At 71.8% G+C, this 43,363-nt stretch carries 42 protein-coding genes and 1 tRNA gene (1 of these 43 only partly in view); 26 read left to right on the top strand and 17 right to left on the bottom strand.

Annotation, left to right across the window (positions count from 1 at the left end):
- Positions 1 to 146: 146 nt before the first annotated feature.
- On the bottom strand, positions 147 to 2,687 hold the full coding sequence (locus tag ACZ45E_RS18965; RefSeq protein WP_468222062.1) for an ABC transporter permease: 2,541 nt from the start codon (positions 2,685 to 2,687) through the stop codon (positions 147 to 149).
- 66 nt (positions 2,688 to 2,753) lie between these two features.
- A complete protein-coding gene (locus ACZ45E_RS18960; protein WP_468222061.1) occupies positions 2,754 to 3,524 on the bottom strand; it encodes an ABC transporter ATP-binding protein in 771 nt (256 codons plus the stop codon).
- A 388-nt stretch (positions 3,525 to 3,912) separates the two neighbouring features.
- On the opposite strand from ACZ45E_RS18960, the gene ACZ45E_RS18955 reads away from it, so the two are divergent.
- The 3 genes from ACZ45E_RS18955 to ACZ45E_RS18945 all read left to right on the top strand — a co-directional run bounded on the left by ACZ45E_RS18955 (position 3,913) and on the right by ACZ45E_RS18945 (position 6,412).
- Positions 3,913 to 3,995 (top strand) — tRNA-Leu (locus ACZ45E_RS18955).
- 199 nt (positions 3,996 to 4,194) lie between these two features.
- Positions 4,195 to 5,370 (top strand): 4-hydroxybenzoate 3-monooxygenase, encoded by a 1,176-nt coding sequence (locus ACZ45E_RS18950; RefSeq protein ID WP_468222060.1) that lies wholly within the window; start codon positions 4,195 to 4,197, stop codon positions 5,368 to 5,370.
- Positions 5,371 to 5,515: 145 nt separating this feature from the next.
- Positions 5,516 to 6,412 carry a Bax inhibitor-1/YccA family protein gene (locus ACZ45E_RS18945; RefSeq protein WP_468222059.1) on the top strand — a complete coding sequence of 299 codons (897 nt, stop codon included), beginning with the start codon at positions 5,516 to 5,518 and terminating at the stop codon, positions 6,410 to 6,412.
- 111 nt (positions 6,413 to 6,523) lie between these two features.
- Here ACZ45E_RS18945 and ACZ45E_RS18940 read toward each other — a convergent pair whose 3' ends face one another.
- The gene (locus ACZ45E_RS18940; RefSeq protein WP_394431452.1) at positions 6,524 to 6,754 is read right to left on the bottom strand and encodes a DUF4287 domain-containing protein; all 231 of its coding nucleotides are present in this window, start codon (positions 6,752 to 6,754) and stop codon (positions 6,524 to 6,526) included.
- A gap of 87 nt (positions 6,755 to 6,841) precedes the next feature.
- Here ACZ45E_RS18940 and ACZ45E_RS18935 point away from each other — a divergent pair, with 87 nt between their 5' ends.
- Complete coding sequence (locus ACZ45E_RS18935) at positions 6,842 to 7,153, top strand: hypothetical protein (RefSeq protein ID WP_468222058.1); 312 nt, start codon at positions 6,842 to 6,844, stop codon at positions 7,151 to 7,153.
- Between the two features lie 34 nt (positions 7,154 to 7,187).
- Here ACZ45E_RS18935 and ACZ45E_RS18930 read toward each other — a convergent pair whose 3' ends face one another.
- The 3 genes from ACZ45E_RS18930 to ACZ45E_RS18920 all read right to left on the bottom strand — a co-directional run bounded on the left by ACZ45E_RS18930 (position 7,188) and on the right by ACZ45E_RS18920 (position 10,651).
- The gene (locus ACZ45E_RS18930) at positions 7,188 to 8,006 is read right to left on the bottom strand and encodes a hypothetical protein (protein ID WP_468222327.1); all 819 of its coding nucleotides are present in this window, start codon (positions 8,004 to 8,006) and stop codon (positions 7,188 to 7,190) included.
- Between the two features lie 244 nt (positions 8,007 to 8,250).
- Complete coding sequence (locus tag ACZ45E_RS18925) at positions 8,251 to 9,471, bottom strand: acetyl-CoA C-acetyltransferase (RefSeq protein WP_468222057.1); 1,221 nt, start codon at positions 9,469 to 9,471, stop codon at positions 8,251 to 8,253.
- A gap of 148 nt (positions 9,472 to 9,619) precedes the next feature.
- A complete protein-coding gene (locus ACZ45E_RS18920) occupies positions 9,620 to 10,651 on the bottom strand; it encodes an SGNH/GDSL hydrolase family protein (RefSeq protein WP_468222056.1) in 1,032 nt (343 codons plus the stop codon).
- Positions 10,652 to 10,790: 139 nt separating this feature from the next.
- On the opposite strand from ACZ45E_RS18920, the gene ACZ45E_RS18915 reads away from it, so the two are divergent.
- Positions 10,791 to 12,176, top strand: a complete 1,386-nt coding sequence (locus ACZ45E_RS18915; RefSeq protein ID WP_468222055.1) for a cystathionine beta-synthase — start codon at positions 10,791 to 10,793, stop codon at positions 12,174 to 12,176.
- A 77-nt stretch (positions 12,177 to 12,253) separates the two neighbouring features.
- On the opposite strand, the gene ACZ45E_RS18910 is transcribed toward ACZ45E_RS18915, so the two are convergent.
- Positions 12,254 to 13,828 (bottom strand): recombinase family protein, encoded by a 1,575-nt coding sequence (locus tag ACZ45E_RS18910; RefSeq protein ID WP_468222054.1) that lies wholly within the window; start codon positions 13,826 to 13,828, stop codon positions 12,254 to 12,256.
- A 406-nt stretch (positions 13,829 to 14,234) separates the two neighbouring features.
- Entirely contained in the window at positions 14,235 to 15,098 is an 864-nt protein-coding gene (locus ACZ45E_RS18905) for a MurR/RpiR family transcriptional regulator (RefSeq protein WP_468222053.1), read from the bottom strand.
- Positions 15,099 to 15,251: 153 nt separating this feature from the next.
- Here ACZ45E_RS18905 and ACZ45E_RS18900 point away from each other — a divergent pair, with 153 nt between their 5' ends.
- The 4 genes from ACZ45E_RS18900 to ACZ45E_RS18885 are packed head-to-tail and all read left to right on the top strand — an operon-like array spanning position 15,252 to position 18,094.
- The gene (locus tag ACZ45E_RS18900) at positions 15,252 to 15,662 is read left to right on the top strand and encodes a hypothetical protein (protein WP_468222051.1); all 411 of its coding nucleotides are present in this window, start codon (positions 15,252 to 15,254) and stop codon (positions 15,660 to 15,662) included.
- Positions 15,663 to 15,675: 13 nt separating this feature from the next.
- Positions 15,676 to 17,007: a hypothetical protein gene (locus ACZ45E_RS18895; RefSeq protein ID WP_468222050.1), complete on the top strand. Its 1,332-nt coding sequence runs from the start codon at positions 15,676 to 15,678 to the stop codon at positions 17,005 to 17,007.
- A 24-nt stretch (positions 17,008 to 17,031) separates the two neighbouring features.
- The gene (locus ACZ45E_RS18890; protein WP_468222049.1) at positions 17,032 to 17,529 is read left to right on the top strand and encodes a hypothetical protein; all 498 of its coding nucleotides are present in this window, start codon (positions 17,032 to 17,034) and stop codon (positions 17,527 to 17,529) included.
- A gap of 52 nt (positions 17,530 to 17,581) precedes the next feature.
- Positions 17,582 to 18,094, top strand: coding sequence for a hypothetical protein (locus ACZ45E_RS18885; RefSeq protein WP_468222048.1), 513 nt, complete (start codon positions 17,582 to 17,584; stop codon positions 18,092 to 18,094).
- 91 nt (positions 18,095 to 18,185) lie between these two features.
- On the opposite strand, the gene ACZ45E_RS18880 is transcribed toward ACZ45E_RS18885, so the two are convergent.
- Positions 18,186 to 19,673 (bottom strand): aromatic amino acid ammonia-lyase, encoded by a 1,488-nt coding sequence (locus ACZ45E_RS18880; RefSeq protein WP_468222046.1) that lies wholly within the window; start codon positions 19,671 to 19,673, stop codon positions 18,186 to 18,188.
- 181 nt (positions 19,674 to 19,854) lie between these two features.
- On the opposite strand from ACZ45E_RS18880, the gene ACZ45E_RS18875 reads away from it, so the two are divergent.
- Genes ACZ45E_RS18875 through ACZ45E_RS18850 form a run of 6 tightly spaced genes read left to right on the top strand, consistent with a single transcriptional unit; the run spans position 19,855 to position 25,159 of the window.
- Positions 19,855 to 20,988 carry an ABC transporter ATP-binding protein gene (locus ACZ45E_RS18875; protein ID WP_468222045.1) on the top strand — a complete coding sequence of 378 codons (1,134 nt, stop codon included), beginning with the start codon at positions 19,855 to 19,857 and terminating at the stop codon, positions 20,986 to 20,988.
- The gene (locus ACZ45E_RS18870; protein ID WP_468222044.1) at positions 20,985 to 21,629 is read left to right on the top strand and encodes an ABC transporter permease; all 645 of its coding nucleotides are present in this window, start codon (positions 20,985 to 20,987) and stop codon (positions 21,627 to 21,629) included. The genes ACZ45E_RS18875 and ACZ45E_RS18870 overlap by 4 nt, the downstream gene beginning before the upstream one ends.
- A gap of 6 nt (positions 21,630 to 21,635) precedes the next feature.
- The gene (locus tag ACZ45E_RS18865) at positions 21,636 to 22,313 is read left to right on the top strand and encodes an ABC transporter permease (protein WP_468222043.1); all 678 of its coding nucleotides are present in this window, start codon (positions 21,636 to 21,638) and stop codon (positions 22,311 to 22,313) included.
- Positions 22,314 to 22,324: 11 nt separating this feature from the next.
- Positions 22,325 to 23,263, top strand: coding sequence for an ABC transporter substrate-binding protein (locus tag ACZ45E_RS18860; RefSeq protein WP_468222042.1), 939 nt, complete (start codon positions 22,325 to 22,327; stop codon positions 23,261 to 23,263).
- Between the two features lie 10 nt (positions 23,264 to 23,273).
- Entirely contained in the window at positions 23,274 to 24,710 is a 1,437-nt protein-coding gene (locus ACZ45E_RS18855; protein WP_468222041.1) for a purine-cytosine permease family protein, read from the top strand.
- A gap of 11 nt (positions 24,711 to 24,721) precedes the next feature.
- A complete protein-coding gene (locus tag ACZ45E_RS18850; protein WP_468222039.1) occupies positions 24,722 to 25,159 on the top strand; it encodes a hypothetical protein in 438 nt (145 codons plus the stop codon).
- A gap of 18 nt (positions 25,160 to 25,177) precedes the next feature.
- On the opposite strand, the gene ACZ45E_RS18845 is transcribed toward ACZ45E_RS18850, so the two are convergent.
- Positions 25,178 to 25,948, bottom strand: coding sequence for an SDR family oxidoreductase (locus tag ACZ45E_RS18845; RefSeq protein ID WP_468222038.1), 771 nt, complete (start codon positions 25,946 to 25,948; stop codon positions 25,178 to 25,180).
- Positions 25,949 to 26,051: 103 nt separating this feature from the next.
- Here ACZ45E_RS18845 and ACZ45E_RS18840 point away from each other — a divergent pair, with 103 nt between their 5' ends.
- Positions 26,052 to 26,894: a helix-turn-helix transcriptional regulator gene (locus tag ACZ45E_RS18840; RefSeq protein ID WP_468222037.1), complete on the top strand. Its 843-nt coding sequence runs from the start codon at positions 26,052 to 26,054 to the stop codon at positions 26,892 to 26,894.
- A 162-nt stretch (positions 26,895 to 27,056) separates the two neighbouring features.
- Here the strand turns inward: ACZ45E_RS18840 and ACZ45E_RS18835 are convergent, their stop codons facing one another.
- The 5 genes from ACZ45E_RS18835 to ACZ45E_RS18815 form a co-directional block, all read right to left on the bottom strand.
- Positions 27,057 to 27,431 carry a roadblock/LC7 domain-containing protein gene (locus ACZ45E_RS18835; RefSeq protein WP_468222035.1) on the bottom strand — a complete coding sequence of 125 codons (375 nt, stop codon included), beginning with the start codon at positions 27,429 to 27,431 and terminating at the stop codon, positions 27,057 to 27,059.
- Between the two features lie 35 nt (positions 27,432 to 27,466).
- Entirely contained in the window at positions 27,467 to 28,000 is a 534-nt protein-coding gene (locus tag ACZ45E_RS18830; RefSeq protein WP_468222034.1) for a roadblock/LC7 domain-containing protein, read from the bottom strand.
- Between the two features lie 65 nt (positions 28,001 to 28,065).
- Positions 28,066 to 28,830 carry a DUF4388 domain-containing protein gene (locus ACZ45E_RS18825; RefSeq protein ID WP_468222033.1) on the bottom strand — a complete coding sequence of 255 codons (765 nt, stop codon included), beginning with the start codon at positions 28,828 to 28,830 and terminating at the stop codon, positions 28,066 to 28,068.
- Entirely contained in the window at positions 28,827 to 29,240 is a 414-nt protein-coding gene (locus ACZ45E_RS18820; protein ID WP_468222031.1) for a hypothetical protein, read from the bottom strand. The genes ACZ45E_RS18825 and ACZ45E_RS18820 overlap by 4 nt, the downstream gene beginning before the upstream one ends.
- Positions 29,241 to 29,411: 171 nt before the next feature.
- Positions 29,412 to 30,758: a type III PLP-dependent enzyme domain-containing protein gene (locus ACZ45E_RS18815; RefSeq protein WP_468222030.1), complete on the bottom strand. Its 1,347-nt coding sequence runs from the start codon at positions 30,756 to 30,758 to the stop codon at positions 29,412 to 29,414.
- Positions 30,759 to 30,876: 118 nt separating this feature from the next.
- Between ACZ45E_RS18815 and hutU the strand changes: the two genes are divergently transcribed.
- From hutU to hutI, 4 genes are all read left to right on the top strand, one after another.
- Positions 30,877 to 32,535, top strand: coding sequence for a urocanate hydratase (gene hutU / locus ACZ45E_RS18810; protein ID WP_468222029.1), 1,659 nt, complete (start codon positions 30,877 to 30,879; stop codon positions 32,533 to 32,535).
- Between the two features lie 68 nt (positions 32,536 to 32,603).
- Positions 32,604 to 33,806: an allantoate amidohydrolase gene (locus ACZ45E_RS18805; RefSeq protein WP_468222326.1), complete on the top strand. Its 1,203-nt coding sequence runs from the start codon at positions 32,604 to 32,606 to the stop codon at positions 33,804 to 33,806.
- On the top strand, positions 33,803 to 35,164 hold the full coding sequence (locus tag ACZ45E_RS18800) for a formimidoylglutamate deiminase (RefSeq protein ID WP_468222028.1): 1,362 nt from the start codon (positions 33,803 to 33,805) through the stop codon (positions 35,162 to 35,164). The genes ACZ45E_RS18805 and ACZ45E_RS18800 overlap by 4 nt, the downstream gene beginning before the upstream one ends.
- Before the next feature lie 16 nt (positions 35,165 to 35,180).
- Positions 35,181 to 36,353: an imidazolonepropionase gene (gene hutI / locus ACZ45E_RS18795; RefSeq protein ID WP_468222027.1), complete on the top strand. Its 1,173-nt coding sequence runs from the start codon at positions 35,181 to 35,183 to the stop codon at positions 36,351 to 36,353.
- Between the two features lie 45 nt (positions 36,354 to 36,398).
- Here the strand turns inward: hutI and ACZ45E_RS18790 are convergent, their stop codons facing one another.
- Positions 36,399 to 37,196 carry an SDR family NAD(P)-dependent oxidoreductase gene (locus tag ACZ45E_RS18790; RefSeq protein ID WP_468222025.1) on the bottom strand — a complete coding sequence of 266 codons (798 nt, stop codon included), beginning with the start codon at positions 37,194 to 37,196 and terminating at the stop codon, positions 36,399 to 36,401.
- 87 nt (positions 37,197 to 37,283) lie between these two features.
- On the opposite strand from ACZ45E_RS18790, the gene ACZ45E_RS18785 reads away from it, so the two are divergent.
- On the top strand, positions 37,284 to 38,135 hold the full coding sequence (locus ACZ45E_RS18785; RefSeq protein ID WP_468222024.1) for a helix-turn-helix transcriptional regulator: 852 nt from the start codon (positions 37,284 to 37,286) through the stop codon (positions 38,133 to 38,135).
- 107 nt (positions 38,136 to 38,242) lie between these two features.
- Here ACZ45E_RS18785 and ACZ45E_RS18780 read toward each other — a convergent pair whose 3' ends face one another.
- Positions 38,243 to 39,142: an RNA polymerase sigma factor SigF gene (locus tag ACZ45E_RS18780; protein WP_468222325.1), complete on the bottom strand. Its 900-nt coding sequence runs from the start codon at positions 39,140 to 39,142 to the stop codon at positions 38,243 to 38,245.
- A gap of 251 nt (positions 39,143 to 39,393) precedes the next feature.
- Here ACZ45E_RS18780 and ACZ45E_RS18775 point away from each other — a divergent pair, with 251 nt between their 5' ends.
- The 5 genes from ACZ45E_RS18775 to ACZ45E_RS18755 all read left to right on the top strand — a co-directional run.
- Positions 39,394 to 39,765 (top strand): STAS domain-containing protein, encoded by a 372-nt coding sequence (locus ACZ45E_RS18775; protein WP_468222022.1) that lies wholly within the window; start codon positions 39,394 to 39,396, stop codon positions 39,763 to 39,765.
- A 201-nt stretch (positions 39,766 to 39,966) separates the two neighbouring features.
- Entirely contained in the window at positions 39,967 to 40,446 is a 480-nt protein-coding gene (locus tag ACZ45E_RS18770) for an ATP-binding protein (protein WP_468222021.1), read from the top strand.
- Between the two features lie 142 nt (positions 40,447 to 40,588).
- Positions 40,589 to 41,311 (top strand): LPXTG cell wall anchor domain-containing protein, encoded by a 723-nt coding sequence (locus tag ACZ45E_RS18765; RefSeq protein ID WP_468222020.1) that lies wholly within the window; start codon positions 40,589 to 40,591, stop codon positions 41,309 to 41,311.
- 30 nt (positions 41,312 to 41,341) lie between these two features.
- Positions 41,342 to 42,280, top strand: coding sequence for a COG1470 family protein (locus ACZ45E_RS18760; RefSeq protein ID WP_468222018.1), 939 nt, complete (start codon positions 41,342 to 41,344; stop codon positions 42,278 to 42,280).
- On the top strand, positions 42,277 to 43,363 hold the 5' portion of the coding sequence (locus ACZ45E_RS18755; protein ID WP_468222017.1) for a hypothetical protein. Its footprint extends 62 nt past the window's final position; 1,087 of the gene's 1,149 nt are visible here — the first part of the coding sequence; it begins with the start codon at positions 42,277 to 42,279; the stop codon falls past the right edge of the window. The genes ACZ45E_RS18760 and ACZ45E_RS18755 overlap by 4 nt, the downstream gene beginning before the upstream one ends.

Here is a 43,363-nt window from a genome sequence, read left to right as displayed (position 1 = left end):
TTGTGGGTACCTACCCACGGGGTGGGCTGGGGGGGGTTTCTGTGGTGGTTGCTTCATCAAAACCCCCCCCCCCTCCTGGGGGGGGGGGGGGGGGGGTTGGTTCCTCTCCCCCCCCCCCCCCCCCCGGCCCCGTAACTCCCGGACCTCTACTCGGCCTTGATCGCGGCGAGCATGTTCAGGCGGGCGGCGCGGCGGGCCGGCCACAGGGCCGCCAGGATGCCGACGACCGCGGCGAGCGCGAGGAAGACGCCCATCCGGGTCCAGGGCATCACCAGTTCGTACGTCGACATGGCGTTGCCGATGAGCTGACCCGCGGCCCAGCCGAAGAAGACGCCGAGGCCGATGCCGAGCACGCCGCCGAAGAGCGAGATCACCAGGGACTCCAGGCGGACCATCCGCTTGACGGCCTTGCGGTCGAGGCCGATCGCGCGGAGCATCCCGATCTCCTGCTGGCGCTCGAAGACCGACATCGCCAGGGTGTTGACGACGCCGAGCACGGCCACGATGACCGCCATGGCGAGCAGCCCGTAGAGCATGTTCAGCATCAGCGTGAACGTCTGGGCGACCTCGTTGGAGATGTCCTGGCGGTCCTGGATCTTGATGGCCGGGTTCTCGCCGAGGGCCTTGGTGAGCTTCTCCTTGGTGGCGTCGGATGCGCCGCCGGACGTCTTCAGCAACACCTGCATGTCCGAGGCGGCCTCGGTCAGGTGCGGGGCGAGGGTGGTCGAGTCGACCATGATGCCGCTGAGCATCTCGTTGGCCGTGTAGACGCCCGCGACGCTCAGCTCCTGCTTCCTGCCGTCCTCATAGGTGACGGTGAAGTGCGAGCCGGTCGTCCAGTGGTGGTCCTCCGCGGTCGAGTCGTCGATGACGACCTTCGTGCCGCCGATCGTGAACGCGCCGTTCTCCATGGGGAGTTCGGCGAGCCGCCCGATCGTCGCGCCGTTGACGCCGGTCAGGTACTCGGACTCGTCGTCGATCCGCGACTCGGAGTTGGTCATGCCGCTGACGGCGGTGGTCCCCGGGGTCTTTTCGAGGGTCTTCAGGACGTCGGGGGAGAGCGCGTTCCCGTTCGCCATGGAGACGACGTAGTCGGCCTTGAGGGAGTCGGCGGCCATCTTGTTGATGCCGCTCTGGACGCTGCCCGCGATGACCGTGAGGCCGGTGATGAGGGTCAGGCCGATCATCAGCGCCGAGGCGGTGGCGGCGGTGCGGCGCGGGTTGCGCACGGAGTTCAGGCGGGCCAGCTTGCCGGAGATGCCGAAGGCGCGCAGCAGCGGGGCCGCGGCGGCGATCAGCGGGCGGGAGAGCAGCGGCGTGAGGATGAAGACGCCGATGACGAGCAGCGCGGCGCCGAGCGCCATCGGGGCCTGTCCCGAGTCGCCGCTCATGGTCGTCGCGGCGAGCACGGCGACGGTGCCGACGGCCGAGACGAGCGAGCCGAGGGTGTTGCGCAGGATCAGCGACTTGGTGGTCGGGGCGGCGTGCACCGCGTTCATCGCGGCGACCGGCGGGATCTTCGCGGCGCGGCGGCCCGGCAGCCAGGCGGCCAGCATCGTGATGAGGACGCCGACGACCAGCGCGGACAGGACCGTGCCGGGGGAGACGACCAGCGGCCCGGCCGGGATGATCGCGTCCGTCGAGTTCATCAGGGCCCGCATGCCCGCGCCGATCCCGATGCCGACGGCGAGGCCGGTGACGGCGGCGGCGGCGCCGACGACGAACGCCTCGAGGAGCACGGAGCGGGTGATCTGGCGGCGGGAGGCGCCGACGGCGCGCATCAGGGCCAGTTCCTTGGTGCGCTGGGCGACGAGCATCGTGAAGGTGTTGGCGATGATGAAGATGCCGACGAAGAGCGCGACACCGGCGAAGCCCAGCAGGAGCTGCTTCATCGAGCTCATGGACCGGGAGATGATCGCGGCCTGGTCGTCGGCGAGCTGCTGACCGGTCTGCGTCTCGACCGTGTCCTTGCCGAGCGCCTTGTCGAGTTCGGCCCGCAGCTCGTCCTGGCTGGTGCCGGCCGCGGCCCGTACGTCGATCTCGTCGTAGGCGCCCGGCTTGTGGAAGAGCCGCTGCGCGGTCGCCGTGTCGAAGAGGGCGAGGGAGCCGCCCGCCGCGACGTTCCCGTCGTCGGTGGTGAAGATGCCGGTGACGGTCGGGGTCAGGACCGGCCCGTCGATCGACATGCGTACCTGGTCACCGACCTTGTACCCGGCGCGCTTGGCGGTCTCGGAGTCCAGCGCGACCTGGTTCTCGCCGTGCGGGGCGGTGCCCGCTTCGAGGGGGTAGCGCGCGTCGGGGTTCTTCTCGGTGCCCCAGTAGTTGGCGCCCTTGGTGGAGAAGCCGCTGCCGACGAGCTTGCCGTCCTGGTCGGCGACGCCGGCGTACCCGCTCACCACGCCGTACGCGGAGGCGGCGCCCGGCACGCCGCTCGCCTTCTTCAGGGTGGCGTCGGTCAGCTCGACCTCCTTGCCGACCTTGTCGCCCTTCGCCTCCGTGTAGCCGGGGCTGAGGGCGACGTCGACCTGGTCGAACCCCTTGGACGAGGATTTCTCCAGGGCGGAGGAGATGGTGTTGGTGAAGACGAGGGTGCCGGAGACGAAGGCGACGCCGAGCATGACGGCGAGCACCGTCATCAGGAGGCGGGCCTTGTGCGCGAAGACGTTGCGCAGGGCTGTTCGGAACATGGGTCTACTCAGTCCAGGTGTGGTTCGGCGGGGCTGCGAAGGAGCGGGGTCCGGCGGGGCACCGGGTCAGCTGGTGCGGCCCTTCGCGTCGAAGCGCTTCATGCGGTCGAGGACGGTGTCGGCCGTCGGCTCGTACATCTCGTCCACGATGCGTCCGTCGGCCAGGAACACGACCCGGTCCGCGTAGGCCGCCGCCACCGGGTCGTGGGTGACCATGACGACGGTCTGGCCCAGTTCCCGTACGGAGTTGCGCAGGAAGCCGAGGACCTCCGCGCCGGAGCGGGAGTCCAGGTTCCCGGTGGGCTCGTCGCCGAAGATGATGTCGGGCCGTGAGGCCAGGGCGCGGGCCACCGCCACGCGCTGCTGCTGGCCGCCGGAGAGCTGCGAGGGCCGGTGGCGGAGGCGGTCCGAGAGGCCCACCATCTGGATCACGTTCTCCAGCCACTGCTTGTCGGCCTTGCGGCCCGCGATGTCCATGGGGAGCGTGATGTTCTCCAGGGCGGTCAGCGTCGGCAGCAGGTTGAACGCCTGGAAGATGAAACCGATCTTGTCCCGGCGCAACTTGGTGAGCTGCTTGTCCTTGAGGGAGCCCAGCTCGGTCTCGCCGATGCGGACCGAGCCGGAGGAGAAGGAGTCGAGCCCGGCCACGCAGTGCATCAGCGTCGACTTGCCGGAGCCGGACGGGCCCATGATCGCGGTGAACTCGGCCTGCCGGAACTCGATGGAGACCCGGTCCAGCGCGACCACCTGGGTCTCGCCCTGCCCGTAGACCTTGGAGAGCTCCGTGGCGCGGGCCGCCGCTGTGGTGGTCCGGCCGGCGAGGGGGGTGGTGGTCACGGGTGGGGCTCCTGTCGGGACGACTGCTGGGGACCGTTCCATCGTCTCCGCCGCCGCGGCCCGTGAAGTCAGCCGCAGTTCCCGTTCCTGGGGGCGACTCCGGTCGGACGGGGGCGGCTTGCGTCATACCTGGGGATGACAAGGGACCCTGACGGGTGGCTCTGGCACGCAAGCGCTCGGTCCGGCCCGTGACGGCAGGTGAAATCCCGTCAATCCGTAGAAACCGGAGGCCTGACCTGTAAAGGCCTCCGGCAAGTGCGTATGGCTACTGCCGTGTGCTGATGCACCCTCAGACGTCAATAAAATAAGACAACATCGGGCTGATGTTCCGCTGACCGGGGGATGCCGCCGGATAGGCTCGGAAGGTCGACGCGGAGCCGCACAGCCTGCCCGGATGGTGGAATGCAGACACGGCGAGCTTAAACCTCGCTGCCCTTCGCGGGCGTACCGGTTCAAGTCCGGTTCCGGGCACCTCCGATTCACTTCTTCGCTCCCTCGTACCCACTTTTCCCTCGTTTCCCTTCACTTCCTCGCGCCTGCTCGCGCGCGCGGGGCGCATCGTCATGCCCGCGGAACCATTGACACCCGCGCGACGGGGGCGGAGGATCCGCACGAGCCTTGAATGAACGAAAGTTCACCAGGCGAACGCACGGGAGCGAGAGGGATCCGTATGCGCACCACCGTCGGGATCATCGGAGCGGGCCCGGCCGGACTGCTGCTGGCCAGACTGCTGCACAACGCCGGGATCGGATCGGTCGTCCTGGAGAGCCGCGACCGGGAGTACGTCGAGCGGCGCCAGCGCGCCGGAATCCTGGAGCAGGGCACGGTCGACGTACTGCGCGCCGCGGGCGTCGGCGCACGCATGGACCGCGAGGGCCTGCCGCACGACGGCATCGAGCTCCGCTTCGACCGGCGCCGCCACCGCGTCGACTTCCCGGCCCTGACCGGCGGCCGGTCGGTGATGGTCTACGCGCAGACCGAGGTCTGCAAGGACCTCATCGCCGCCCAGCTCGCCGACGGGGGACCGCTGCTGTTCGAGGCGGAGGCCCTCGCCGTCGAGGACGCGGAGAGCGGCAGCCCCCGCGTCCGCTACCGCCACGAGGGCCGCGAGTCCGTCCTGGAGTGCGAGTACGTCGTGGGCTGCGACGGGTTCTGGGGCGTGGCCCGCACCGCGATACCCCAGGCGCTCTCCCGGACGTACGAGCGCACGTACCCCTTCGGCTGGCTCGGCATCCTCGCCGACGTCGCCCCCTCCCACGACGAGCTGGTCTACGCCCGCAGCGACCGCGGTTTCGCCCTGCTCTCCATGCGCTCGCCCTCGGTCACGCGCGCGTACCTGCAGGTCCCCGAGGGCACGAACGCCGAGGACTGGGCCGACGAGGAGATCTGGGACGAGCTCGACCGCCGCCTGGAGGTCGACGACCCGGGCTGGCGGCTCGCGCGCGGCCCGATCACGGCCAAATCGGTCACGCCCATGCGCAGCCACGTCCACGAGCCGATGCGGCACGGCCGGCTCTTCCTCGCGGGCGACGCGGCGCACATCGTCCCGCCGACCGGCGCCAAGGGCCTCAACCTGGCCGTCGGCGACGTCGTCACCTTCGCCCGCGCCCTCACCGCGCACCAGGAGAAGGGCGACACCGCACTCCTCGACGCCTACTCCGAGACCTGCCTGCGGCGCGTCTGGCAGGCCGAGAGCTTCTCGTACGCGATGACGGCCATGCTGCACAGCGCGCCCGGCGCGAGCGCCTTCGACGACCGGATCCAGCGGGCCCGGCTCGACCGCCTGACCACGTCGAGGGCCGCGGAGGCCGATCTCGCGGAGGCGTACACCGGATTTCCCCTCTGAGCGGCCCCTCGGGCGGAACACAGGGAGTACTCCGCACGTTGCCGGTAACAGGACGGGAAAGATCCTCCCTGAGCACTAGGGCCGGATCTTTGCCAGACCATTACTCTTGTGGCAAGGCCATACACGGTGGCCATGGAGGAGTGAAATGAGGAGCAGCAACCCGGTCTTCTCGCGACGGGGGTTCAGCCGCGACAACGGCTACGCGCAGTTCGACGCGCGGCAGCCGCAGGCCGGGGGCCCCGCGGTCGGGACGCAGGCCAACCCGTACGGCCAGGCGCCCGCCGGCAACCCGTACGCGCAGAACCCCTACGCCCAGCAGGACCTGCAGTACGGCGCTCCGCAGGCGCCCGCCACCACCGGCCGCATGACGATGGACGACGTCATCATGCGCACGGCCACCACCCTCGGTCTGCTGATCGTCACCGCCGCGCTCGCCTGGGCGCTGCTGCCGGTCGACGACGCCCACATCACGACGTCGTACGGCATCGCGATCGGCTCCGGCCTCGTCGCGATGGTGCTCGGCTTCGTCCAGGCGTTCAAGCGCAAGGCGTCCCCGCCGCTGATCCTGGCGTACGCGGCGCTGGAGGGCGTCTTCCTCGGCGTGCTGTCGAGCGTCGTCGACAACCGCATCGCGGAGGGCGCGGCCATGCAGGCCGTGCTCGGCACGATGGCGGTCTTCGCGGCCGTCCTCATCGCCTACAAGGCGGGCTGGATCCGCGTCAACCGTCGCTTCTACGGCTTCGTCATGGCCGCCGCGATGGGCTTCATCCTGCTGATGGCCGTGAACCTGCTGTTCTCGGTCTTCGGCGGCGGTGACGGCCTGGGCTTCCGCAGCGGTGGCCTCGGCATCCTCTTCGGTGTCATCGGCATCCTGCTCGGTGCCTGCTTCCTCGCCCTGGACTTCAAGCAGGTCGAGGACGGCATCGCGTACGGCGCCCCGAAGGAAGAGGCGTGGCTCGCCGCCTTCGGTCTGACCATGACGCTGGTCTGGATCTACATGGAGTTCCTGCGCCTCATCGCGATCCTCCAGGGCAACGACTAGCGGGCGACCGTCCCCGCACGTCAGGGGCCCGCGCACCTTCGGGTGCGCGGGCCCCTTGCCGTTCGTGTGCGGGGGATGTCGGATCGTGGGGATCGGGAGAGTCGTGGGCAGCTAGCCGAACCGTCGTGCGGCGCGCCTCAGGTCGTACTCGTGGATGATCGCCTTGGCATGGCCGTACGCGAGGTCGTGCTCCCCGCGGAGCCAGCTGACCTTCTCTTCGAAGCGAAGGAAGCAAGGGCCTTCTTCGACGGTGCGCAACCAGTCGGATACCTCACGACCGGTGCAGTGGGGGATGCGAGCCAGCAGATTGCGGTGGGTCTCCGCGTAGAACACTTGGGACATCGGCGCCTCCGGAACGCTTCGATGTGGCCTGTCCTTCACGCCACCGTGCCTGAGCGCCGCCCCCTTGTAAACAGCTACAGTCGCGGAGTGCTTGATACGACGCCATTGACCGCCGCGGTGGACCGGTTCGCGGACCGGCTGCGGGCCGCTCCGCAGAGCCGGCTGCAGCGGGGAGCCGCCGCGGAGGCCCTGACGCTGGCCAGGGAACTGTCCGCGCGCGCCCAGCGGTTGGAGGATCCGGGGGCGGCGGTGCGGGAGATGCCGGATGCCGGGATGTTCGCCGCCGCGGACCAGGTGACCGTCGCCGCGCGGGACCTGGCGGTCGCGCTGCGGGAGGCGGACGAACTGGCGGCGGCCGTCGACCTCGTCGAGACGGCCACGAAGCGGGCCGGGGTCTGAACCGGCCGGGCCCGCACGTCGGCGTCGGGCCGGATCAGGCCGAGGCTATGACCCGGTCCGCCAGGATGTAGACGTTGGCACCAGCGCACTCGAAGGTCAGGGCGTACGCGCCGGAGACGCCGGAGCCGCCGAGCAGGACCGGGGTCTCACCGTCGCGCAGCGCCGCCGCGAGCTGTTCCGCGGTCTCGCGGTGGCCCGGGGTCATGCAGAGCGTCGTACCGTCGGCGAAGACGTAGACGTCGAGCGTGCCGAGCGGGCCAGGACGCACGTCGGAGAGTGCCGTACGGGTGTGCGCCAGCTCCTCCAGACAGGCCACCGTGCGCTCGTGGTCGCTGCTGACCGGCGACTGGACCGGGACGAAATCCGGGTGCGAGGGGTGCCGGCGCCGGGCCGCCGCCAGCTCGGGCGACTCGCTGGGGGTGCCTCCCTGGACGGAGTCCTTGGGGGAGAACTCGTCCTCCGGCTCCAGGGCCGACTCGACCAGCGGTTCGAGGCCCGCGAAATCGGCCTGCCGCGGCAGGAAGAACTCCTCGCTCAGCGCGCTGCCGCCGGTCAGGAAGGGCGGCAGGTCCGAGGAGTCGCGCGCCTCCTGCGCCGCCCAGAACGCCCGCGCCTCCGCCAGCTCGCGCTCCCGCTCCTCGGCGAGGGCGTCGGCGACGGCGACCCGTATGGCGTCGGTGTCGGCGGAGGCGGTGCGCGCGGCGGGCACGCCGGGGTGCGCGCCGGTGGCGCGGCCGCGTGCCACCTCCTCGCGCAGCTCCGCGATCTGCCGTCGCAGACCCCGGACGTTGTGCAGGGTGGTGGCGCCGACGGCTGTGGCAGCGGCCGTGGCGAGCAGCAATGCAAGAGGGATGGCGCTCACTGACGTACTCCCGGTTTCAAGTCGACCCCCGACTTCCTACATCAGCTTGAAGCCTGGACGAACCAGCTGTCAGTGCATTACGTCACGAATTGGACAGGTCTTTTGGTCCGGCGTTTAGGCCCCATATAGGCCGGGTACGGGCCTGACCTGCGAAAATGCTTCTCCCCCGAGATGCACGTCACATCCTGGGGGAGATTGGATCACGATTGCATAGCCGGTTTCCGGTCAGCCGGGCTCAGCTGAGGCGCTCGATCACCATCGCCATGCCCTGACCACCGCCGACACACATGGTCTCCAGGCCGAACTGCTTGTCGTGGAACTGGAGGCTGTTGATCAGCGTGCCGGTGATGCGGGCGCCGGTCATGCCGAAGGGGTGGCCCACGGCGATGGCACCACCGTTGACGTTCAGCTTGTCCTCGTCGATGCCGAGCTCCCGGGCGGACGGGATGACCTGCGCCGCGAACGCCTCGTTGATCTCGAACAGGTCGATGTCGCCGACACCGAGCCCGGCCCGCTGCAGCGCCTGCTTGCTGGCCTCCACCGGGCCCAGGCCCATGATCTCGGGGGAGAGGCCGGAGACGCCGGTCGAGACGACGCGGGCGAGCGGGGTCAGGCCCAGCTCACGCGCCTTGGTGTCGGACATGATCACGAGCGCGGCGGCGCCGTCGTTCAGCGGGCAGCAGTTGCCCGCCGTGACCAGGCCGTCGGGGCGGAAGACGGGCTTGAGGCCCGCGACACCCTCCAGGGTCACGCCGGCGCGGGGGCCGTCGTCCTTGCTCACGACGGTCCCGTCGGGGGTCGTGACCGGGGTGATCTCCCGCTCCCAGAAGCCGTTCTTGATGGCTTCCTCGGCGCGGTTCTGCGAGCGCACACCGAAGGCGTCCATGTCCTCGCGGGTGATGCCCTTCAGGCGCGCCAGGTTCTCGGCGGTCTGACCCATCGCGATGTACGCGTCCGGCACCAGGCCGTCCTCGCGCGGGTCGTGCCAGGAGGTGCCCTCCTGCTGCGCGACGGCCGCGGTGCGGGCCTCGGCCTCGGCGAAGAACGGGTTGCGGGTGTCCGGCAGAGAGTCGGAGTTCCCCTTGGCGAAACGCGACACCATCTCGACGCCCGCCGAGACGAAGACGTCGCCCTCGCCCGCCTTGATGGCGTGCAGGGCCATGCGCGTCGTCTGGAGCGACGACGAGCAGTAGCGGGTGACGGTGCAGCCGGGGAGATGGTCCATGCCCATCTGCACGGCCACGATGCGGCCCAGGTTGTTGCCCTGCTCGCCGCCGGGCAGACCACAGCCGAGCATCAGGTCGTCGATGTCGCGCGGGTCCAGCTCGGGGACCTTCGCGAGGGCGGTCTGGATGATCGTCGCGGTCAGGTCGTCGGCGCGCAGATCCTTCAGAGAGCCCTTGAACGCGCGGCCGATGGGGGAGCGGGCGGCTGAGACGATTACGGCTTCGGGCATGACGGCTCCAGGGGTGGCTGGCGAAAGCAGGACCGCTTGGGAAGTTACCCGTACGTATCCCGTTGGTCACCGGTGTGGCCGTGTGACCCCTGACGCATTTTTCTAAGCGCTTGCTCAGGGGTCTGGGCGACACCGGGATCCGGGCGTCTCAGACCTCCGAGGAGCTGAACTTCGCGGGGCTCGGATCCTGCGTCGGCGTGCGCCGCCGCCGACGCCGCTTCAGCAGCGCCCAGGGACCCCGCGGCCCGGTCGGCATCGCCGCCGTCACCTCCGTACCGCCCTCCGCCGCCGCCTGCGCCGCCGCACGGGCCACCGGCAGGAAGCCCTCGGCACGGGAGACGTCCGGACGCTCCTCGTCCGGCCACAGACCCAGCGCCGCGCACAACGTCGGCAGCACGGCCATCGCCGCCGTCTGGTACCCCTCCGCCGACGGGTGGTAGTTGTCCGGGCCGAACAGCTCGCGCGGGTTCGCCGAGAACTCGGGCCCCAGCAGATCGCCCAGCGACACCGTCCGCCCGCCCTGCTCCACCGTGCCGATGGTCTGCGCCGCCGCCAGCTGCCGCGAGGCCCGCCGGGCCAGCCAGCGCAACGGCTGCTGCACCGGCTCGACCGAACCCAGGTCCGGACACGTGCCGACCACCACCTCGGCGCCCGCCGTGCGCAGCCTGCGCACCGCCGCCGACAGATGGCGTACGGAGTTCGTGGCGGGAATGCGGTGCGTGACGTCGTTCGCGCCGATCATGATGACGCAGACGTCCGGCTGCCAGTCCGGATCCGCGAGGATCAGCGCCACCTGACGGTCCAGATCGTCCGACATCGCCCCCGGCAGCGCCACATTGCGCAGCTGCACCGCGCGCTCCGCCACGGCCGAGAGCCCCGACGCCAGCAGCGCGCCCGGCGTCTGCCGCGCCCGGTGCACGCCCTGCCCGGCCGCCGTGGAATCACCCAGCACCGCGAACCGCACCGGCTCCACGCCCGACTCCCCGTACGAGCTGCCGTACAGCCCGTCGGCCGAGGGGAGATGGACCGGCGCGGCCCCGTGATTGCCCACCTGGCGCCGCGCGAACTGCACCTCGGCCAGCACCACTCCCACCGCGGCCGCGCCGAGCAGCCCGATCCCGCCGCCGCCGTATGCCGCTCCCGCGGCGATCCGCCGTGCCACCCTTGCCCTGCTCGACATGTTCCGCGGCCACCTCTTCTCTTTTACGGCTCATGAAGTGCTTGCCCCGTAATCACCGTCGGCCAATCGCAACGGCAGATGAAGAGCCGATGTGCGGCATACCCTGACCGCAACCCTCTGTAGGAGACCCGGAGACAACGTGCAGATCCACGACTCGATGATCAGCCTCGTCGGCAACACCCCGCTGCTGAGGCTCAACAAGGTGACCGAAGGGCTACGGGCGACCGTCCTGGCCAAGGTCGAGTACTTCAACCCCGGCGGTTCCGTGAAGGACCGCATCGCGCTGCGCATGATCGAGGCGGCGGAGCAGAGCGGGGAGCTCCGGCCCGGCGGCACGATCGTGGAGCCCACCAGCGGCAACACGGGTGTCGGGCTCGCGATCGTCGCGCAGCAGAAGGGGTACAAGTGCATCTTCGTGTGCCCCGACAAGGTCTCGACCGACAAGATCAATGTGCTGCGCGCGTACGGCGCCGAGGTCGTGGTCTGCCCGACCGCCGTCGACCCCGAGCACCCGGACTCGTACTACAACGTGTCCGACCGGCTGGTCCGGGAGGTGCCGGGCGCCTGGAAGCCGGACCAGTACAGCAACCCGAACAACCCGCTCTCCCACTACCACTCGACCGGCCCCGAGCTGTGGGAGCAGACGGAGGGGCGGATCACGCACTTCGTGACGGGCGTGGGGACCGGCGGCACCATCTCCGGGACGGGCCGCTACCTCAAGGACGTCAGCGAAGGCCGCGTCCAGGTCGTCGGCGCCGACCCGGAGGGCTCGGTCTACTCGGGCGGCTCCGGGCGCCCCTACCTCGTCGAGGGCGTCGGTGAGGACTTCTGGCCGTCCGCCTACGACCGTGACGTCGCCGACGAGATCGTCGCCGTGTCCGACAAGGACTCGTTCCAGATGACGCGCCGGCTCGCCAAGGAGGAGGGCCTCCTGGTCGGCGGCTCCTGCGGCATGGCGGTCGTCGCGGCCCTGCGGGTCGCGGAGCGGCTCGGCCCGGACGACATCGTGGTGGTGCTGCTGCCGGACAGCGGGCGCGGGTACCTCAGCAAGATCTTCAACGATGAGTGGCTGTCCTCGTACGGCTTCCTGGAGGATCCCGCCGAGGCCGGCCGGGTGCTCGACGTACTGAGCCACAAAGAGGAGACCATCCCCGGTCTCATCCACATGCACCCGGAGGAGACGGTCGGCGAGGCCATCGAGGTGCTGCGCGAGTACGGGGTCAGCCAGATGCCGGTGGTGAAGCGTGGCGCGGGACATCCTGACGTGATGGCCGCCGAGGTCGTCGGCTCCGTCGTCGAGCGGGAACTGCTGGACGCGCTGTTCACGAAGCGGGCCGCGCTGCTCGACCCGCTGGAGAAGCACATGTCCGCACCGCTGCCGCAGGTCGGCTCCGGCGAGCCGGTCGCCGGCCTGATGGCCGTGCTCGGCACGGCGGACGCCGCGATCGTGCTGGTCGAGGGCAAGCCGACCGGTGTGGTCAGCCGTCAGGACCTGCTGGCCTACATGGCGGGCGACGGCAAGTGATCCTCGGTGCGGCCCCGCAGCCGGTGACGGCGCCGGGGCCGCACGCCTGACCTAGCTCCCCGAGGGCTGTTTCGGGATCACTCGCAACAGCCCCGGGTCGAACGGCGCGCGCCGTGAAGTACCGGCCGCAGCGGCATGACGATCACCGAGTCGATCACGTCGGCGATGGCCGCGCGTCGCTCGAGAAGGCTCATGGCGGGCCACTGAACGGGATCCCTGCCGGGTCGGCGTGCCCTCTCGTCCGCCAGCCGTTCGGCGCGGGCCGCTTCGAGGCCGGAGATCCGGCGGGAGAGATCGGTGACCACGGCCGAACCGCCCTCGTCCGCGCAGGCCCGGCCGAGCAGATGGCGCTCCCGTACCAGGTGTTCAAGCAGCGCCTGCCCCTCCCAGTCGGTGCGAGGTGCGGGCGGGACGGCGGTGCGCTCGGCGAGGAGCTCCAGCACGACGTCCGAGAGGTAGGCGTCCACGGCCCGTGCGCTGCGCGCGCTGCCGCCGCAGTCCATCGCGGCGCAGGTGTACACCGCGTTGTCCGGGTCCTGCGCCGTCGGTCTGGCGCAACCGCCCATGCGGGAGCGACAGGGATGCCCGTTCTTGGCGGCGCCACACCGGAGATAGCCGCTGAACAGGTACTTGCGCAGGGGTTCGGGCGGCGCCCCGGGCGACTTGCTGCCGTTGGACAGCCGGGTTCCCCGCTGCGCGCCGTTGCGCTGTGAGATGTCCACGAGGGCACGCCATTCGTCCGCGGTGGCGACGGTGTCCCACGTACCCATGACAGGACGGCCGGTGGCCGGGTCGGTGACCAATTCGCCGTGCAGAAAGCGGTACCCGCACAGCACGGGGTTGGTCAGTGCCTGCCGGACAGTGGCACCACTCCAGGTGTTTCCGGCCGCCGTACGGACACCGCGGCTGTTCAGATCACGAGCGATCGCGTTCCACCCTTGTCCTCGCAGCGCGCTCTCGACCATCTCGCGCAGGAGCGGCCACTCATCGGGGTCCCGGCGCATGTTCATCTTGCGACCGGAGCGGGGATCGGGCGGGAGCCAGCCGAAGCGCCTGCGGCCACCGGGCGTGCCGCCGTCCAGTGCGCGGCGATGGACGTGCCGTCCGATGCGCTCGCTGGTGCGGCGGACCTCGTCGCAGTTCGCGTCGCTCGATGACGGGCGGCCGGTCGGGCGGAGGTCGTGGACGGCCTGGCGGGCGATGAAGAGGCCGTCGTCGGTCACGGTCAGGGCGCGGTGCAGCCGGTCGAAGTCCTCGGGGAGACGCCAGACCCGCTCCTGCTCTGTCGCGACAAGTGCGCGCACCGGAAAGCCTTCGGGGGTGCTGCGGCAGTGCAGTGCGTGGATGGCCTGGCCGAAGGACGGGCGTGGGACGTCGGGGTGGGTCGCTCCGACCCCGTTGTCCTCGTGGAACTTGACGATGGCCACGCCGAACTCGTCGGCCGTCTCGCTGTTCTCCTCGTGCTGGTGCCGTACTCCCGTGCCCGGTGCACGTCCTTTGGCGAGGACGGCCGACCGGGTGCTCTGGTCGGCTGTGATCCGTGCGTAGTCGATGCCCGGAACTCTGCCGTCGAGCCACTGATCGAAAGTGTGGCCTTCGTCGAGTGCCGTGACGAGTGAGGGATTGAGGTAGCTGCGAGACCATCCGGGCACGGTGGGTTCCTTGCATGCGACGACGTAGGGGCGTGGCCGACTGTGGTCTTCGACGTCTACGCGCGTATGTGGATGGCCGATCGATTCATGCGAACGAGGGACCGTGTGCTGGGGGAAGCAGGAGAGGGACGTCGCCGAACTGGTACGAGCGCGTCACGTGCACGCAGCACCCGCTTAACACGGGTCCGGCACATTGGTGGGTGTCGGAGGGGGCGGGAGCGGCTCCCCGCCTCGGACGACGACAAGCGGCGTCGAGGAATCTCCGGAGCGGCTCCCGGATCTCCATGGACGCCCTGGGCGTGGCACCTGGTCCTGACTCGGTGCCGCGTCCCTCGCGGGGACCGCCGTCGTCCCGCCCCCCGTAACAGGGGGTGCGGCGGTCCCCGCGCCCTTCTCGTTGCGTCGTCTACTCCACGAAGAGGCCGCGTTCTGCCGCCCGTACGTCGAACTCTTCGAGGCGGGCCTGGGCCTCCGGCAGGCCGTCGCACATCGCTTCCAGGAGTACGCGGCCCAGCAGCATCGGCGCGCAGGCCGTGTCGAAGGCGAGGCCCGTGCCGACGGCGGCGGGCAGGAGCAGGTCGGAGTGGGCGGCGACGGGGGCGAACGCCGAGTCGGCCACGGTGACCACCGTCAGGCCCGCCGACTTGGCGTAGGCGAGGGTGTCGACGACCTCGCGCGGGTGGCGGGGCAGGGCGAAGCAGAGCAGGGTCGTGGCGCCGGCGCGGACGGCCGCGTCGATGCGGTCCGCGAGCATGGTGCCGCCCTCGTCGAGGAGGCGGACGTCGGGGTGGACCTTGGCCGCGAAGTACGAGAACCCGTAGGCCTGGGAGGCCGCCGCGCGCAGTCCGAGGACCAGGAGGGGCTGGGACGCGGCGAGGAGCCGGCCCGCGCGTTCGACGGGTTCCGGGTCGGCGAGGAGGTCGGCCAGGTGGCGGAGGTTGGCGATCTCGGCCTCGACGGCCTGCTGGTACTCGTTGGCCTCGGTGACGGCGCTCGGTTCGGCGGGGGCCACTTCGCGCAGGTGCTTGCGCAGCGCCGGGTAGCCGTCGAAGCCGAGGGCGACGGCGAAGCGGGTCACGGAGGGCTGGCTGACCCCGGCGAGTTCGGCCAGCTCCACGGAGGAGAGGAACGGCACGTCGGCGGCCCTGCGCACCATGCAGTGGGCGATGCGGCGTTGGGTGGGGGTGAGGCGGTGGCCCTCGAAGAGGTGCTGGAGGCGGGCGGCGGGGCCCCGACCATGCGCACCGCTGCTGTCCGTGCGGTCGTTCATGTCTCCCCGTTCTCCCCGATGGCCCATTCAGAGGGGCATTATTGTGCATGAGTCTATTCAGCCGAGCGGAGGGCGCCAAGGGCTCCTAGGTGATCGCGCCACCGGTAGGGTCCTCTTTCGCGTCGTGTGACGGCTGGGCAAGGGGGAGTGCGCGTGGGTTCCGGCATTACGGGAGGCGATGGCCAGACGCTGGCCAGTTCGCCCGCCGACAAGAAGAAGGCGGCGAAGTACCTGGAGGAGGTACTCCTTCCGCACACGAAGTCGGCCGGGGACATGGCCGCGGGCGGTGGCCAGGTGCGCCCGCCCTTGCTCGCCCCGGCGCCGCCGATGAGTCCGCTGATCAAGCAGGACAGTGGCCTCGAGGCTCTGTCCGGCTGGGCTTCCAGCGACGGGTTGTCGAGCGCGCTCGACGCCTGGCAGAGCTCGTCGAACCGGCTGCTCGACCGGCTGCGGACGGAGCTGAACGCGCTGCACGGGACGAAGAACGTGTACCAGAGTACGGACTTCGGTGTCGGCGGTCAGGCGAACGCGGTGCGTCCGCCCAGCAGCTTCGACGGAATGTGACGGCGGCCGGGCGATGACGTTGACGTACCAGGACGTGGTGACCGCCGATCTCTCCTCGTTCGTGGACGTGTCCACGGTGTGGAAGAAGATGGGCGACCGCTTCGGGGAGTTGCAGACGGACTACGAGAAGCACGTCCAAGGCGTGCTCGGCAACGGCAACTGGCAGGGGCTCGCCTACGGCGCCCAGCAGCAGAACGCCGAGGCCACTTCCTTCGAGTACGGCGCCGCGAAGTCGGAGGCGCATGCGGTAGCGAGCCTTCTCAACGACGCGCACACCGAGTTGACCAGGCTGCAAAAAGCGGTCAAGGACATCGTCGACGATGCGGAGAAGAAGGACTACAAGGTCGACTCCGCCGGCAAGGTCACCTACGTCGGCTTCGAGAAGATGACCGAGCAGGAGAGGTACGCGCTCCACCACGACCCGGACTATCCCTCGCTCGTGGCCGACGCCACCAAGATGGCGCAGGGCTTCACCGACGCCGTCGCCAAGGCAGTCAACGCCGTTGACGACTGCGACCAGAGTGTGAAGCGGGCGCTGGCGCGGGCCACCTCCGACGCGCAGACGGACGGATCCGGCTTCGGCGGGTTCAACGCGCACGCGAATGGTGACCTCGCGAAGGCCGGCAAGCCCGACCCCAAAACGAAGAAGGACGGCGGCTGGGTCGCCGACGGCGATGCGGATGCCACGGGCCCGGACGCCGACCACTCGGCCACCGGTCCTGACGTCGGCGGCGGCAAGCTGGGCGAGGCCGAGGCGCACGCCGAACTCGGCAAGGCTGCGGCCGAGGGGACGCTCACGAACGACCCGATGCAGCTGTCCGGTGAGGCCGAGGCGTACGCGGGTGTCAAGGGCTCGATCGGCGGTGGCATCACCAACGAGGGCCTCAACGGTGAGGCCAGTGCTTTCCTGGGCGGCGAGGCCTCGGCCAAGGGCAGCGCCTACGCCGGACCCGTCGGCGTCTACAGCCGCGCCGAGGCGAAGGCGGGAGCCGAGGCGACCGCCGGTATCGACGTGGGCAAGGATGGCTTCCACGTCGGCGGCGAGGCGTTCGCCGGCGCGAAGGGCGGCATCACCGGGGGCGCCGACCTGGGCGGCATCGGCGCGGGTGTGACCGCCGAGGGCTACGCGGGCCCGGGCATCGAGGCCAATCTTGACGTCGGCAAGAACGAGCAGGGCGTGTGGAAGGTCAAGGCCAAGGCCGGTGTCTCCCCCGTACTCGGCGGAGGTCTGGGCGTGGAGTTCACCGTCGATCCGGGGAAGGTCACCGATACCGCCGGCGATCTCGTGGGCGCTATCGGGCATGGCGCTAGCTCATTCGGGCACGCTGTCGGCGGCATGTTCTGATGCATGCAGTAAGGAGCACCTGAGATGCGCACGTCCCTTCCCGTGCCGATCACGTTCAAGTTGCCGGAGGGCTGGCAGGCCGCGGCGCCGGACGCGGTCGGCGCCCCGGGGACGGCCTTCGTCGCGCTGCACCCGTATCCGGACTCGGGGTTCACGGCGAACATCACCCTTGACGGCGAGTACCGGCCGGACGAGGCGACGCTCGCTCAGATCGCCGACGAGTCCGTCCGGAACCTGCGGCAGGCCGTGACGGCGGTGGAGGTCGTCGACCGACAGCAGGTCGGCTCGGCCGAGGCCCCCGGTCTGTCGCAGACCCTGGAGATCTCCGCCGTGGCCGGGGGCGTGCCCCGCGAGCTGGTGCAGTCGCAGGTGTACCTGGCCATGCTGGACGTCGCTGACCCGAGCAAGCGGGCGGTGACCCGATTCATCCTGACGTCCACCGCGGCGCAATTCCCCACGGTGGTGGGCGATTTTCAGGAGTTCGTGGCCACGGTCCAGGCGGACACGGATGCCGCGACCTAGCTGGAGCGGAGGCGCCTTGCTCCCAGCAACCGCATCCCCATAGGCTGACGTCATGGGACTCTTCGACAAGGTGACCGGGAGCAGGCGCCCCGACAGTGGAGTCGCCCCGGGGTCGGCCGACGAGGTGCGCGCGGCTCTGCTCGCCCTCAACACGGACGACGTCCCGTACGTCATCCAGAACGGCGACGGCGACGGCGCCGACCTGGTGGCTCAGTGGCGGATCGCGGAGCCGGCCTGGCAGACCTTCTTCTCCCGGACCCAGGTGACGCACGCGGTGCGGATCCGGATGCGCCTGGACCAGGAGAACCATGAGGTGCGCGCCCTGGAGGAGCAGTGGGAGCTCGAGTGGGTGGGGAATCCTCCGCGGTTGCAGATGTCGACCGAGTACTCCCGTGGTCCGGACCGCACCGTGACCCGGCAGTGGAGCATCGAGCGCGATAAGGGCGGGCGCCTGCAGGCCACCGAGGACTTCCACTTCGATGCGTCGGACCTGCGCCGTCCCCTGCGCGAAGCCGCGCTCCAGACGGGCTGGGGCTGGCGCGGCCTCCTCTTCGGCAAGCTCTGAACCGGTCTGGTGCTACCGCCGGGAGGCCCAGGCCCCAGGACGGAACTACAAGGGGCCGTTGCTCAATTGCCGGGCAGGCAGGGGTAGTTGGCTACTCCGTGAAACGGTCAAGCAGCGCTGCGGCTCGTTCCACGTCCCCCGTGAGTGGGCGGTCCTTCAGGTCCGGTTCCAGGGTCGCGTCGGCCAGTTCGAAGGCGCGGCCCACTGGCAGGTCCGGGTCGGGGCGGTGGTCGCGCAGGCGCAGGGCCCGGACCGCCGCGACCAGTTCGCACCCCACGACCTGGCGGTAGGCCGCGCACAGGCGCAGGGTCTGGCGGGCGGCAAGGGACGCGAAGCTGGCCTGTTCCTCGACGCCGCGGGAGAGGACCGCGTGGCCGAGCGAGGCGGGGGCGGCGAAGGCGCGGAGGTCGCCGAGCGCGGCTCCGGCGGCGTACTCCAGGATCATCACGCCGGACGCGCCGGGTTCGCCGTCGGCGAGGAACGGGCGCAGGCGGGTGTAGGAGGGCTCGTTGAGGGTGGAGAGGCGGGAGGTCGAGAGCCGGGCGACCTGGGTGACAGAGAGTCTGAAGTGGTCGAGGGCCAGGGCGAGTTGCGCCATGTAGAAACCGCCGTGGTGGTACGCCGTCATGTCCTCCGGGCAGATCAGCGGGTTCTCCGCGGCCGCGTTGATCTCGACGGTGAGGACGGCTTCGAGGGCGTCCGCCGCGTCCTGCGCCGGGCCGTGGATCTGCGGTACGCAGCGGAAGCCGTACGGGTCCTGGATGCGGCCGAGCGGCGGGGTGGGTCGGTCGGGGGCGCCGAGGATCTCGCGCATCCGGGCCGCGACCTCGTAGGAGCCGTGGTGGCGGCGGGCCTCGTGGACCGGGAGCGCGTAGGCCTCGTAGCTGCCGTCGACCGCCAGCAGGCTGAGGGCCGCGACGAGCTGGGTCGCCGTGAGCAGGCCGCGCAGTTCGTGCAGGGCGAGCGCCGACTGGCCGAGGGTGAGGGCGTTGCTGGAGATCAGGGCCAGGGCGTCGTTGTTGTCGAGGGGCTGCGCGGCCGGCGCCGTGCCCTTGCCGCGCCACGGGTGTTCGCCCGCCAGGGCCAGGCCCATCTGGGCGAGCGCGGCGATGTCGCCGGTGCCGACCGAGCCGTGTTCGTTGACCGCCGGGTGCGCGCCGTTCTCCAGCGCCTCGCACAGGGCCGTCACGACGGTGGGGCGCAGGCCCGCACCGCCCGCGAGCAGCTGGTTGGCCCGGACCGCGAGCATCGCGCGGACCTCACGCTCGGGGAGTTCGGCGCCGATCGCGCCCGCGTGGCTGCGCAGCAGGCGCAGTCCGTGGTCGGCGGCGGCCTCGGTGGGCACGTCCTCGCTGCGGTTGGCGCCGACGCCGGTGGAGCGGCCGTAGACGCGGCCCCACGCGGCGATCTCGCGGGCCGCGTTCCAGGACTCCTCGACGCGTTTCATGGCTTCGGTGCCGGGGACGGGGCGGGCGCTCGCGCCGGCGAGGCGGACCACGTCGCCGACCGGGAGGCCGTGGCCGTCGAGCACGACGACCGGGGGCGGTGCCGTCTCCGTCGGGCGCACCATAGGGGGCATCACGCGCTGTTCCTCCTCGAACCGTTACCCGCCGCCCTGGGGAGGGCGGTCGCGTCTCACATTTCGGGCAGCCCGGGGGGATTCACCGGTGATTCACGCGCGGGCATTGACAAGTTATTCACGCACCAAGAACTCTGCATGACGATATGCAGACCAGGCAAGAGGACTCCAGAGGCGCTCCATGATCCAGTTCGAAGCGGTCCACAAGCGGTTCCCGAACGGCACGACGGCGGTCCATGACCTCTCGCTCTCCATGCCCGAAGGGGGCGTGACCGTCTTCGTCGGCTCCTCCGGCTGCGGCAAGACCACCAGCCTCCGGATGATCAACCGGATGGTCGACCCGACCTCCGGGACCATCCGGGTCGGCGGGCGCGACGTCCTCGACCAGGACGCCGCCGAACTGCGGCGCTCCATCGGCTACGTCATCCAGCAGGCCGGCCTCTTCCCGCACCGCACCGTCCTCGACAACGTCGCGACCGTACCGCTGCTGCTCGGCTGGGGCCGCAAGAAGGCCCGCGCCGCCGCCGGTGAACTCCTCGAACGGGTCGGACTCGCCGCCGAGATGGGCAAGCGCTACCCGCACCAGCTCTCCGGCGGGCAGCAGCAGCGCGTCGGCGTCGCCCGGGCGCTCGCCGCGGATCCGCCGGTGCTGCTCATGGACGAACCGTTCGGGGCCGTCGACCCGGTCGTGCGCAGCCAGCTCCAGGACGAACTGCTGCGGCTCCAGAAGGAGCTGAACAAGACCATCGTCTTCGTCACGCACGACATCGACGAGGCGGTGCGGCTCGGCGACCGGATAGCCGTGTTCCGCGAGGGCGGGCATCTGGTGCAGTGCGCGGCTCCCGCGGAGCTTCTGGCCCGGCCCGCCGACGCGTTCGTGGCGGACTTCCTCGGGGCCGAGCGGGGTCTCAAGCTGCTGTCGCTGAGCGTGCTGGGGGGTGTGGCGCGGGCGCCGTTGCCGGACGGGGGGGCGTGGGAACTGGTGCTGGATGCCGCCCGTAAGCCTCTGTGCTGGCGGGTGCGGGACACCGGGGACGAGCTTCCCGTCCGGCCGTTGCGCGATACGGATTCGCTGTTGTCCGCGCTGAACGAGTCCGTCGCGTCGCCCGTGGGGATGGTGGCCCGGGTCGACGCGGACGGGGTGTTCACCGGGGTTTCGTCCCGGGACGACATCCACGCGGGGGCCGGCGCCGCTCACGCCTCGGCCCTGTCGGGCGCACCGTCACGGGGCTCCGCCCCGGACCCCGCTCCTCAATCGCCGGAGGGGCTGGATTCCGCCGGATCAGAGCGCGAGGCCGAAGAGGGCGCCGTATGACCATCGACTGGCAATGGATCGGCTCCCACGGGTCCGACCTCACCACCCTCACCCTCTCCCACCTCCAGGCCGCCCTCACCGCCGTCCTGCTCGGCCTGCTGATATCCCTGCCGCTGGCCGTCCTCGCCCACCGGGTCCGGCCCCTGCGCGGCTTCCTCCTCGGGATGTCGAACGTCCTGTTCACCATCCCGTCCATCGCCGTCTTCGTGCTGCTGCTGCCCGTCTCCGGGCTCACCCGCACCACCACCGTCATCGGCCTCACGATCTACACCCTCGTCGTCCTCCTGCGGAACACCGTCGAAGGGCTCGACTCCGTACCGCACAAGACCAAGGAAGCCGCGAAGGCCATGGGCACGAGGCCGCTGCGCACCCTGCTCACCGTCGAACTGCCGCTCGCCCTCCCCGTGATCATGGCGGGGGTGCGGATCGCCACCGTCATGTCCATCTCCCTCGTCTCCGTGGCCACCTACATCGGCGACGGCGGCCTCGGCCAGCTGTTCACCGACGGGTTCCAGCGGAACTTCCCGACGCCCGTCATCGTCGGCGTCGTCCTCACACTCCTGCTCGCGCTCGTCGCGGACGCGCTGCTCGTCGTCGTGCAGCGGCTGCTCACGCCGTGGACCCGGACCAGGAAGGCCTGAGCCGCCATGTACGAACTCTTCAAGAACCTCGGCTCCTGGCTGGTCAGCGGCGAGCAGTGGACCGGGCCCGACGGCATCGGGCACCGGCTCGCCGAGCACCTCCAGTACTCGCTGATCGCCACGCTCGTCGCCGCCGTCATCGCGCTCCCCGTCGGCCTGCTCATCGGGCACACCGGCCGCGGCGCCTTCGTCGCCATCAACCTGTCGTCCTTCGGCCGCGCCCTGCCGACCGTCGGACTCGTCGTCCTCGTCTTCCTGGCCAGCGGGCTGTCGATGTGGCCCGTCTACATCGCCCTCGTCGCGCTCGCCGTGCCGTCCATCGTCACCAACACGTACGCCGGGATGACCGCCGTCGACCCGGAGGTGCGGGATGCCGCGCGCGGGCAGGGCATGCGCGCCCACCAGGTGCTGTTCCAGGTCGAGCTGCCGCTCGCGCTGCCGCTGATCATGACCGGGCTGCGGCTCGCGCTGATCCAGGTCGTCGCGACCGCCACGATCGCCGCGTACGTCTCCTTCGGCGGGCTCGGCCGCTACGTCTTCGACGGGCTCGCCCAGCGCGACCTCGTGCAGGTGCTCGGCGGCGCCGTCCTCGTCGCGGTCGTCGCCGTCGCCCTGGACCTCGCGCTCTCCGGCCTCCAGCGCCTCCTCTTCCGCCACCGCCCCGCCTCCCTCAAGTCCGCCTAGGAGAACCCCAGATGAACCGACGTACTCTCCTCGGCGGCCTGTTCGCCGCGGCCTCCGTGCCCGCCGTCGCCGCCTGTTCCAGCGGCATCACCTCGCTCGACGGGGGTGGCTCGGGCGGCTCCGGCGGTGGCTCAAGCAAGGGCGGCGTCACCATCGGCACCGCCAACTTCACCGAGAACCAGGTCCTCGGGTACCTCTACGCCGCCGTCCTCGGAGCGGCCGGCGTCAAGACGACCGTGCGGCCCAACCTCGGCACCCGCGAGATCCTCATCCCCGCCCTCAAGGGCGGCGACATCGACCTGCTCCCCGAGTACCAGGGCGCCCTGCTGCACTACCTCGACACCAAGTCGGCCGCCACCGAGGAGGGCGAGATGCAGAACGCCCTCGCCATGGCCCTCCCCGCGGGCCTGCAGATCCTGCCGTACGGGATGGCGGAGGACTCGGACGCGTTCGTCGTGACCCGGGAGACCGCCGACAAGTACCACCTCAAGTCCCTCGCGGATCTCGCGGAGCACAACGGGAAGCTCGTCGTCGGCGCCGCCCCCGAGGTCAAGAAGCGGCAGGTCGGCGCCGTCGGCCTGAAGGACGTGTACGGCGTCGAGTTCAAGGAGTTCAAGTCCCTCGACTCCTCGGGCCCGCTGGTCAAGGGCGCCCTGAAGAAGGGCGACGTCGACGTGGCGAACCTCTTCACCACCGACACCGACATCGCCGCCAACCACTGGGTCGTCCTCACCGACCCCAAGAACCTCGTCCCCGGCCAGCACGTCGTCCCGCTGATCGCCGACCGCAAGGCCGACTCGACCGTCCGCAAGGCGCTCGCCCGGCTCGGCAACGTCCTCACCACCGAGCAGCTGACCGAGCTGAACCGGCTCGTCGACAAGGACAAGAAGGACCCCGAGGACGTCGCCGCCGACTACGCGCGCCGCCACGGACTGACGAAGAAGAAGTAGAGGTCATCGCATGGCAGCGGTAGTGGAGAAGCACTCCATCGACGTCGTCCCCGACAGCGCGCGCCACGGCCGCGCCGTTAACCAGTTCACGCTCTGGCTCGGCGCGAACCTCCAGATCACCGCCGTCGTCACCGGCGCGCTCGCGGTCGTCTTCGGCGGCGACGTGGTCTGGTCGCTGGCCGGGCTCGTCCTCGGCAACCTGCTCGGCGGCGCCGTCATGGCACTGCACTCGGCGCAGGGGCCGAAGCTCGGACTGCCCCAGATGATCCAGTCCCGGGCGCAGTTCGGGGTCAAGGGCGCCGTCGTGCCGCTGCTCCTCGTGATCCTCATGTACGTCGGTTTCTTCGCGAGCGGCAGCGTCCTCGCCGGGCAGGCGACCGCCGAACTGACCCACACGAACGACACGACCGGCATCATCGTCTTCGCGCTCGTCACGGCCGTCACGGCGGCCGTCGGCTACCGCGTCATCCACGTCCTCGGCCGCGTCGCGAGCGTCGTCTGCGCGCTCGCCTTCGTCTACCTGGGCGCGCGCCTCCTGGACCGTGTCGACCTCGGCGACCTGCTGGGCGACGCCCACTTCTCGCTGCCGATGTTCCTGCTCGCCGTGTCGCTCTCGGCGTCGTGGCAGCTCGCGTTCGGCCCGTACGTCGCCGACTACTCGCGCTATCTGCCGCGTACCACCAGCGCCAAGGCCACGTTCTGGTGGACGCTCTCCGGCTCGGCGATCGGCTCGCAGTGGTCGATGACGTTCGGCGTACTGGTCGCGGCGAGCTCGGGCGGCGCGTTCCTCGACAACCAGGTCGGCTACGTCGTCTCGCTCGGCGGCACGGGCCTGGCCGCGTCGTTCTTCTACTTCGTGATCGCGCTCGGCAAGCTCACCATCAACGTCCTCAACACCTACGGCGGCTTCATGTCGATGGTGACCGGCGTCAGCGGCTTCCGCGGGCAGCGCGTCCTGTCGCAGCGCGGCCGGGCCGTCTACATCGCGATCATCATGGTCGCGGGCACGGCCGTCGCCCTCGCGGGCAAGGACAGCTTCCTGTCGTCCTTCAAGGACTTCCTGCTGTTCCTGCTGACGTTCTTCACGCCGTGGAGCGCCATCAACCTCGTCGACTACTACCTGATCTCCCGCGAGCGCTACGACATCCCGGCCCTCGCCGACCCGGCCGGCCGCTACGGCGCCTGGCGATGGGACGCCCTCGCCGTCTACGGGATCGGGCTCGTCGCCCAGTTCCCGTTCCTGGCCACCTCCTTCTACACGGGCCCGCTCGTCGGCCCACTGGGCGGCGCGGACGTGTCGTGGATCGTGGGGCTTCTCGTCCCGGCCGCCCTGTACTGGCTGCTGGCCCGGCGCGACACCTCGCACGTGCCGCAGACGACGATCCTGGTTCGGCCCTCTGACAAGAGGGGGGTTAACCCCACTGTCCCGCGGGCTCCGGCTCCGTAACGTGAACGGGTATGGAAGCCCGCGAACAGGCACGTGACGCCGAACTCAAGAAGGAACTCGACGCCACCCTGCACGCCCGCAGGGAACTCGGTGAAGAGTACGAGACCGCGCTCGTCGACTCGTTCCTCGACAAGGTCGAACAGCGTCTTGACTCCTCCGTGGAGCGACGGGTGCGCAGGCAGCTGGCCGAGCAGCAGATGGTCGTCGCCCGCGACTCCCGCGCCGGCCGCGCCTCAGGCGACGGCTGGGGCGAACGCTTCGGCTTCGCCGTCGTCACCCTCGTCCTCGCGATCCCGCTGTCCGCGATCGCCGTCCTCAACGCCCACCTGCCCGGCCTGCTGATCGCCTGGGCCGGCATCGTCGGCGTGAACGCCCTGCACGCCGGGGTCTGGATCCCGCGGTACGGGGAGAAGCGGCGGGAGCGGCGCGACTCCGCGTGGGAGGAGTAGGGCCGCAGCCACCGGCCGTCACGCCTGCCGGGTCGGCAGGAGGACGGCCTGGCGCAGGTTGACGTGGCGGGGGCGGCTCGTCGTCCAGGCGATGAGGTCCGCGACGTCGTCGGCCGAGAGGCCGGTCAGCGCCTCGAACATGCCGTCCAACTGGCCCGACAGTTCCGCGTTGTCGACGTGCGAGGCCAGCTCCGACTCGGTGAGGCCGGGTTCGACGTTGGTGACGCGGACGTCGAGCGGGCCGAGCTCGGTGCGCAGCGACTGCGACAGGTACGTCAGGGCGGCCTTCGTCGCGCCGTAGACCGCGTAGTTCGGGAACGGGACGTGCGCGCCGATGGACGAGATGTTCACCAGGTCCGCCGTGCCGCCCGCCGCGGCCGTCGCCACCAGGTCGGCGGTGAAGGCGCGGATGACGCGCAGCGCGCCCGAGACGTTCGTGTCGAGCATGCGCTGCCACTCGTCGGCGCGGCCGTCCGTGACCGGGTTCGGCAGCATCACGCCCGCCGAGTTCACGACGAGGTCGACGCGCCCGTACGCGGCGTGCACGCGCTCGGCGGCGGCGTCGACGGAGTCCTGGTCGGTGATGTCCGTGGGCAGCGCGAGGGCCTGACCGCCGTCCGCGCCGATCTTCGCGGCCAGTTCGGTGAGGCGGTCGGCGCGCCGGGCGAGGAGGACCACGCGGGCGCCGCTCGCGGCGAGCAGCCGGGCGGTGGCCTCACCCATGCCGCTGGCGGCGCCGGTGACGAGGGCGGTGCGGCCGGAGAGGTTGTCGTACGTCGTCTGAGTCATGGCAGTAGCTTGCGCCGGGCCGCGCGCTCCACCCAGGGCAGAGCTTTTCCTGGGTCCGCCAGTACCAGGATGGGGAGCGGGGCCAGACCCTAGGATCGACGCCATGAACGAGCTCGGAGACATAGGGGACTTCCTGCGTTCGCGGCGCGCCCCCATCCGGCCCGAGGAGGTCGGTCTGCCCGAGCACGGCCGCCGCCGCGTGCCGGGACTGCGCCGCGAGGAGGTGGCCCAGCTCGCCGGGGTCAGCGTCGACTACTACATCCGCCTGGAGCAGGGCCGGGGCACGTCCGTCTCGGACGCCGTGCTCGACGCCGTCGCCCGCGTCCTGCGCCTCGACGACACCGAGCAGACATATCTGCGCTCGGTCGCCCGCCCCGCCGAGACCCGCCGCAGGGCGGCCGGCCGGACCGCGTCGCAGCAGGTGCGTCCTGGGCTCCGGCTGCTCCTCGACACGATCGAGAAGGCCCCGGCGTTCGTGCTCGGCCGCCGCATGGACGTCCTGGCCTGGAACGCGCTCGGGGACGCGGTGCTCGGCTTCGCCGCGATGTCCCCGAAGGACCGCAACATGCCGCGCCAGGTCTTCCTCGAACCCGCCGCCCGCGACCTCTACCCGGAGTGGCCCGCGGTCGCCGCCGAGACCGTCGCGTTCCTGCGCCTCGACGCGGGCGCCCACCCGCAGGACCCGCAACTGGCGTCGCTTGTGGGTGAGTTGTCGCTGGCCAGCGAGGACTTCCGGCGGCTGTGGGCGGACCACCAGGTGCGGTCGAAGGCGTACGGCGCCAAGCGCATGCTGCACCCCGTGGTGGGCGAACTGGCCATGCCCTACGAGACGTTGACGGTGCCGGGCGACCCCGGCCAGGTGCTGGTGGTGTACACGCCCGAGCCCGGCTCGGTCACCGAGGAACGGCTGCGGATGCTGGGCAGCTGGGCGGCGGCGCCGAACTGAGCGGGCCCCGCTCTGCTGTGGGTGCGCGTCGACCGGCTCGGGACGCGCGCGGGCGCACCCGCGGACCGGCAGGTCACGGCGTACCGCGCGAGCGGCCCGGCAGTGGGCGACGCCGCGCCCGAAGGGGCACGGCGTCGCTGAACCGGTTGTGAACCGCCGGGCTCAGACGTCCAGTTCGGCCTCGATCTTCTTCAGCTGGTGACGGGCCATCGCCAGGTTGGCCCGCGCGGAGTCCAGCACGAGGTACAGGAACAGTCCGTTGCCGCCGCGGCCCTTGAGCAGCCGGATCAGGTGGTACTGGGTGCCGAGTGTGATGAGGATGTCCTCGATCTCGTCCTTCAGGCCGAGATGTTCCATGGTGCGCAGCTTGGCGCGGACCACATCGGTGTTGCCCGCGGCCGCCACCTCCAGGTCGAAGGTCTTGGAGCCTCCGATGGTGCCGAGGGCCATGCCGCTGTTGTAGTCGACCAGGGCGGCCGCGCTCGCGCCCTCGATGGAGGCGACGGCGTCCTTCAGAGCAGTCTCGGTGTTGGCCATGGTGGTGGGTCCTTTCCTGCGCTGTCGCGCGGTCGTCATCGGGCTGTTCGGGGTTGCATGGTGGGCCCGGGGAGCCCGGGCCCGGGCGTGCGGACGGGGAGCCCGCTGCCGGTGGTCCCGGTGGCCGGGGGAGTCTCGGCGGGCGCCGAGCGGGCGCGGGACCGGGACCGGCCGCGGGCCCGCGCGGGCGGCTCGGCGGCGGCCGCGTCGGCCAGTTCGCCGATCCGGGTGCCGGAGCGGCGGCCCTCCAGGTGCAGCCGCCCCACGTTGACCCGGTCCTCGGCGAGCAGGGTGAGGATCGCGGTGTCCCCGGCCGCGTACGTGGCGACGTAGCCGTCCGTGCCGCGCACCAGGAGCTCCCGGAAGCCGCCCTGGTGGGTGGCGTCGGAGAGGCGCTGGGCCACGCCGAGCGCCGCGGCGGTCAGCGCGGCCACGCCCTCCGGTTCGACGCCGGTGGTGTCCTGGGCGAGCACGAGCCCGTCGACGCTGGCCGCGAGCGCCCCGGTGACCTGGGGGACCCGGACTCTCAGCCTGTGCAGTTCGCCGAGGACTTCGGCCTCGTCGGCCATCGGCGTTCTCCTTCCGGGGGTGACGGGGGGTTCGGAGCCGGTTCGTGTGCTGAGCCGCAGGCGCTTCACAGGGACTCCAGCGCGGCGCGCAGCCGGCGCAGCAGCGCGATGTCGGGGTCCTCGACAGCGGCGTGCGCCATCCAGGCGGGCACGGAGGACGGGCCGGCGGGCTCCGGGGGAGCGGTGGTCACCAGGCCGGCCGCGGCCAGGCGGCGCAGATCGACCAGGGTGTGGAAGGCCGGCCTGCCCAGGGCGAGCGCGATCTGCGACGCGGTCCTGGCCCCGTCGACCAGCTCCAGGACGCGGCGCCTGCGCGCGGGCACGGGCTCCCGGCCGCCCGCCCTGGTCAGCGGCGCCGTGTCGGTGTCCGGCTCGGGCCAGATCCGCTGGAGCAGCTCCCGGCGGCGCAGCGTCTCGCGCTCGACCGCCGCCACCGGCACCGGCCGCACCGCCCCGAACCAGTGCGAGACCCCGTACCGGAACCGGGTCGGCCCGCTGCTCGGCGCGAGGGTGAAGTACGCGGCGTCGAACACCGCGCCCAGGTGGCACAGTTCGAGCGCGCCGTCCGAGAGGCGGCCCTGCTCGACGAGGTAGCGGCCGACGCGCTGCCGGGCCCCCGCCCGGTCCACGGCCTCCCACCACCGCTCGGCCTGGACCGCGCCGCCCGCCGTGAGCAGCACGTCCATGCCGGGGGTCGCGGGCGACTCGGCGTGCACGATGCGGCCGTCCGCCAGGTAGAGGGTGCCGTGTTCGCGCAGCAGCGCTCCCGTGGCCCGTTCCTCGGCGAGGCGGCCGAGCATCGGCGAGAGGCTCACGGTTGTCGCGCTCATCCCAGCACCAGCCGGTCGGCGATGTCGGCGAGCCGCAGCCGGGAGAGCGCGAGGTTGCCCTCGTCCCGGTCGAGCCACAGGTGCAGGAAGACGCTGCTGTCGAAGCTGGTCCGGACGAAACGCAGCAGGTGGTACCCGTCGCGGTTGGTGACGATGACGTCCTCGACGGGCGGCGCCTTGTCGCCTGCCGCCCCTTCCGCCCAGTCGCTGCCGTCGGCGGGGGCGAAGGCCCGGTGCTCGGCGGCGAGGCGGGCGAGTTCGGCGGCCTCGGCGGCGGTGGCCTCATGGTCCCCGTTGGGCGAGTCCCCGATGGTGCCCAGCGCGAGCCCGCTGGTCCAGTCGACGACGGAGGCGCCGCGCGTCCCCGGCAGCCGCATGACCTCGAGCAGGCACTCGTCGATTCCGGGCACGCCTGAAACTCCCCACCTGGTCGCCGCGTTCGGGTATATGTGGTGCTTGGGTGACGACGAAGCTACGCACGGTGCGGTGACCTGGTGAGCGTTCTGGCATTTTCCGGTGGGACATTCATCAGGGGGCTAAAATCCGCCGACCCCGCCCAAATTCGGGGCCGTTGGGGGCGGTCAGAGGTCGAGCAGCGCGCCCCGCCGGTCACCGCCGGACTCGGCGACGATCTCCTCGACCGTCTGCGGCGCGCGCACGGCCGCGAACCGGACGCCGTCGCCTCCCGCCGTGAAGCCGTAGACCCCGGGCCGCACGAGCGAGTTGTAGGAGTAGTGCTGCGCGAAGTAGTACGCGCCGGTGTCGAGCGCGGCCGCGTAGTCGCCCGCTTCGAGCAGCGGCAGCGCGTGGTCCTCGGCGAGCAGGTCGCCGGAGAAGCAGGCGGGCCCCGCCACGTCCTGCGCGACGTCCGGGCCGGTCTTGGGCCGCCCCTTCGCGTCGTACGCGGCGATCCGCAGCGGCCAGGAAGCGGGTGCGTACACGGTCCTGGTCGCGACCTGGACGCCCGCGTGCGTCACGGCGATCGGGCGCCCGCCGCTCTCCTTGGCGTACTCGACGAGTGCGAGGACCGTGCCGTGCTTGGCCAGCAGTGACCGGCCGAACTCGGTGACCAGGCCGTAGCGCCCGTCGAAGAGGCCGGGGACGGTCGCGGCGAGCAGGCGCGCGTACGTGGCGTAGTCCGGGGTGTGCTCGTCGGAGGCGAAGTTGACCGGCAGGCCGCCGCCGATGTCGAGCGTGTCGATCTGCTGCCGCCCCGCCGCGGCGTTGATCTCCTCGGCCAGTTCGTACGCGGCCCGCACGCCCTGCGCCATCAGCTCAAGCGGCACGCCCTGCGATCCGGAGTGCGTGTGCAGGCGGGTCAGCCACGGCCGGTCGAGATAGGCCCGTACGACCCAGTCGCGGGCGCCCTCGTCGCGCAGCGCCACGCCGAACTTGGAGGTGGCGGTCGCGGTGGAGAGGGCGCCGATCGAGCCCGCGCCGATCTGCGGGTTCACGCGGACGCCGATCGGGGAGCGGGTGGGCGCGGAGGCGACCAGCGCGTCGAGGCGGGCCAGTTCCTGCGGGTTGTCGGCGTTGACCGCGATGCCCAGGGCGAGGGCCTCGCGCAGTTCGGCGCCGGTCTTGGCGGGGGAGTCCAGGACGGTCCGGGCCGGCGGCACCCCGGCCGCGCGGGCCAGGGCCAGCTCGCCGGGGCTCGCCACCTCGGCCCCGATGCCCGCCTCGTGCAGCAGCCGCAGGACCGGCACGAGCGGCGTCGCCTTCACGGCGAAGGCGTGCAGGACCTCGGTGCCGGGGGCGGTGACCGCGTCGAAGGCGGCGTGCAGCGCGGCGGCGGACGCGCGGATGCCGGTGACGTCGAGCAGTCCGGCGACGGGGGCCGCCCGGCCGACGAGTCCTTGCTCGACGGCGGCGCGTACTGCCTGGTCGCGGCGGGTGGAGAGGTCCGTGGAAGCGTCGCTGGATGCCATGTGGTCCAGACAACCACCCGGAGCGCGTCGGAGGGAATGTATTGACTAGCTCTATTCAGATAGCCAGGATGTGAATAACAGAGCCAACATCCCCGTGCGCATTGCCAGGAGGCAGCCGATGTCAGGACCCCGCCCCGTACGAGCCCCGCGCGGCACGGAACTGAGCGCCCTGGGCTGGCAGCAGGAGGCCGCCCTGCGCATGCTCCAGAACAACCTCGACCCCGAGGTCGCCGAACACCCCGACAAGCTCGTCGTCTACGGCGGCACCGGCAAGGCCGCCCGCGACTGGCGCTCCTTCGACGCCATGGTCCGCACGCTGCGCACCCTCAAGCAGGACGAGACGATGCTCGTCCAGTCGGGCCGCCCGGTCGGCGTCATGCAGACCCACGAGTGGGCGCCCCGCGTGCTCATCGCCAACTCCAACCTGGTCGGCGACTGGGCGAACTGGGAGGAGTTCCGGCGCCTGGAGCAGCTCGGCCTCACCATGTACGGCCAGATGACCGCCGGTTCCTGGATCTACATCGGCACCCAGGGCATCCTCCAGGGCACGTACGAGACGTTCGCCGCGGTCGCCGCGAAGAAGTTCGGCGGCACCCTCGCCGGCACGATCACCCTCACCGCCGGACTCGGCGGCATGGGCGGCGCCCAGCCGCTCGCCGTCACCATGAACGACGGCGTCGCCCTCTGTATCGACGTCGACCCGCGCGCCATCGAGCGCCGCATCGAACACCGCTACCTCGACGTGCGGGCCGACAACCTGCGGCACGCCCTGGAGCTGGCCGTCGAGGCACGCGACGCCCGCAGGCCGCTCTCCATCGGCCTGCTCGGCAACGCGGCCGAGCTGCTCCCGCAGATGCTCGCCGAGGGCGCCCCCATCGACATCGTGACCGACCAGACCTCGGCCCACGACCCGCTCGCCTACCTCCCCGCGGGCGTCGACCTCGACGACATGGCGGCCTACGCGGCCAAGGACCCGGCGGGCTTCACCACCCGCGCCCGCGAGTCCATGGCCCGGCACGTCGAGGCGATGGTCGGCTTCATGGACGCGGGCGCCGAGGTCTTCGACTACGGAAACTCCATCCGCGGCGAGGCCCAACTCGCGGGATACGACCGGGCGTTCGCCTTCCCGGGCTTCGTCCCCGCCTACATCAGGCCGCTGTTCAGCGAGGGCAAGGGCCCGTTCCGCTGGGCGGCGCTGTCCGGCGAGGCCTCCGACATCCACAAGACCGACAAGGCGATCCTCGACCTCTTCCCCGAGAACGAGTCGCTGCACCGCTGGATCAAGCTGGCCGGCGAACGCGTCCACTTCCAGGGTCTTCCGGCGCGGATCTGCTGGCTCGGCTACGGCGAGCGCGACAAGGCCGGCGAGCGCTTCAACGACATGGTGGCGTCCGGCGAGCTCCAGGCCCCCCTCGCCATCGGCCGCGACCACCTCGACTGCGGCTCCGTCGCCTCCCCGTACCGCGAGACCGAGGCCATGCTCGACGGCTCCGACGCGATCGCCGACTGGCCGCTGCTCAACGCCATGGTCAACGTCGCCTCCGGCGCGTCCTGGGTCTCCCTCCACCACGGCGGCGGCGTCGGCATGGGCCGCTCCATCCACGCGGGCCAGGTCTCGGTCGCCGACGGCACGAAGCTGGCGGGCGAGAAGATCCGCCGCGTCCTGACCAACGACCCCGGCATGGGCGTCATCCGGCACGTCGACGCGGGCTACGACATCGCCGAGACGGTCGCGGCCGAGCGCGGCGTGCGGGTCCCCATGCGGGAGGGCGAGTGACCGGCCTCCCGACCGCGGGCGCCGGCCGCACGGCCACCCGCGCCCCCGGCGGCGCCGACTTCGCGGCCATGTGGGAGGAGCTGCGGCCCATCGGACGCGACCCGGGCACCCACGGCTACCGCCGCCACGCCTGGACCGGCGCCGACGCCGACTGCCGCACCTGGTTCCGGGCGCAGGCGGAGAGCCGCGGCCTGACCTACGAACTGGACCGCAACGGCAACCAGTGGGCCTGGCTCGGCGACCCGGCAGCAGGGGACGCCGTCGTCACCGGCTCCCACCTGGACTCCGTCCCGGACGGCGGCGCCTTCGACGGCCCCCTCGGCGTCGTCTCCTCCTTCGCCGCGCTCGACGAACTCCGCCGCAGGAAAGCGGAGTTCACCAAGCCGCTCGCGATCACCAACTTCGGCGACGAGGAGGGCGCCCGCTTCGGCCTGGCCTGCGTCGGCTCCCGCCTCACCGGCGGCCACCTGAGCCGCGAGCAGGCGTACGCCCTCACGGACGCCGACGGCATCACGCTGCCGCAGGCCATGGAGCGCGCCGGGTACGACCCGGAGACGATCGGCCCCGACCCCGAACGCCTCGCCCGGATCGGCGCGTTCGTCGAGCTCCACGTCGAACAGGGCCGCGCGCTCGACCTGTCCGGCGACGCGGTCGGCATCGCCGGCGCCATCTGGCCGCACGGCCGCTGGCGCTTCGACTTCCACGGCGAGGCCAACCACGCGGGCACCACCCGGCTGACCGACCGCAGGGACCCGATGCTGCCCTACGCGGAGACGGTCCTGGCCGCGCGCAGGGAGGCCAGGCTCGCGGGCGCGGTCGCCACCTTCGGCAAGATCGCCGTCGAGCCGAACGGCGTCAACGCCATCCCCTCCCTGGTCCGCGGCTGGCTCGACTCGCGCGCCGCCGACCAGGACGCCCTCGACCGGACGGTCACGGCCGTCGAGAAGGCGGCCCGCGAGTACGCCGACGCGCACGGCATCGACGTATCGCTGACCCGCGAGTCGTTCACCCCGGTCGTCGACTTCGACCACGCGCTCCGCGACGAGCTGGCCCGCATCCTCGGCACACAGACGGAGCTGAAGGTCCCGGTCCTCGGCACGGGAGCGGGACACGACGCGGGAATCCTCGCCTCGTCCGTCCCCACCGCCATGCTGTTCGTACGCAACCCCACAGGCGTCTCGCACTCCCCGGCCGAGTTCGCGGCCGAGGACGACTGCCTGGCCGGGGTGGCCGCACTCGCGGACGTACTGGAAGGACTGGCCTGCACGTGACCACGCAGACACCGACGACGACGTACTGGCTGGAGCACGCCTGGCTCGACCCCGTCGTCGAACCGGGCGTGGCCGTGGACGTCACCGCGCGGGACGGCGCCGGCCGGATCGCCGCCGTCCACACGGGGGTCGAGACCCCGCCGCCCGGCGCGACCGTGCTGCGCGGCCTCACCCTCCCCGGCCTCGCCAACGCCCACAGCCACGCCTTCCACCGGGCGCTGCGCTCGACCGTGCAGGTCGGCTCGGGCACGTTCTGGACGTGGCGCGAGACCATGTACTCGGTGGCGGACCGCCTCACCCCGGACACGTACCACGCGCTCGCGCGGGCGGTGTACGCGGAGATGGCGCTGGCCGGCATCACGGCGGTCGGCGAGTTCCACTACCTCCACCACGCGCCGGGCGGCACCCCGTACGCCGACCCGAACGCGATGGGCGAGGCGCTGATCGCGGCCGCGGCCGAGGCGGGCATCCGCATCACCCTGCTCGACACGGCGTACGTGTCGTCGGGCTTCGGCAAGGAGCCCGACCGCCACCAGCGGCGCTTCTGCGACGGCACCACGGACGCCTGGGCCGAGCGCGCGTCGCTGCTCGAAGAGCGCCCGCACGCCCGGATCGGCGCGGCCGTCCACTCGGTGCGCGCGGTCCCGGCCGACCAGCTCGCGACGGTCGCCGCATGGGCGTCCGCCCGGCAGGCTCCCCTCCACGTCCACCTCTCCGAACAGACCGCGGAGAACGACGCGTGCCAGGCCGCCCACGGCCGCACTCCGACGCAACTCCTGGCCGACCACGGGGTGTTGGGTCCCCGCACGACAGGCGTCCACAACACCCACCTGACGGACACCGACATCGCGCTCATCGGCGGCTCCGGCACCGGCACCTGCATGTGCCCGACGACCGAACGCGACCTCGCCGACGGTATCGGCCCGGCCGTGGCCCTGCAGAAGGCGGGCTCCCCGCTCTCCCTCGGCTCCGACAGCCACGCCGTCATCGACCCGTTCGAGGAGGCGCGCGCGATGGAGCTGAACGAGCGCCTGCGCTCCCGCACCCGGGGCCACTGGACCGCGGCGGCCCTGCTGCGCGCGGCGACGGCCGACGGCCACGCCGCGCTCGGCTGGCAGGACGCGGGCGTCCTGGAACCCGGCGCGGTGGCCGACCTGGTCACCGTGGCACTGGACTCGGTCCGCACGGCGGGCGCACCGCCGCGGCTCGGCGCGGAGACGGCGGTGTTCGCGGCGAGCGCGGCGGATGTGACGGACGTGATCGCGGGCGGCAGGCCCGTCGTCCGGGACGGCGCGCACACGCTCGTCGGCGACGTGGCCGGCGCCCTGCGCACGGCCATCGCGGCGCTCCACAAGTAGGCCCTCCGGAGGAAGCATGACCAGCACGACAGCCATCACCAACATCGGCACCCTGGTGACCAACGACCCCGGCCTCGGCGACGGCCCCCTGGGCCGGATCAAGGACGCGGCGCTGGTCGTCGACGGCGACCGGATCGCCTGGGCGGGCCCCGCGAAGAACGTGCCCGCGACGGACGCGGCGTACGACGCGGGGGGCCGCGCCGTCATCCCCGGCTTCGTCGACTCCCACTCCCACCTGGTCTTCGCGGGCGACCGCACCGAGGAGTTCAACGCCCGTATGGAGGGCCGCGGTTACTCGGCCGGCGGCATCCGCACCACCGTCGCCGCGACCCGGGCGGCGACGGACGCGGCCCTGGAGGCGAACCTCACCCACTACCTCGCGGAGGCGCTCCGCCAGGGCACGACCACCTTCGAGACCAAGTCCGGCTACGGCCTGACCACCGCCGACGAGGAGCGCGCCCTGCGCATCGCCGCGGCCCACACGGACGAGGTCACCTACCTCGGCGCGCACATCGTGTCGCCCGACCTCGCCGACGACCCGGCCGCGTACGTGGAGCTGGTCACCGGCGAGATGCTGGACGCCTGCGCCCCGCACGCGCGCTGGATCGACGTGTTCTGCGAGAAGGGCGCCTTCGACGGCGACCAGGCGCGGGCGATCCTGACGGCGGGCAAGGCGAAGGGCCTGCACCCGCGCATCCACGCCAACCAGCTCTCCTACGGCCCCGGCGTCCAGCTGGCCGTGGAGCTGGACGCGGCCAGCGCCGACCACTGCACGCACCTTACGGACGCGGACGTGGACGCCCTGGCGCAGGGCGACACGGTGGCCACGCTCCTGCCCGGCGCCGAGTTCTCCACCCGCGCCGCGTGGCCGGACGCCCGCCGCCTGCTGGACGCGGGCGTCACCGTGGCGCTGTCGACGGACTGCAACCCGGGCTCGTCCTTCACGTCCTCCGTCCCGTTCTGCATCGCCCTGGCCGTACGGGACATGGGCATGACCCCCGACGAGGCCCTCTGGTCGGCGACCGCGGGCGGCGCGAAGGCGCTCCGCCGCACCGACGTCGGCCACCTCGCCCCCGGCGCCCGGGCGGACCTGGCCTTCCTGGACGCGCCCAGCCACGTACATCTGGCCTACCGGCCGGGGGTGCCGCTGGTGAGCGAGGTGTGGCGGCGGGGGACACGTGCCGCCTGACGTCGTACGGGAGCGGGTGCGGGCCGCCCGCTCCCGGACGGCGGGTCAGGCCCACATCCCGCCGTCGACCCGCAGGACCGTGCCGGTGACGTAGGAGGAACGGTCGCTGAGCAGCCAGGCGGCCGCCTGCGCGATCTCCTCCGGAGCGGCCGCCCGGCCCAGCGGAGTCTGGGAGTTCAGCTGGTCGATGATCCCGGGCGACTCGGCGTCCCACTCGCGCAGCATCTCCGTGAGCGTGGTGCCGGGCGCGACGGCGTTGACGCGGATGTTCTCGGGGCCGTACGTGACGGCGGCGGACGCGGTGAGGCTGTTGACGGCCCGCTTCGCCGCCCCGTACGCGGGCAGCGCGGGGTTGGCGAGGAGGCTGCCGACGCTGGAGGTGTTGACGATGGCGCCGCGCCCGGCCGTCGCGCGGATGGCGGCGACCTGGGCGGTCATGGCGAGCCACGGGCCCTTGAAGTCCACGGCGCACACGGCGTCGAAGTCGCCCTCCGACAGCTTGTCCATCGGGCCGGGCGGCTGCCCCGTAGCGGCGTTGTTGAAGGCGGCGTCGAGCCGGCCGTACAGCTCCACGGCCCGCTGGACGGCGCCCCGGACGCTGTCCCCGTCGGCGAGGTCGCACACGACGTGGTCCGCGGTGCCGCCCGCTTCCCTGATCTCCCCGACGACCTTCTCGAGCTGGCTCTCCGTCCTGGCCGCGAGCAGTACCCGGGCCCCCTCCGCGGCGAACAGCCGGGCCGCCGCCGCGCCGATGCCGCGACCGGCGCCGCTGACGAAGGCGACCTTTCCGGCGAGCAGGCCCGGGTCGGAGGAAGGGGTGGCGGGAATCGATGTGTTGTCCATGCCGATGAGCCTGTGCCCGGCCGCCCCGCCGATCCAGGCACCGGCGGTACCTGGATCGGCGCCGGGACCTGCCCGCACACTGGCCGGGTGAACCGACGTGAACTGGCCGACTTCCTGCGCAACCGGCGCGAACGCATCGCGCCCGCCGACGCGGGCCTGCCCGCGGGACCGCGCCGCCGCACCCCCGGCCTGCGCCGCGAGGAGGTGGCCCAGCTCGCCCACATCTCGACGGAGTACTACACGCGCCTGGAGCAGGCCCGCGCCCCGCACCCGTCCCGCGAGGTGCTCGCGCAGCTCGCCCGCGCGCTGCGCCTGTCGGACGTGGAGCGCGACCACCTGCACCACCTGGCCGGCACGCCGCCAGGTCCCGCGCCCGGCCCGTCGCGGGAGGTGCGGCAGAGCATCGTCGACCTGCTGGACAGGCTGCCGGAGTCGGCGGCGCTGGTGATGTCCGCGACGTACGAGGTCATCGCCTGGAACGCGCTGGCGGCCGCCCTGATGGAGGACTTCTCCCCGTTGAGCCGCCGGGACCGCAACCTCGTGCGCCGGGCGTTCCTGGGCCCGCACCAGGAAGGCGGAGGGCTGTACGGGGTGTCGGACGCGGAGGAGTTCGGCAGGACGTCGGTCCACCATCTGCGCGCCACGGCGGCCCGCTACCCCGACGACCGGGAGGTGCGCGCCCTGGTCGACGAACTCCTCGACGGCAGCGCGGACTTCGCCCGGCTGTGGGCCACGCACGAGGTGGCCGCACGCCCCACCCTCTGCAAGACCTTCGCGCACCCCTTGGTCGGCCGCATCGCGGTCAACTGCGACATCCTGGACATCACCGACCGCGACCAGCGCGTGGTCATCTACACGGCCACACCGGGCTCGCCCTCGGAGGAGGCGCTGCGCCTGTTGTCCGTCATCGGCACACAGCGCATGGACGTACCTGGCTGACGCCTCCCGGCCCGGGCGGGAAGCGCCCCGGAAAGGGAAAGGGCCCGCCTGTTGGGTGTCGGCAACGGGCGGGCGCCGCCGAGCTGTCGGCCCGGCGCGGCGAGGATCTACTCCTCGACCGTCAGTCCCTTGCGAAGCTTGACCAGGGTGCGGGAGAGCAGGCGCGACACGTGCATCTGCGATATGCCCAGCTCGTCGCCGATCTCGGACTGCGTCATGTTGGCGACGAAGCGCAGGGAGAGGATCTTCCGGTCGCGCGGCGGGAGTTCGGCGATCAGCGGCTTCAGGGACTCGATGTACTCGATGCCTTCGAGGCCGTGGTCCTCGTAGCCGATCCGGTCCGCGAGCGCGCCTTCGGAGTCGTCCTCCTCGGGCTGGGCGTCGAGCGAGCTGGCGGTGTACGCGTTCGACGCCGCCATGCCCTCCACGACCTCTTCGTTGGAGAGGCCCAGGCGTTCGGCGAGTTCGGTCACCGTCGGCGCGCGGTCGAGCTGCTGGGCGAGCTCGTCGCCCGCCTTGGCGAGGTCGAGGCGGAGCTCCTGGAGGCGCCGGGGCACCCGCACCGACCAGGACGTGTCGCGGAAGAAGCGCTTGATCTCACCGACGATGGTTGGCATCGCGAAGGTGGGGAACTCGACGCCACGGCTCAGCTCGAAGCGGTCGATCGCCTTGATCAGGCCGATGGTCCCGACCTGGATGATGTCCTCCATCGGCTCGCTGCGGGAGCGGAACCGGGAGGCCGCGAACTTCACCAGGGCGAGGTTCAGCTCCACCAGCGTGTTGCGGACGTAGGAGTATTCGTGGGTGCCCTCTTCGAGGGACTCGAGGCGCTCGAAGAGCGTCTTGGAAAGGGCGCGGGCGTCGACCGCTCCCACCTCGGCGAAGGGCGGGATCTCGGGGAGCCCGTCCAGTCCTTCCAGAGCGTCGGACTCATGGCCGGAGTGGCGCTGCGGTGTGGGTGCCGACGTCGCCTGGTCAGTACGCGATTCGTCGAGCCGGGGTGACATGATGTCCTCCATCGTTCTCGGCATATGGCTGCCGATGCCAATACGTGCACTGTGCGGAGTGCGGCGCCTCCAAACCCGCGGGTTCGTTTTCTGTCCTTACTAGGCCTACCCGGTTTCGTGACCGGGCCGCAAGTGCGCTATAACCCTAAATGTCCGATTCTTAGGGGTTGTTCGGGTACCGGGGACCGTGGAGAAGGCGTAGTGTTCGAGGGCGTCAATCGGCACGTCGAAGGCAGCGAGAGAGAGACGTCATGGACCGCGGGACAGTCGGCAGCGCGCATCGGGGCCGGCTTCTGGTCGAGGTGCGGCAAGAGGGCCCCAGCGCCGTCGTGACGCCGGTGGGTGAGCTGGATCACCACACCGCCGATCTGCTGCGCGAACCCCTTGAGGAATGCCTGGTGAGCGGGGTTTCCCGGCTGATCGTGGATTGCTCGCGCCTCGAATTCTGCGACTCGACCGGGTTGAACGTGCTGCTCGGCGCCCGCCTCAAGGCGGAGGCCGCGGGCGGCGGGGTCCACCTGGCCGGGATGCTGCCGGTGGTGGCCCGGGTCTTCGAGATCACCGGCGCCGACGCCGTCTTCACGGTGCATGAAACGCTGGCCGCGGCGCTCGCCGCGGAGTGAGCGGATGCCCCCGAGCCCCGCTGGCGGAGAAGTTACGCTCCAGTTGTCGCTACGTGATCGAGGCGTTATCAGCGTCACAGGATCCGTGTCGAATCGGTGGGTGTTCTCGCCGTCCGGCCGGGCAGGAGACACCCGACCGCCCCTGCAACCCTGAGTCCTGAAGCTGAAGCTGAATTGGTAAATCGGTGAGGTGAAGTGCTGATGAGCACCACCCGGCCTTACTCGCCGGGCGACCACGGCCCCGAGTCCGGTGATCGACCGGCACCCGGCGGCCGGCAGGTCCGCACGCTGAGCCTCGCAGGGGAGAGCGGCATCGTGCCGCTGGCTCGCGACTTCTCCCGTGAGGCGCTGCACGCGTGGGGCTGGCTACCCGCCCCGACCGCGGAGCGCCGCGCCGCCGCGGAGGATGTACTGCTCGTCGTCTCCGAGCTGGTCACCAACGCCTGCCTGCACGCCGAGGGCCCGGACCGGCTGACGGTCTCCCTCGACAACAAGGTGCTGCGCATCGAGGTCGCCGACCACGGCGCGGGCCAGCCCGAGCCCCGGACCCCGCACCGCGCGGGGCGCCCCGGCGGCCACGGCATGTTCATCGTGCAGCGCCTCTGCCTGGACTGGGGCGTGGTGCGCACGCCCGAGGTCGCGGGCAAGATCGTATGGGCGGAGCTGGGCGCCCCCGCCTGAGCCTTTCCGCACTTCCTGGAGCACGCCGGATCGTCTTCGATCCGGCGTGCTCTTTGTCTTCCCTCGGCAAGGCCCCGGGCGTACCTTGAGCCACCCGCATCTGATGAACCGTCAGCAACCGTCGGGCCGAAGGGATATCGAGGTGTCGTACCGGACGTATCAGGAACGAACCGCCGCGTTCGCGCTCGGCGCCGCTCTGGCGGGCTCCGCGGTGCTGATGGCCGCCCCCACGGCGCAGGCCGCGGTGCAGAACGTCAACTACCAGTGCAAGACGCCGATCGGGAACAAGGGAGCCGTCTCCCCGATCGACATGAAGAGCGTCAAGAGCGGCAGCGGCTACAAGATCACGATGTCCTTCCAGAAGGGCGTCTCCTCCAGCCCCGTCGAGCTCGGCAAGGGCGCGATGAACCCCAGCGCGGTGATCAAGCTGGGCGGCGCGGAGAGCGGCACCCTGCCGGTGACGGGGGCGGCGAACTCCGCGGCGATCCCCGCCAACACCCCCATCAAGATCAGTGACCTGTCGGGCACGTACACGCCGAAGAAGAGCGGCAAGGTGACGTTCACGGCCGGCGTCCTGACCATCAAGGCGCTCGGCACGACGACGACCTGCACCCCCGCCAACAGCCCCGCGCCGTCCCTGGAGCTGACCGTGCAGGGGGCAGGCGGCTCCGGCGGAGGCGGCTCCGACCAGGGCGGCTCCACCACAGGCGGCTCCCAGTCGGCTCCCTCCGGCGACGGCCGGCTCCCGCAGACCGGCCCGCAGGACTCCGCGATAGCCCTCGGCACGCTGGGCGGCACGGTGCTCCTCGCCGGCGCCGCGGGCGCGCTCTGGCTGACCCGCAGGCACCAGGGGACGCCCCGCTAGGGGCGCGGGGAACTGCGCGAGCAACCACAGATGAGCCGCACACGCCGACGCGACCGAACCCCCTACGGCGCCGTGGCGGCGGGCGCGCTGCTCGCGGCGCTCACCGCCGCGACACCGGTCACGGCGGCACCGCCGGGCTGGACGATCGCCCCGTCCGCGGGCGGCGGGTCACGCCCCGCCGCACAGGACGGCCGCCCGTACATCTACGCGGAGGGCGCCCCCGGCACCGTCCTGGAGGACAAGGTGGCCGTCACCAACCCGACCGCCGCGCCCCTCAGGGTGGCGCTGCGCGGCGCCGACGCCGACAACCGGACCGACGGCACCCCCGCCATCCGTACCCGCGCGAAGGACGCCGGCGCCTGGCTCACCTTCGCCGACAAGTCCGTACAGGTCCCGGCCCGCACCCGCGCCGAGATCCCCTTCACCCTCACCGTCCCGGCGGGCGCCACCCCGGGCGACCACCCCGGCGCGATCGTCGCGGACGCGGGCGGCCGCACGTCCGGGGTCGGCGTGCACCTGCGGGTCAGCGGCCCCACCCTCTCCGCCCTCACCGTCGAGCACGTACGGGTCGTCGCCGGGGACCGCATCGCGTACGAGGTCGTCAACCGGGGCAACACGACCCTCGCGCCCCACCTCACCGTCAGGGCCGACGGCGTCCTCGGCGGCGTCCTCGACAAGGGGCCGCGCGCCCTGCCGGTGGAGCTGCTGCCCGGCCGCCGCGTCCGCCTCACCGAACCCTGGCCCGCCCCTGCCCCCGCCCTCGACTCCGTCGACGTGCGGGTGACGGTCACGGCGGGCGGCGGCGCGAAGGGCTCGGCGACGACCACGGCCCGGTTCGTGCCCTGGTGGCCGCTGGGCGGCGCCCTCGCCGTGCTCGTGGGCGCCGGCTGTGCCGCCCCCGGCCTCGTACGCCGTCGAAGCCGCCGCCGACCCGGCCCAGGCACCGGCAACCCAAGGAGTGCGCCATGACCCTCCGCAGCGCACCGGCCGCGCGGCTGCTGACCGTGCTCGCCCTGCTGGCCGCGCTCCTCGCGAGCACGGCGCCGTGGGCCACCGCCGCCGACCCGCCCACCGTCACCCTCTCCAGGACCGAGGCGGGGGCCGGGGGCTCGATCACGGTCAAGGGCTCGGGCTGGCGGCCGAAGACGCTGCTGATGATGCTCGTCTGCGGCCGGTCGAGCCCCGGGCGCGGTGTCATCGGCGGCACCAACTCCTGTGCCAACGCCGACGGGCGCGCCGTCACCACCGACGCCCGGGGAGGGTTCGGCCGGAAGCTGCCGGTCGTCGAGCCGCCCGGGCCCTGCCCGTGCGTCGTCCACGTCGCGACCGTGACCGGCACGGCGAAGGCGCAGGCGGACGCCGTGCTCAAGGTCGCCGGGCACCCGGTGGAGGCGCTCCCCGCCGAACGGGACGACGGACAGCTCGCCATGGTCACCGATGCCCGGCTCGACGGATCGAGCGGCATCCTCACCTGGTTCGGCTCGCCGCCCTCGCGGACCCTCACCTTCACCGTGGGCAACGTCGGACCGGCCCCGGTCAAGGACCCCGTCTTCCAGGTCGGCACCTCCCACGGCGTCTTCGCGCCCGTCTACGAGGAACAGCAGTGGCGCGGCACCGTCCCGCCGGGCCGCAAGGCGCAGATCAAACTGCCCGTCGAGCTGACGGCCGGCGCCCACGGCGGCTACCTGGTGTCGCTCAAGTACGGCGGGAAGGTACTGGCCGAACAGCCCTGGGGCGTCGGCCGGCCCTGGGGCGTCACGCTCTTCTGGGTCCTGCTGTGCGTCGTCGTCCCCGCCGCCGTCTTCCGTATCGGCATGGCGGTCGTGGACCGGCTGCGCCCGCGCGACCGGTACGCGCCGGGCCGCCACCGCGGCGCCCAGCGGCTGGCCGACCTCACCGTACGGCTGTCGAAGCCGCGGCCCCCGCGGCGGCGGCCGGACCCCGCGGACGGCGCCCGGCCCGGCCCGGCACCCGGCGAGGGCCCCGCGGAGCCCGCCGCCTCCACCACGACCACCCTGCCCTGGTTCACCCCGGACACCGGTCCGGGCGGGA

Source organism: Streptomyces sp. NPDC030991 (assembly GCF_055571235.1).
This window is presented reverse-complemented; position numbering and strand designations above follow the sequence as displayed.

Coding starts and splice junctions, on each gene's coding strand:
- ACZ45E_RS18965 (WP_468222062.1), bottom strand. CDS start 2,687: ATGTTCCGAACAGCCCTGCGCAACGTCTTCGCGCACAAGGCCCGCCTC.
- ACZ45E_RS18760 (WP_468222018.1), top strand. CDS start 41,342: ATGAGCCGCACACGCCGACGCGACCGAACCCCCTACGGCGCCGTGGCG.
- ACZ45E_RS18815 (WP_468222030.1), bottom strand. CDS start 30,758: ATGGCATCCAGCGACGCTTCCACGGACCTCTCCACCCGCCGCGACCAG.
- ACZ45E_RS18825 (WP_468222033.1), bottom strand. CDS start 28,830: ATGAGCGCGACAACCGTGAGCCTCTCGCCGATGCTCGGCCGCCTCGCC.
- ACZ45E_RS18885 (WP_468222048.1), top strand. CDS start 17,582: ATGGGACTCTTCGACAAGGTGACCGGGAGCAGGCGCCCCGACAGTGGA.
- ACZ45E_RS18780 (WP_468222325.1), bottom strand. CDS start 39,142: ATGTCACCCCGGCTCGACGAATCGCGTACTGACCAGGCGACGTCGGCA.
- ACZ45E_RS18840 (WP_468222037.1), top strand. CDS start 26,052: ATGAACGAGCTCGGAGACATAGGGGACTTCCTGCGTTCGCGGCGCGCC.
- ACZ45E_RS18850 (WP_468222039.1), top strand. CDS start 24,722: ATGGAAGCCCGCGAACAGGCACGTGACGCCGAACTCAAGAAGGAACTC.
- hutI (WP_468222027.1), top strand. CDS start 35,181: ATGACCAGCACGACAGCCATCACCAACATCGGCACCCTGGTGACCAAC.
- ACZ45E_RS18790 (WP_468222025.1), bottom strand. CDS start 37,196: ATGGACAACACATCGATTCCCGCCACCCCTTCCTCCGACCCGGGCCTG.
- ACZ45E_RS18890 (WP_468222049.1), top strand. CDS start 17,032: ATGCGCACGTCCCTTCCCGTGCCGATCACGTTCAAGTTGCCGGAGGGC.
- ACZ45E_RS18770 (WP_468222021.1), top strand. CDS start 39,967: ATGAGCACCACCCGGCCTTACTCGCCGGGCGACCACGGCCCCGAGTCC.
- ACZ45E_RS18945 (WP_468222059.1), top strand. CDS start 5,516: ATGAGGAGCAGCAACCCGGTCTTCTCGCGACGGGGGTTCAGCCGCGAC.
- ACZ45E_RS18875 (WP_468222045.1), top strand. CDS start 19,855: ATGATCCAGTTCGAAGCGGTCCACAAGCGGTTCCCGAACGGCACGACG.
- ACZ45E_RS18830 (WP_468222034.1), bottom strand. CDS start 28,000: ATGGCCGACGAGGCCGAAGTCCTCGGCGAACTGCACAGGCTGAGAGTC.
- ACZ45E_RS18860 (WP_468222042.1), top strand. CDS start 22,325: ATGAACCGACGTACTCTCCTCGGCGGCCTGTTCGCCGCGGCCTCCGTG.
- ACZ45E_RS18805 (WP_468222326.1), top strand. CDS start 32,604: ATGTGGGAGGAGCTGCGGCCCATCGGACGCGACCCGGGCACCCACGGC.
- hutU (WP_468222029.1), top strand. CDS start 30,877: ATGTCAGGACCCCGCCCCGTACGAGCCCCGCGCGGCACGGAACTGAGC.
- ACZ45E_RS18865 (WP_468222043.1), top strand. CDS start 21,636: ATGTACGAACTCTTCAAGAACCTCGGCTCCTGGCTGGTCAGCGGCGAG.
- ACZ45E_RS18835 (WP_468222035.1), bottom strand. CDS start 27,431: ATGGCCAACACCGAGACTGCTCTGAAGGACGCCGTCGCCTCCATCGAG.
- ACZ45E_RS18870 (WP_468222044.1), top strand. CDS start 20,985: ATGACCATCGACTGGCAATGGATCGGCTCCCACGGGTCCGACCTCACC.
- ACZ45E_RS18895 (WP_468222050.1), top strand. CDS start 15,676: ATGACGTTGACGTACCAGGACGTGGTGACCGCCGATCTCTCCTCGTTC.
- ACZ45E_RS18855 (WP_468222041.1), top strand. CDS start 23,274: ATGGCAGCGGTAGTGGAGAAGCACTCCATCGACGTCGTCCCCGACAGC.
- ACZ45E_RS18905 (WP_468222053.1), bottom strand. CDS start 15,098: ATGAACGACCGCACGGACAGCAGCGGTGCGCATGGTCGGGGCCCCGCC.
- ACZ45E_RS18775 (WP_468222022.1), top strand. CDS start 39,394: ATGGACCGCGGGACAGTCGGCAGCGCGCATCGGGGCCGGCTTCTGGTC.
- ACZ45E_RS18920 (WP_468222056.1), bottom strand. CDS start 10,651: ATGTCGAGCAGGGCAAGGGTGGCACGGCGGATCGCCGCGGGAGCGGCA.
- ACZ45E_RS18950 (WP_468222060.1), top strand. CDS start 4,195: ATGCGCACCACCGTCGGGATCATCGGAGCGGGCCCGGCCGGACTGCTG.
- ACZ45E_RS18940 (WP_394431452.1), bottom strand. CDS start 6,754: ATGTCCCAAGTGTTCTACGCGGAGACCCACCGCAATCTGCTGGCTCGC.
- ACZ45E_RS18845 (WP_468222038.1), bottom strand. CDS start 25,948: ATGACTCAGACGACGTACGACAACCTCTCCGGCCGCACCGCCCTCGTC.
- ACZ45E_RS18880 (WP_468222046.1), bottom strand. CDS start 19,673: ATGCCCCCTATGGTGCGCCCGACGGAGACGGCACCGCCCCCGGTCGTC.
- ACZ45E_RS18925 (WP_468222057.1), bottom strand. CDS start 9,471: ATGCCCGAAGCCGTAATCGTCTCAGCCGCCCGCTCCCCCATCGGCCGC.